Raw genomic sequence first — 57,671 nt, 5'->3', positions numbered from 1 at the left:
ATCCATCCGGTTCCAGGTGAAGCGGTCGTTGAGATTGGCCCCGGTTTAGGTGCATTAACTGAACCTGTAGCAGCTCGAATGGATCATATGACGGTCATTGAGCTAGACCGCGACTTAGCCGCTCGTCTGGCCAGCCACCCCCAACTGAAAGACAAGCTCACTATCCATCAAGAAGATGCGATGAAAATCAATTTTTCTGAATTGGCCGAGCTTGCCGGGCAGCCATTACGGGTATTTGGTAACCTGCCATACAACATCTCTACCCCGCTGATGTTCCATCTTTTCAGCTATACTTCTGCTATTCGCGACATGCATTTCATGTTGCAAAAAGAGGTGGTTAATCGCTTGGTTGCCGGGCCTAACAGTAAAGCTTATGGTCGTTTGACAGTCATGGCGCAATATTACTGCAACGTCATCCCTGTGTTGGAAGTGCCGCCAACTGCCTTTACTCCAGCCCCGAAAGTGGATTCAGCTGTAGTGCGTCTAATTCCTCATGTGAACACGCCGAATCCGGTCGGTGATGTGCGTATGCTTAGCCGCATTACGACACTCGCTTTCAACCAACGCCGAAAAACAGTGCGTAACAGCTTGGGTGATCTATTTACCCCAGAGCAGTTAATCGAATTAGGTATTGACCCGATACTACGGGCAGAGAATATTTCGGTAGCGCAATACTGTAAGCTGGCTAACTGGCTTTCAGCTCAATCGACACCGCAAGAATAAGCAGGAGCACATTATGATTGAACAGCCCCGCGTTTGTGTACAGGTGCAAAGTATCTATGTAGAAACTCAGTCGATACCAGACGAGGAACGTTTCGTCTTTGCCTATACCGTGACGATTCGTAATCTGGGCCGTTCAAATGTGCAACTTATGGGCCGCTATTGGTTAATCACTAATAGCAATGGTCGACAGACTGAAGTTCAGGGCGAAGGGGTTATCGGTGAACAGCCGCTGATCCTGCCAGGTAACGAGTTCCAATACACCAGCGGAGCCGTACTAGAAACACCGCTGGGTACTATGGAAGGACATTATGAGATGGTTGATCACCTTGGTCAGGCTTTCCGTACTGCGATTCCGGTGTTCCGCTTAGCGATCCCAACACTTATCCATTAAGCCTGACCTCAACTATGTCTACTTATCTTATTGGCGATGTTCACGGCTGCCTTGACGAGTTGCTTGCGCTATTAGCCCAAGTGGACTTTGATCCGCAACACGATACCTTGTGGTTGACCGGCGATTTAGTTGCTCGCGGCCCCGCTTCACTGGATGTATTACGTTATGTCCGTTCATTAGGGTCAGCCGTTCGTATGGTTCTGGGTAACCATGACCTACACTTATTGGCAGTTTACGCAGGCATTAGCCGTAATAAGCCCAAAGACCGTATCACACCGCTGCTTGAAGCCCCAGATGCTGACGAGCTGATTAATTGGTTACGCCGCCAACCGGTTTTGCAGGTTGATGACGAGCTAAAATTGATTATGGCTCACGCTGGTATCACCCCTCAATGGGATATCGAAACGGCTCAGATGTGCGCCCGTGAAGTCGAATCGGTCTTGAGCAGTGACAGCTATCCACTCTTTCTCGATGCAATGTACGGTGATATGCCCAATAACTGGTCATCCGAATTGACAGGGTTAGCACGCTTGCGTTTTAGCACTAATGCATTGACTCGCATGCGTTTTTGCTTCCCAAATGGGCAATTGGATATGATCTGTAAAGACACACCAGAAAATGCCCCTGCCCCGCTTAAACCTTGGTTTGAGCTACCACGACTGGTCAGCCCTGAGTATTCAATTATCTTTGGTCACTGGGCATCATTGGAAGGGAAAGGTGTACCAGAAGGAATTTATGGGCTGGATACTGGATGTTGCTGGGGAGGCAATTTAACCCTGCTTCGTTGGGAAGATAAACGTTATTTCACACAACCCGCTTTCAAAGTTGAAGCTGAAATAACCAATGCTGACGAAATAGCCGCAGCAGCAAAAGATCCCTCTAGTTACTTGTAAGATATAAATAATTAGATATTGAAAATTAAAAAAGCCTGCTAATAGACAGGCTTTTTCTCATTTCAGATTACAGCTGCAATTAGCGGCGTTCAAGGATCTCGAAACAATAGCTGTGTGAATTAGCCTCGTCTGCATCATGGAACTCACTAAAGGTGCTTTCCCACTCATCTGGCTCATAATCTGGGAAATGGGTATCGCCCCCAACTTCAGCATCAATGTGAGTAAGATACATGCGGTTAGCACGGTCTAAGAATTGCTTATAGACACGCCCGCCACCCATTACCATCACTTCTTCTGCATCACCCGCCAAAGCCAGTGCGTCATCAATAGAGGTTGCCCACGTTACCCGATCATCCGTTCCCGGTTGACTACTGATAACAATATTTAACCGCCCCGGCAGAGGGCGACCGATAGATTCGAATGTCTTGCGACCCATAATTACCGGTTTATTTAGCGTGTTACGTTTGAACCAGGCTAAATCAGCCGGTAAGTGCCATGGCATGGCATTTTCCATGCCAATAACGCGATCCGCTGCCAATGCAGCGATCAGGCTGATAATCATTGTTAAACCCTGTAGGCTGCGAGAGCCAGTACCGAAAAATTGCTCACACTATACGTAAAGCCTAATCCAGCGTCGATAGCGATAAGCAAGCTAATCACACATATAAGACTGCTCTTAGCCCGATACAAAAACCAGGAAAGAAAAAAACCTTATACACCAGGACGTTTGCGATATAGCCACAATCCAGGCAAAGATAAACCAATCGATAACGAACCAACAATAAATGATGCCTTTAAGAAATTGGTTACCATGGTGGACATCAAAACTTCGCTATAACCCAAGTGAGAAATCTCAACAACCGATATCATGGCGGTATAGGCGGAAATTCCAGGGAACATCGGGATTACGGCGGCAACAGTGAAGACTTTTGGATGAGCCAGTAACCAACGCGACCAATTGATGCCAATGATACCAATCATTATCGAAGCCAATAATGAAGCCAGCTCGATATTCATACCAAAGTGAACCATCAACATACGCGAGCCGTGGCCGATAGCTCCTAACAAAGCACAATAACGTAGCGCCCGCACTGGCACGTTGAATACCATCGCAAAACCCAATGCCGGAATAGCCGCCAACACCATGTCTTGCAATAACGCCCAGAGTAAACTCATGACCACCCCCGCAATCCCCACGTCGCCATTGCAAATATCACCCCGATACAGGTTGATAGCGTCAATAAACTTGCCATTGCCCAGCGAGCCAAACCGGTATTAACGTGCCCTTTAAACATATCCGCAACCGCGTTTATCAACGGGAATCCAGGAACTAACAACAGCACGCTAGCTGCCATTGCTACACTGGATGCCTCGTGGAAAAACGGTAAACGCATTAATAGCCCGGAGACGGATGTTGCGACAAAAGCCGTGATACAGAAGTTAATCAGCGGATTCATATGCCGGGCAGTTAAACTTTGGCGTACAAACATTGCCAGTCCACTGGCCAAAAAAGTGATGGAAAACGCATCCCAACCGCCACCATTTAGCTTGCTAAAACAGCCGCATGATAAAGCAACCATCACCACCACCAGCCAGCGCGGATAACGCAGCGGTTTAATATTCTCAAAACGTTTTTCTACATCTTTCGCATCCAACAGATGATGTTCCGCCATGATCACAATATGCTGCACCTCTGTCACAACATGCATATTGATACCGCGATCAGTATTCTTGCGAGTGGATGTCAGGCAATTCCCCTCGCTAATGGTAGTTAAAACGACGGCATTGGCTGAGATAGAACTTTCAACACTGTCCATCCCCAAGGCGATACCAAGGCGCGCGGATAGCTGCTCAACCAGCATACTTTCTGCGCCGTGTTGCAGCAGCAACAAAGCACACTTGATACATAACCGCGTAATTTCCCGCTGCTTCTGATTTGGTATCTCACCACTTATCACATTATCCAGGCTCATATTCGTGCATCACTATCCATCAAAAGAGTAAAAGATAAATGCTCAATTTCATCCGACTGACAACTCCCCCGCCCTGGGAATATACCCTAAATAATTCAAGTTGCAGGAAGGTAGCCAACGCACATGCAGTTTGAAGTATGACGGGTATAAATAAGAATATGCAGCAGGAACCCTGTGGCGCTATTATCGTCAAAACACCCCACACTCACTCGGTAATCCTTATGCTAGAAACCTCTTTATTCGTCGCGACTATTGCTACATTGGGGATGCTCTCCCCCGGCCCCGATTTCTTTTTGGTGATTAAAAATGCTGCCCGCTATCGCCGCCCCGCGGCAATGATGACAGCGCTCGGCGTAATTTTGGGTGTCGCTACACATATGTCTTATTGCGTGGCTGGCCTGGCAGTAGTTATCACTACCACACCATGGCTGTTCAATTTTCTGAAATATGCCGGAGCCTGCTATTTGATCTGGATTGGTATCCAGGCACTGCTATCGCGCGGAGAAAGTAAGCTCAGCATCGATAACGCAACACAATCCCCCATCACACTGAAAGCCGCATTTTTGCAGGGATACCTTTGTAATCTATTGAATCCCAAAGCGACTCTCTTCTTCCTCGCCGTTTTCACACAAATATTACAGATTAACTCCAGTGTGGGTGAAAAACTGTGGTACGCCTCAATCATCTGGGTGCTGGCCGTTATCTGGTGGCCTCTGCTGGTTATTCTGATTCAAAGTGCGCCAGTCCGCCGTGGCTTGGCAAAAGCACAAAAAGTTGTCGATAAATTGTTGGGCGGCCTGTTAATCGGCCTGGGTATCAAAGTGGCGCTAAGCTAGCAGCACCAGCATTGAACTGCCCCAGAACCTACTATCTACAATTCAGTGAGAGCTAACATTGGTAAAGATCAATGTTGTTTATGAACAATATTATTGTTTATGAATAATACATTTGTTTATAAAAAATACTGTCTTCACGGGTAAAAACTGCGACTTTATATCCAAAGTCATTGGAGTTGCAGGTAGGCAGCAAACGAATAAGTCCCGATGAGCTTACATCAGTAAGTGATTCGGGTGACAAATCGGTCAGGAACTGATTTGAACGCTGCTTGCAGCGGCCTCGCAGAGGCGAGGCCCATGGACGGGCCGAGTAACGAACGTAGCTAACACCCCTGCAGCTTCAAGTACGCAGGATATGCGAGCATAAAAAAGGGCGATGTCTCCATCGCCCTGCTATTTATACCGAAGATTAACCTTTCATCTTCTTAATCTTGGCATGCATTTCTTGTACTGAAATCACTTGCTCGGTTGGGTCAGCATTCAATGCCATCGCCGTAGCAAAACCGCCGTTCAAGGTGGTGTCGTAATGCACCTTATATTGCAAAGCACTACGGCGAATCAGTTTAGAGTCTTCAATCGCCTGACGCCCGGCAGTGGTATTCACGATATAAGTGTATTCACCATTCTTGATACGATCCTGAATATGCGGACGGCCTTCATGCACCTTGTTGACCAGGCGTGGGTTTATTCCAGCCTCGCCCAACACCACAGCAGTACCGTGAGTGGCATCCAGTTCAAAGCCCTGTTTTAGCAACTTAGCTGCTAAATCAACGACTCGGTGCTTATCACCCTCGCGCACGGATAACAGCGCACGGCCACTCTTTTTCATACCAGACTGGCTGCCCAACATGGCTTTAGAGAAGGCTTCGGCAAAAGTACGTCCAACCCCCATCACTTCACCAGTAGAGCGCATTTCTGGCCCTAAAATCGGGTCAACACCAGGGAATTTGTTGAACGGCAGTACCACTTCTTTTACCGAGTAGTAAGGCGGAATAATCTCTTCCAGAACACCTTGCTGTGCCAATGTCTGCCCTACCATCACGCGCGCGGCAATTTTTGCCAGCGGCATACCGGTCGCTTTAGAGACGAATGGCACGGTACGTGCGGCTCGTGGGTTGACTTCAATCAGATAAACTTCGTTATTTTTTACCGCAAACTGCACATTCATCAAGCCGCGGACACAAAGTTCAAAGGCCAATTTTTCCACTTGCTGGCGCATCACATCCTGAATTTCCTTGCTCAGGGTGTAAGCTGGCAATGAACATGCTGAGTCACCGGAGTGAACCCCTGCTTGCTCAATGTGTTCCATAATGCCGCCGATTAACACGCGTTCACCATCACAAATGGCATCCACATCCACTTCTACCGCGTCATCAAGGAAGCGGTCGAGCAATACTGGTGCATCATTTGACACACTTACAGCGTTTTGGAAGTAACGACGCAGGTCAACTTCGTCATAAACGATTTCCATTGCGCGGCCGCCCAACACATAAGATGGGCGAACCACCAGCGGATAACCTAAACCAGCTGCTTTTTCAACGGCTTGCTCGATAGTCGCTACCGTAGCGTTAGCCGGCTGTTTCAAGCCCAGACGGTTTACTGCCTGTTGGAAACGTTCACGGTCTTCGGCGCGATCAATGGCATCAGGACTAGTACCGATAATCGGCACACCAGCTGCTTCCAATTCACGCGCTAATTTCAATGGTGTTTGACCGCCGTATTGCACGATAACACCTTGCGGTTTCTCGATGCGGACGATTTCCAGCACGTCTTCCAGTGTCACCGATTCAAAATAGAGTCGGTCGGAAGTGTCGTAGTCTGTAGAAACCGTTTCAGGGTTACAGTTCACCATGATGGTTTCATAACCGTCTTCACGCAGTGCCAGTGATGCGTGCACGCAGCAATAGTCGAATTCAATCCCTTGACCGATACGGTTCGGGCCACCACCCAGCACCATAATTTTCGGGCGATCGCTGGTTGGATTGGATTCGCACTCTTCCTCGTAGGTCGAGTACATGTAGGCGGTGTCGGTTGAGAATTCGGCCGCACAGGTATCTACACGTTTATAAACTGGGTGCAAACCATACTTGTAACGCAACTTGCGCACTTCACTTTCAGCAGCACCGACCAACTTCGCCAGGCGGGCATCGGCAAAACCTTTACGTTTCAAGTGGCGCATGAACTCTGCGGTCAAACCATTGATACCGAGCTCTGCTACATTCTCTTCCAGACGCACCAGCTCTTCAATCTGAACCAGGAACCAGCGGTCGACGTTGGTCAGGTTAAAGACACCATCAACAGACATACCGGCGCGGAATGCATCGGCGATATACCAAATTCGGTCAGAACCTGCTTCTTTCAATTCACGGCGAATTTTAGTCAGGGCTTCTGGATCATCAAGGCTGACTTTTGGGTCAAAACCGGTCGCACCCACTTCCAAACCGCGCAGTGCTTTTTGCAATGATTCCTGCTGAGTGCGACCAATGGCCATCACTTCACCCACAGATTTCATCTGGGTTGTCAGGCGGTCATTGCTGCCAGCAAATTTTTCGAAGTTAAAGCGAGGGATTTTAGTGACGACATAGTCGATAGATGGCTCGAAGGAAGCCGGAGTGCGGCCACCAGTGATGTCATTCATCAATTCATCAAGCGTGTAACCCACTGCCAGCTTGGCAGCAATCTTGGCAATCGGGAAGCCAGTGGCTTTAGATGCCAAAGCGGAAGAGCGAGATACACGTGGGTTCATTTCAATGACAATCAAACGACCATTTTTCGGATTAACCGAGAACTGCACGTTGGAGCCGCCGGTCTCCACTCCGATTTCACGCAGCACTGCCATCGAGGCATTACGCATGATTTGATATTCTTTATCAGTCAGGGTCTGCGCCGGTGCCACAGTGATGGAGTCGCCGGTATGAATACCCATGGCATCGAAGTTCTCGATGGAGCAGACAATGATACAGTTGTCGTTTTTATCGCGAACAACTTCCATCTCATACTCTTTCCAACCAATCAGTGACTCGTCAATCAGCAACTCTTTGGTTGGCGATAAATCCAGACCGCGCTCGCAGATTTCTTCAAACTCTTCACGGTTATACGCGATACCGCCACCGGTGCCACCCATGGTAAAGGATGGGCGGATAATGCACGGGAAACCTACATCAGCCGCAACGGCGAGGGCTTCTTCCATATTGTGCGCGATACCTGAACGAGCGGTATCCAGACCAATTTTTTTCATCGCGATATCAAAGCGACGGCGGTCTTCAGCTTTATCGATAGCATCAGCGGTTGCACCAATCATGGTGACACCGAATTCAGCCAGCACTCCTTGACGCTCCAATTCTAGTGCGCAGTTCAGTGCGGTTTGACCGCCCATGGTTGGCAATACTGCGTCAGGGCGCTCTTTCTCAATGATTTTGCGCACCACTTCCCAGTGAATCGGCTCGATATAAGTTGCATCAGCCATCTCTGGGTCAGTCATGATTGTGGCGGGGTTAGAGTTTACCAAGATAACGCGGTAACCCTCTTCACGCAGCGCCTTACAAGCCTGGGCTCCGGAGTAGTCAAACTCACAAGCCTGGCCGATAACGATTGGGCCTGCGCCCAGAATCAGGATGCTTTTTATATCTGTACGTTTTGGCATGGTTTGACGCTCCTGATTATTTATTGGTATGGCTAGCGATTGTCGCGCGATAGGCTTCAATCAGCTCGATAAAGTGATCAAACAGCGGAGCGGCATCGTGCGGCCCTGGGCTGGCTTCAGGGTGTCCCTGGAAACTGAAAGCTGCTTTATCGGTACGATGAATCCCTTGCAGGGAACCATCGAATAAAGAAACGTGCGTAGTGCGCAGGTTGGATGGCAATGTGGTTTCATCAACGGCGAAACCGTGGTTCTGCGCAGTGATCATCACGCAATTGGCATCTAAGTCTTTTACTGGGTGGTTGCCACCGTGATGACCAAATTTCATTTTTACGGTTTTCGCACCGCTAGCCAGAGCCAGCAGTTGATGGCCTAAACAGATACCAAATACCGGAATATCAGTTTCCAGGAAGCGTTTAATCGCCGCGATAGCATAATCGCATGGCTCCGGGTCACCAGGGCCGTTGGATAAGAAAATGCCATCCGGGTTTAACTTCAGGACGTCTTCAGCCGGGGTCTGCGCCGGAACAATGGTCAGGCGGCAACCGCGGTCGACCAGCATGCGCAGAATATTGCGTTTTACACCGTAGTCATACGCCACAACATGGAATGGCAGATCTTCAGGTTGTTTCGCCGCCGGTAAGTCGCCTTCCAGAGTCCAGCTGCCTTGCAGCCAGTGATACACTTCTTTGGTGGTCACTTCTTTGGCCAGATCCATCCCTTTCAAGCCCGGGAATGCTTTTGCTTTTTCCAGCGCCAGCGCAGCATCTGATAAGTCACCCACAATAATACAGCCGTTTTGCGCGCCCTTCTCACGCAGCAACCGTGTCAGCTTACGTGTATCGATATCTGCAATCGCTACAATATTGTGGCGCTTGAGATACTCAGATAAGCCTTCTTCATTACGGTAATTGCTGGCAATCAATGGCAGGTCGCGAATAACAAGACCTTGGGCGTGTACTGCGGAGGATTCTTCATCGGAGGCATTGGTGCCGACATTGCCGATATGAGGATAAGTAAGAGTGACGATCTGGCGGGAGTAGGAAGGATCAGTAAGGATTTCTTGATAACCGGTCATCGACGTATTGAAGACCACTTCCCCCACTGCCGTACCTTCTGCCCCGATGGCCCGACCGTGAAATTGGGTTCCGTCTTCGAGAACCAATAGCGCTGACTTAATCAAAACATCCTCCAAGGAATAAACAGTCACATTATTTGCATATTAATTCATATCTAGCGACCTAAATCAATGCAAAAACCGCCCTCAAAGCTAATTTTTGGCAAATTGGGCGCATTTTAATGATGAGTGACGCTCTTGTCTAGCCAAAGTGCCATTTTTTCTCTGTTTTTTACCGTTCTCATTAAAATGAGACGATTATAGCGGCAAAAACACATGCTAACTTAGCATAGTAAACGGTTGCGAGAGTATGTGACTGAAAAAAATCGTTCTGAAGTGATGAAAACGAGTGCTAATAGATAATGAGGACACTAAAAGATAAAAAATCGAGATGAAACATAATAAAAACGACATTACACATAAAAAAACCAATAAAACATGTAATTATACAAACAAACAAAAAAGGACAATAAAATATTGCCCTGTTATCATATAATTATGATAAAAACAACCACATCACGGGTTGTGCTTTACACCTTTAAAGTTCATTTAAATTCAGTACATCTCGCATATCAAACAAGCCATTATCATGATCAGAGAGCCATATGGCAGATTTAACGGCACCATTGGCAAAAGTCATGCGGCTAGTGGCTTTATGGGTGATTTCAACCCGTTCGCCAATGTCGGCAAACATGGCAGTGTGTTCCCCGACGATATCGCCTGCACGCACAGTGGCAAAACCGATAGTGCCTGGCTTGCGTTCTCCGGTATGACCTTCACGGGTATAAACCGCGCAATCTTTCAGTGAGCGCCCTAAGGATTCAGCAATAGCCTCTCCCATTGCTAACGCGGTCCCTGACGGCGCATCGACTTTATAGCGGTGATGCGCTTCAATAATTTCGATATCAGTGTAATCGCCCATTACTTTGGCGGCTTTTTCAAGCAGCTTAAGTACCACATTGACCCCAACACTAAAGTTTGCGGCGAACACAATACCAATCTCAGCTGATGCGGCGCTGATAGCGGCTTTACCGGCATCATCAAAACCGGTGGTGCCAATCACCATTGCCTTATGGTGTGCGCGGCAAATAGCTAAATGTTCCAGGGTGCCCTCTGGTCGAGTAAAGTCGATCAACACATCAAAATGATCAGTTACTTTGGATAAATCATCACTTACGGCGATATTTAGCAAACCTGTTCCGGCCAGTTCACCCGCATCACTTCCCACCAGACTGGACCCCGCGCGCTCTACTGCGGCACCCAGCGCAACACCTTTAGTCTGCGTAATTGCCTGAATCAGCTGTCGCCCCATACGGCCGCCTGCACCGACAACGGCAATCCGAATTGTTGAATTAGTCATGAGTTCTCCCAATATTGTGTCATCTACCCTGACAAGGGTTCAGATTAGCCGCCCGTCATGGACTCTGCCAGCCTATTTAATCTGTATTAGAAAAAAATGATATACGCCTGCTTTTATCAGTGAAACCACTTAATTCCTTACATAACATTAATTAACCTGCGATCTCATCATTTTCATAGTTACCCCTGCGCGTAATTCAGATGGCCTTATCTCCATAGTACGCTATTTGATATTGTGCAGTTATTTCGCATATTCATGCAGTTATGCCGAAATACACCCATAAAAAAGCAGCCACCAGGGCTGCTTGATATGAGTTATGAATGCATATCTGAGATCAATCGATCTGCTTAACCTCAACGCGTAACTCTTTTGGGACTTCAAATACAATACTTTCTTCGCGGCCACGAAGCTCAACCGATCCACCCGCACCAAGCGCTTGTAAGCGGGCAATCACTTGCTGTACCAAAATATCGGGTGCAGAAGCCCCTGCGGTCACTCCAATGCATTTCGCATTCTGTAACCATGACTCTTGGATATCAGCTGCCGAATCAATCAGATAAGCGGGTTTACCCATGCGTTGCGCAAGTTCAGCTAACCGGTTTGAGTTAGATGAGTTTTTCGATCCCACCACCAAGACAACATCTGCATCATTCGCCAAGTTCCGCACCGCTTCCTGGCGGTTAGTCGTGGCGTAGCAAATATCATCTTTACGTGGGCCAATAATCTTCGGGAAACGCCGGTGTAAAGCATCAATAACAGCGGAAGTATCATCAACTGACAAAGTGGTCTGAGTCATAAAGCAGAGGTTATTCTCATCTTTAACATTCAGTTTCCAAACATCATCAGGCGACTCAACCAAATACATTCCCCCTTTCGGGTTGTTGTATTGTCCCATAGTGCCTTCAACTTCCGGATGACCAGCATGACCAATCAGAATAGCTTCTTTCCCTTTGCGACTGGCGCGCGCAACTTCCATATGGACTTTAGTGACCAAGGGACAAGTTGCGTCAAACAGCATCGTCAATTCACGGGCACGGGCTTCGGCTCGCACCGCTTGTGACACACCATGGGCCGAGAAAATCAAAATGGAGCCATCTGGCACCTCAGCGATATCTTCGATAAAAATAGCCCCGCGCTCACGCAGGCTATCAACCACATAGCGGTTATGTACCACTTCATGGCGTACATAAATTGGCGCGCCATACATCTCGATAGCGCGTTCAACAATACTGATAGCCCGATCAACTCCGGCACAAAAGCCGCGTGGATTAGCCAGCAATATCTGCATGCATTGCCTCCTGTTGGGGGTCTATCTCCAGCACTTCAATGTCAAAGCTGACGATATGCCCTGCCAACGGGTGATTAAAATCAACAGTAATTGACTCTTCAGCCACTTCCCGCACCACGCCCGGCATTTCACTGCCGTCACGAGTGGTAAACAGCATAATCGTCCCCGCATCCGGCACACCGGTTTGTGCAAAATCACGCGGTGTAAAATACTGAATCAAATCAGGGCTTTCTAAACCGAATGCATCTTCAGGTTGTAAGTTGAAAGTGTGTTTATCACCCACCTTCAAGCCGATCAACTGCTGCTCCAGCGCATCGGAAAGGCTGTTATCACCTAACCGAAATAACGCAGGTTTACCGTGAATATGAGTTGATTCTGCTGTCGAACCATCTTCCAGCTTCAGAGTGAAATGCACTAATACGGCGCTCTTGTCTTGGATAAAATGGCCTTGTACCCGCTCTGACATATCACTCACCTTTATTCATCGCCGTTTTTTCAGCCGGGCTTATGAAGCCTTCAAATATGACCAATGCAGCACCGATACAAATTGCTGTATCGGCGATGTTAAATGTCGGGAAATGCCAGTTGTTGACGTGGAAATCGATAAAATCGATCACCGCGCCATGCACCATACGATCAAATAAGTTACCTAATGCCCCACCGATAATCAGAGCATAAGCGCAATTAAGCAAACGCTGCCTGGCGGTTGACCGATACATCAGCACCATTAATAGAACTGAAATACCAATAGCTATCCCGGCAAAGAACCAGCGCTGCCAGCCACTTTTATCCGCGAGGAAGCTAAATGCCGCGCCAAAGTTCTGCGCATAGGTCAGATTGAAAAAAGGAATCAGTGGCACAGACTCATACAGTGCAAAGTGGGTCATAACCCACTGTTTGCTACTGAGATCGACAATCACCACCAGCACAGCCAGCCATAACCAGCGTAATCCGGTCGAACAAATAGGGTTACTCATCAGGCGTACTTACGCTCTTCACCGTCGCCGGCAACGTTAGTGACACAGCGGCCACACAGTTCAGCATGTTCCGCTACCAAACCGATGTCTTGAGTGTAATGCCAGCAACGCGGACATTTCTCACCATCAGCTTTATTAAAGGTAATCTTCAGCCCAGAAATCAGTTCGCTTTGCAGCGCATCATCACCGGCATCGGCATAATCTGCGACTTTGGCCGCTGATGTCAGCAACACAAAACGCAGCTCATCTTGCAAGCTATTCAGACGTGCAGCCAGCTCCGGTGTGGCAAACAGTGTCACTGCAGCCTCCAGCGATCCGCCGATACGTTTATCACTACGCGCTTGCTCCAGCACCTTGTTGACTTCGCCACGCACTTTTAACAGCTCAGCCCAGAAAGTATCGTTCATACTTTCATCACCCGCCAACCCGAACAGGCCGTCATACCACTCTTCAGTAAAGACATACTGTGGGCGCTCGCCCGGCATTTCGTTCCAGATTTCGTCTGCGGTGAAGGACATGATTGGAGCCATCCAGCGAACCAAGGCTTCAGCAATATGGAACAGTGCTGTCTGGCAGCTACGACGCGCAACACTATCGCCTTTCGCGGTGTACTGGCGGTCTTTAATGATATCGAGGTAGAACGATCCCATTTCAACCGAGCAGAACTGCATCAGGCGCTGTACTACCAAGTGGAAATCATAGTTTTCGTACGCTTCCATAATCTCGGCTTGCGCAGCCTGCGCTCGGCCTACAGCCCAGCGGTCTACTACGACCATCTCTTCCGGTTTCACCTGATGCAACGCCGGATCAAATCCATTTAGGTTAGCCAGCAAGAAGCGCGCAGTGTTACGAATACGGCGATAAGAGTCAGCAGAGCGTTTCAGAATTTCATCAGAAACAGCGATTTCACCGGTGTAATCGGTTGATGCTACCCACAGACGCAGGATGTCACCACCCAGTTTATTCATCACATCTTGCGGGCTGATAGTATTACCGATGGATTTGGACATTTTACGCCCCTGACCATCCACGGTGAAACCATGGGTCAGCACCTGGCGATAAGGCGCTTTACCCTTCATCGCTGTCGCAATCATCAGTGAAGACATAAACCAGCCGCGGTGTTGATCAGAACCTTCCAGATACATATCTGGGCTATGACCACCAAACTCTGGACGAGCATCGACTACAGAAGAGTGGGTTGAACCGGAGTCAAACCATACGTCCAGAGTGTCCGGAACTTTAACGTAATCAGCTGCATCAGCCCCCAGAATCTCAGCCGGATCCAGATCCCACCAGGCTTGAATGCCGTCTTGCTCTACACGCTTAGCAACTTCTTCCATCAGCTCAGTGCTACGTGGATGAAGCGCTTCAGTCTCTTTATGCACAAACAGAGACATTGGTACGCCCCAGGTACGCTGGCGCGAGATACACCAATCTGGGCGGTTTGCTACCATGGTTTCGATACGCGCCTGGCCCCAGTCAGGGATCCACTGCACACCTTTGATCTCTTCCAGCGACTGCTTACGCAGACCTTTTTGATCCATGCTGATGAACCATTGCGGGGTCGCACGGAAGATGATCGGCGTTTTATGACGCCAGCAGCATGGATAGCTATGAACCAGTTTCTCCACTTTCAGCAATGCGCCTTTTTCGCGCAGCAACTCAACAATCACATCATTGGCTTTAAAGACAAACAGGCCATCCAGTGTTGGATAAGTTCCTGTTAAATAGCAGCCGTTCGGCCCAACCGGGTTAGCCACTTCTAAACCGTATTTCTGACCGATAACAAAGTCGTCCGGGCCATGGCCTGGTGCGGTATGAACTGCGCCAGTACCAGCATCCAGTGTCACATGGTCGCCCAAGATTGCTGGGACATCAAAGCCCATAAACGGATGATTGAAACGCAGTAGTTCCAGATCAGAACCTTTGCAGCTACCCAATACCGTCCACTCAGCAATGCCAGCGCGCTTCATGACGCTCTCAACCAGATCTTCAGCCAGAATCAGGCATTCGCCTTCAACCTGCACCAATTGATAGCTGTATTCAGCATTCAATGAAATTGCACGGTTCGCAGGTAAAGTCCACGGGGTGGTAGTCCAAATAACCAGTGAAATCGGGCCATTAACAGTTTCGGCACCGAATTTAGCGCTCACTGCAGCCACATCGACCGCGTTAAAACGCACATCAATGGAAGGCGAGGTTTTGTCGTAATATTCAACTTCAGCTTCAGCCAGTGACGAACCGCAATCAGTACACCAGTGCACTGGTTTCGCGCCTTTATGCAGGTGGCCGTTATCAATGATTTTGCTTAACGCACGAATGATATTGGCTTCGGTTTTGAAATCCATCGTTAGGTAAGGATGGTCCCAATCGCCCAACACACCCAAGCGAATGAAATCTTTCTTCTGGCCTTCAACTTGCTCCGCTGCGTATTTACGACAGGCAGCACGGAACTCCGCGGCACTGACTTTCTCGCCCGGCTTCCCAATTAATTGTTCAACTTTTAACTCGATCGGCAAACCGTGGCAGTCCCAACCTGGAATATAAGGTGAGTCGTAGCCAGCCATTCCTTTTGATTTAACAATAATATCTTTGAGAATTTTGTTAACAGAGTGACCAATGTGAATGTTGCCGTTCGCATAAGGAGGGCCGTCGTGCAAAATAAAGGTCTTTTTACCCTTCTTGGCCGTACGAATAATCCCGTACAGATCCTGCTCATACCAACGTTTCAGCATGTCAGGTTCACGCTTAGCCAGATCGCCGCGCATCGGGAACCCTGTTTCAGGCAAATTCAGGGTATTCTTGTAGTCACTCATTAGATTCTCGGTTCCGTTTCGGCTAGAAATATTAAACCGGTGTCTTTAGCCCGAAAAATGTTCGGGCCGTCACCACATCATTGGCGATTTGCTGCTTCAACGCATCGAGCGAAGCAAAACGCTGTTCGTTGCGCAGTTTTGCGCAGAGCACCACATCAATATGACGCCCATAAAGATCCATAGTTACATCAAGCAGATGAACCTCAAGCTGCTGGCGAACACCAGCAACGGTAGGCCGAGTGCCAATATTGGCAACTCCGGGCAATGGCTTTGGACCCAAGCCATAAACATCAACCGCATATACTCCTTTTACTGGAGCAACTAAACGTTTTAACGGCAAATTTGCCGTGGGGAAACCTATCGTCCGCCCCAGTTCGTCACCGTGAACCACTCGGCCGGAAATACTGTATGGATGACCAAGTAGTGTCTCAGCCAATACCAAATCGTCATCAGAAAGTGCCTGACGAATTGCAGTGCTGCTAATGCGCAGACCACCATCACAAAAGCTATCTGTGCTGATAACATCAAAACCAAATTCAGCACCGGCTTGTTGTAACAGCTGAAAATCCCCCTGACGCCCTGCGCCAAAACGGAAATCATCACCCACAGTTAAAAACTTAACACCCAACTTATCTACCAGCAACTGGGCAACAAAATCTTGCGCAGTAATAGCTGCAAAACGCGGATCAAATTTAACGCACAATAGGTAGTCAACACCGGCTTCGGCCAGATATCTGGCTTTGTCGCGCAAACGCGTCAATCGAGCTGGTGCTTTATCCGCTGCAAACAATTCCAGTGGTTGCGGTTCAAATATCATGACCATAACGGGCAACCCCAAACGCTGACCTTCGCGCTTTAGCTGCTCCAATAAGGCTTGATGTCCACGATGGACACCATCAAAGTTACCGATAGTTAGCACGCAACCATGGTGGCGTGCCCGGATATTATGTATACCGCGAATTAGCTCCATAGCTGGCTCAAAACAGTGGAAATCGCCGGATTATACCTTGTACAGCGGTTAAGGTTAACCCGCGATTAGTACCTTTAACCGAAAGTCATACCATTTTGCTAAAAATACGCAGGTAAAATCCCTTTTACTGACTTTATCCTGTAGAATACGCACGCCGTTGAATACAGAAGCAGGCTGAGATTTTTACAAGAACCACCGTCGAATCCCTTCGAGGCAGTGAACTGTGGAATTTTCTTTCGAAAGACTGTATTCCACAGCGCGAAGCTGGTAAAATCCCGCTCCATCACAACGTAGCAAGTGCCGCCCGTACAAACGGCGCTTATTTGCACAAATCCATTGACAAACGAAGGCTAAAAGGGCATATTCCTCGGCCTTTGAATTGTCCTCAATAGAATATATTTGGGAGTTGGACCTTGGCTAATATCAAATCAGCTAAGAAACGCGCCGTACAGTCTGAGAAACGCCGCAAGCATAACGCTAGCCGTCGCTCAATGGTGCGTACCTTCATTAAGAAGGTGTATGCGGCAATCGCAGCTGGCGATAAAGACGCAGCGCAAAAAGCATTTAATGAGATGCAACCAATCGTGGATCGTCAGTCCTGTAAAGGTCTGATCCACAAAAACAAAGCAGCGCGCCATAAGTCAAACTTAGTAGCGCAAATCAACGCAATGCAGTAATGCATCACGTTGGCTGCTTCGTAAAAAGACCGGCCTAGGCCGGTTTTTTTATATCTAAAATTTGGCTAAGTCATCAAATAGCAAAACCTTTCGTGCTCACGGGTAGCTGATAACTATGCCACTTACGACCTGAGCCAATCGGTTTAACCGCTAAAAAGCGCAGAAAAATCCTTGTTACATACCCGCTGTACTGCTGGATGTTGAATCATTCGCTCGGCGAAAATAACGTAATACTCTTCCTGTACATTGTCTAAACGACCAATTTCAACAATTCCATCATCTTTACCATAGGTATCTGCTGCGTACAGTGTCGGAGCAACAAAAATAGCGTTGTTATAGATAGCAAACGCTTTCATTAACGCCGCATCATCAAATTCCCCCAAGATTTCCACTTGTAGCCCTTTGCTGTTAATCCAATTTAATAATTTACGCCCCAACATTGAGCGACGACCAGGGACCAACAAACGTTTTTGTTGCAAACAAGCGGGGAAAGGCAAATCAGGAATTGGCTGGCGACAGTAAAAACTGACACTGCACTCGCCAAGTTTTACTGAAAACAACCCTTCTTGCTGGCTGGAATCAACTGGGCAGTCAGACAGAATCATATCCAGCTTATGCTGACTCAACTGCTCCAGTAGCATTTCATGAGTAGATTCAAAACAGCGTAAATGAATCTTTTCATGATCCACTACAGCAGTTTCCAATACCTGGCTCACCAAGCGCTTGGATAATGCATCAGCTACGCCGACATCAAATAACAAGTTGGATTCTTTACGATAGTTAACGATATCCAGCATTTCATGGCTGAGCATGAACATCTTATCGGCATAGCGAAAGACCAATTGCCCCAATTCTGATGGCACCAGCCCACGCCCTTGGCGTTTAAATAATTTCCCACCGAGACGCTCTTCTAATGCTTTAATTTGCCCGGTGATAGTTTGTGGCGTTAAAAATAAAGCCTCAGCTGCCCCAACGACAGAGCCTTCCTTACAAACTTGCCAAAAATAATAAAGATGATTGAAATTGATGTGCGACATTCGCATGTTGTTATCCCCTTAACATATCGCTGAGCCAGCCAGCAGCCCCATGCACGATTAAACGTTCCCTGTTCTGAGACTTCAGCCTGGAAATCCATCAGGTTGAATGGCCAGTGCTTTTACGAGCAGCACTGTCCATTCAAATATTGAGTCAGTGCGTTATTTTTCTCTTTGCTGGCAAGGCCAGGCGCAGCAAGCTATAACCTACAATTGCTGCGGTCGTCGAGCCCAACAATATGCCTAGTTTGGAATAGGTTGTCAGAGCCATATCTGCTCCTTCAAATGCCAGTGAAGCGATAAATATCGACATTGTAAAACCGATACCGCATAACACGGATACAGCAAAAATCTGCTTAAAGTTGATTGCGTCGGGTAGCTTAGCAACTCCTAACTTAACCGCGAGCCAACTAAAGGTGAAAATCCCCAGTGGTTTACCAATAAACAGCCCACTCGCAATCCCCAGAGGCAGTAACGATGTCAATCCGGAAAGTGAAACGCCTTGCAACGAAACACCTGCATTGGCGAATGCAAATAGCGGCAGAATCAAATAGGCCACCCACGGATGCAAACCATGCTCCAGTGACTCCGAAGGCGAACGCTTATCTTTAGTGTGCAGCGGTATCATAAAACCGACAATCACACCGGCTAAAGTCGCGTGCACTCCTGATTTAAGAATGCAGACCCATAGCACCAACCCGACCAGCAGATAGGCAGATGTCTTCCCCACTCCGCGCCAGTTCATATAACCCAATAGTGCGATAGCCGCCGCCGCAATCCCCAAGGCTTGCAGTGAAACCTCATGGGTATAGAACAACGCAATAATAATGATGACACCCAAGTCATCAATGATAGCCAGTGCCAGTAAAAAGACTTTCAGGCTGGTTGGAACCCGGTTCCCCAGTAATGCCATCACACCCAATGCAAAGGCAATATCAGTTGCTGCCGGGATTGCCCACCCTTGGCGGGTAACTTCATCAGCCCCATTAAACAGTAAATAAATCAGGGCCGGAGCCAACATACCGCCTAAGGCAGCAATGGCTGGGAAAACAGCTTTATCACGCCCAGCCAGTGAGCCCTCCATCAATTCGCGCTTAACTTCCAGGCCGACAACCAGAAAGAAAATCGCCATTAGACCATCATTGATCCATAGTAATAGCGGCTTACTGATATCCAGTGACGCTATTTTTACTGATACCGGTACATCAAGAAATGATTGATAAAACCCTTGCAGTGGGCTGTTAGCCATAAATAAGGCTACAGCGGCGGCAAAAATCAAAATCAGGCCACCGGCAGCCTCTTGGCGTAAAAATTGACGAATCATGTTTGTCACAATGAATGACTCCCTTACATCGGACAGTGAGCTTGTGCTCGACAAATTAATTCACAGATTTTAGGATAATCATTAACTCGAAAATAGTCGTTTTTATAGTATTAAAAGATCGGAAAAACCGATCAATTGACAATCTGCATCACATTTTAATGGCTCTGATGATGAAAAAAATCCCCGATACTTATCGAGGATTTTAATTTTCATCTTTTTTATTAGCGTGTTAACAACTAAAGCGCCAACTAGCGAGTCAAGTCATCAAAGAATTTCTTTACGCCGTCTAAGAAACTTTTAGAGCGAGGACTGTTTTTCTCGCCCGCGGCGCCAACAAAACTTTCTTCCAGTTCACGCAGCAATTGCTTCTGTTTTTCACTCAGATGCACTGGAGTTTCAACCACAACGCGGCAGAGCAAGTCACCTTGACTACCACCACGAACAGATTTGACCCCTTTACCGCGCATCCGGAACAGTTTGCCGGTTTGTGTTTCCGCAGGCACTTTCAGCTTAACGCGACCATCCAACGTCGGGACTTCAATCTCGCCGCCCAAGGCTGCCATAGCGAAGTTAATCGGCACTTCACAATACAGGTTATTGCCTTCACGTTCGAAGATTGGGTGTGCTTTGACTTGCACCTGAACGTACAGATCACCTGCTGGTGCGCCATGCTCGCCAGCTTCACCTTCACCGCTTAAACGAATACGGTCACCGGTATCAACGCCTGCTGGAATTTTAACCGACAGCGTTTTTGACTTCTCAACCCGGCCATGTCCATGACATTTGTTGCATGGATCTTTAATGATTTGACCGCTGCCATGACAAGTAGGACACGCCTGCTGCACAGTGAAGAACCCCTGGCGCATATGTACCTGACCTGCACCACGGCAAGTCGAACACGTCACCGGAGAACTGCCCGGTTTAGCACCGCTACCATGGCAAACATCACATTCATTTAGCGTTGGGATGCGGATTTCTTTGGTCACACCACGTACCGCTTCTTCCAGTGTCAGATCCATGTTGTAGCGCAGATCTGAACCACGGGAAGCTCGCTGACGACGGCCACCACCAAAGATATCACCGAAAACATCACCAAAAATGTCAGTAAAATCAGCACCGCCACCGCCAAAACCGCCACCGCCCATACCACCTTGTTCAAAGGCGGCATGACCATACTGATCGTAGGCTGCACGCTTTTGTGGGTCGGTCAGAATTTCGTAGGCTTCCTTAACTTCTTTGAAATTTTCGCCGGTGTCGTTCTCGTCCTGATTACGATCCGGATGATACTTTACCGCCAGGCGTTTATAGGCCTTTTTGATCTCACGTTCATCGGCGTCCTTTTTAACGCCTAAAACCTCGTAATAATCTCTCTTCGCCATTCTCTTTTTTCCTACCCTTAACATGCGTGCACGGGCGTAGAGTTTCCTCGACGCCCGTGCTGGTTTCCAGCAACAGTAAGGCCTACCACTGCTGTGCCCGCTTAAGGGCTATTATTTTTTGTCTTTTACTTCTTCGAATTCGGCGTCTACGACGTCGTCTTCTTTCTTGGCACTGGTATCACCAGCATCACCGCCTGCGGCTGCTTGCTGCTGAGCCATTTCCAGCAATTTGCCAGAAACTTGTACCAGAGCCTGAGTTTTGGCTTCGATTTCAGCTTTATCTTCGCTTTTCAGCGCTGCTTCAAGTGCTTTCACAGCATCTTCGATAGCAGTTTTGTCTTCTGCTGGCAGTTTGTCACCGGCTTCTTCCAACTGTTTACGAGTACCGTGGATCAGGTGGTCAGCTTGGTTACGAGTCTGAACCAGTTCTTCAAACTTACGGTCTGCTTCAGCGTTAGCTTCAGCATCGCGAACCATTTTCTGGATCTCTTCCTCATTCAAACCAGAAGATGCCTTGATGGTAATCTTCTGCTCACGACCGGTATTTTTGTCTTTAGCAGACACATGCAAAATACCGTCGGCATCAATATCGAAGGTCACTTCGATTTGCGCCATGCCGCGAGGTGCCGGCTGGATACCGTCCAGATTGAACTGACCCAGAGACTTGTTATCCTGAGCACGTTTACGCTCACCCTGAAGCACATGGATGGTTACCGCAGACTGATTATCTTCCGCAGTAGAGAACACCTGGCTGTGCTTAGTTGGGATAGTGGTGTTTTTAGTGATAAGCGGAGTCATCACACCACCCATGGTTTCAATACCCAGTGACAGTGGGGTAACGTCCAACAGCAGAACGTCTTTCACTTCACCAGACAGAACACCACCCTGTACTGCCGCACCAATCGCTACAGCTTCATCTGGGTTAACGTCTTTACGTGGTTCTTTACCGAAGAAATCAGCAACTTTCTTCTGAACCATTGGCATACGAGTCTGACCACCGACCAGGATAACGTCCTGGATATCGGAAACAGACAAGCCAGCATCCTGCAGAGCCACTTTCAGTGGTTCAATAGAACGGTTGACCAAATCTTCTACCAGTGACTCCAACTTAGCGCGGGTCACTTTGATGTTCATGTGTTTTGGACCGCTGCCATCCGCCGTGATGTACGGCAGGTTAACGTCGGTCTGCTGAGCAGAAGACAGCTCGATCTTCGCTTTTTCAGCCGCTTCTTTCAGGCGCTGCATTGCCAGTGGATCGGTACGCAGATCCATACCCTGGTCTTTCTTGAATTCTTCAACCAGATAGTTGATCAGGCGGCTATCGAAGTCTTCACCACCCAGGTGGGTATCACCGTTGGTTGCCAGAACTTCAAAGGTTTTTTCGCCATCAACTTCGTCAATTTCGATAATTGAGATATCGAAAGTACCACCACCGAGGTCGTAAACCGCGATAGTACGGTTACCAACTTCTTTATCCAGACCGTAAGCCAATGCAGCAGCAGTTGGTTCGTTGATGATACGTTTTACTTCCAGACCTGCGATACGGCCAGCATCTTTTGTTGCCTGACGCTGAGCATCGTTAAAGTATGCAGGTACAGTGATAACCGCTTCAGTTACTGGTTCGCCCAGATAATCTTCAGCCGTTTTCTTCATTTTCTTCAGCACTTCAGCAGAGATCTGCGGTGGTGCAATTTTCTGGCCTTTAACTTCTAACCAAGCGTCACCATTATCTGCTGCAATGATTTTGTACGGCATGATGTCTTTATCACGCTGCGCTTCTTCGTCCTGGAAACGACGACCAATCAAACGCTTGATGGCAAACAGTGTATTTTGTGGGTTAGTGACAGCCTGACGTTTAGCCGGTTGACCAACCAGAGTTTCACCATCTTGGGTATAAGCGATGATAGAAGGCGTTGTGCGATCGCCTTCGCTGTTTTCCAGCACGCGTGCTTTAGTACCATCCATAATTGCTACACAAGAGTTGGTAGTACCCAAGTCGATACCAATAATTTTACCCATCTAAAACGCCTCCACTAAAAAGTCATATTCGGTCAAGTTACTAATCTATATGTGGGCGAATTGTTTCTTTTCAACTGCCCGTATTTTCATAATCAATGTTTTCATACCCAGCATTCCACTGATGTATGCCTCCGCTGATTCGTGATTAGTCCCTGCGGTTGGGAATAAGATGGGGCCATGAAACGCAGCATCAAGGGGGGAGATGAAAAAAAATTACTTTTTATCACCCTCAAGATCATTGTTTCCAATCGCGCGGATCATTATGATGCCGCGCGCACTGAGGGAATAGACGACTTTTTAGTCATTCAGGCGCTTTATACTTATTCGGATATTTATCCATTCTTTTTAGCAATCTGTTATTGCAGAGGACTTATGAACACCACCAAGTTGGCGAATCCTGGCCCATTAGGCCTGATGGGTTTTGGGATGACCACCGTCTTGCTTAACCTGCACAACGCAGGCTTCTTCCCCCTAACCTCTGTTATTTTGAGTATGGGGATTTTTTATGGCGGTTTGGCACAAATTCTGGCAGGTATGCTGGAATATAAGAAGGGTAATACCTTTGCTGCCACTGCATTTACCTCTTATGGCGCATTTTGGCTGAGTTTGGTTGGTTTGTTGATGCTGCCTAAAATGGGTATGGCAGAAGCAACTGATGCACAATTCCTCGGCGTTTATTTAGGTTTGTGGGGCATCTTCACGCTATTTATGTTCTTCGGTACTTTGCCAGCTAACCGTGCTTTGCAGTTTGTTTTCGGTAGCCTGACGCTACTGTTTGCACTGCTGGCTATCGGTAACTTCACTGGCAACCATTCGCTACTGGTTTTCGCCGGCTTTGAAGGTATCATCTGTGGTGCGAGCGCAATTTATCTGGCCATGGCGGAAGTATTGAACGAACAATACGGCCGCACAGTATTACCTATTGGTGAACCAAGCCCAACGTTGCAAGCACAACCTGTAGTTTAATTACAGCTCACTGCGAAAACTTACATTTAACAGCCCTCTAAACATTCATGTTCAGAGGGCTTTTTTATATTTATTTTCCACCTCTAAAATAAAATTAATTATGTGTTTAAAATTAATATTATAAAATAATTAAATAGAATTATGAAAATAGATAAAGTAAATAAAAAACACATCATATAACATCAAGGCTCCGCAGGTAATATGAATTATTGAAATCAAATACACTGAAGGGCCAGCCAATGAAAATAGCCAAAGAACTATTGATAAGTGCTATATTAATAATATCTCCACCTATCTATTCGGAACAGGGGAAAGTCTGTTTTTATGAGTTAATGGATTTTAGTGGTGAGTCATTTTGCTCGGTGGAAGGTGAATCAAGGTCGGCTTATCATGACGGGTTTGATAATAAAATAGAATCAATTTCTGTCCCTCCAGGTATGATGGTTACTCTTTATGATGATATTGATTTTTCTGGTGAAAGAATAATATTAAAAAATGATGCCAATTTACAAAAAATAAAATCATTAGGGTTTTATAAAAAAATAAACTCATATCAAATAGCACCTGCGGTTTGTTTTTATACCGAAGATGAATTTCAGGGAGACAGTACTTGTTTAGCATCAAATCAGCAAATTGATTTGTATCAAGACGCTGAATCCATCATTGAGTCTAACAGAAAATCACTACCTATTTATAATGATAGTATTCAATCTATCACCATCCCCGAAGGAATGATTGCAACAATTTATGAGAATGACAATTTCAATTCTCCTTTTTTTAAACTAACAGAGAATATTACTGATAATAGTTTAAAATCACTGAACATGAGTAACGCCATCACAAGTATTAAAGCATCAGTAAATAAAGGGCTTAGTTGTGATCAACAATGTGCCATCATAAGCGAGTATAAAATAAAACTAGCTGATGTATTTGGCAAGTACTGGGATGACGCCCGTTTAAAAAACAAACAAGTCTTACTGGTATTCGATAGTAAAGATATTGGTAAAAATGATAGTTATGACATCAAACTCTTTAGTAGTCAGGCTATTAATATGAATAAAAGAGTCATAACATTCTCCGATCAACGCATGGCTGATAAATTCCACTTTGAACGCTACAAGCATAGCGACAAGATATCATTTATTATTCAAATACAGCAAGACGCCGTGGAAGTTCAATTTATCCAGACCATAGAAAATAAACTGGTAGACATATCCCCCATTATCTTTTTTGACAGAGATACTGAGATTGACACCCTCCAGGAAATAACAATAATCAACCATAACAAAGATATTCCTTTAATTCTTTCAAAATCTATACTCACTGCTGACACAGGAGATAAGGATTGGGAAAAAAGAGATCTAACACAAACAAGTAAAATAATATGTGCTTTTACTCCTTTTTTAAATATTTATAATTACATTGTACAAGGCAAGTGCCAGCAATTAGATGGGATAGTATTCAGTGCAAATACTTTTTTCAACAGTAATACCAAAGGAAAAACATTACACATTGCAGGAAACAGTAGTCCGTTTAAACCACCCCCTCCTCATAAAGAAGAGTTACAAATATCTGAAAGTGTTGATAACCATATGACACTCACTTATATCGATAATAAAAATAGTCGTTCTCTAAGCCTTCCCGCTGCCACCAAAGCCTGTATGGCTTCGCTCCATTCTTTACTTAATTCTCGTCCAACACGTCAGATAAGACCTAACTGTATTGATTGGACACTGGAAATCATGACTGATTTCACTCTGTTATTTGGACATAACTTAGAAACCTGGAACCCAGCATTTTTTGGCAGAATAATAGACTCTATCATTCGTACCGGCAGCACAGGCACTGTAGTTGATAATCAGGAAGTGGAAAATAGACTAATTAAATCGGTAAAAGAAAAAATAACGGATAAAACTACGAATAACTCCTTCGCCGATATTAAAACCGCTTTTGATTATGCTCAACTTAGTTATATAAACTATAGCCTTTATTCATTATCTAATGAGTCACCATCCCAAGTTGAACTCTTGCCTCTAGGTATTTATGAGTTGTTATTAGAGACTTTCGTATACACACCGACCACCCCAATAATCACTTCACAGGGGGAACCTATCGAGCGAACTGAATTAGAATTCGAAATAGAAATACTGCCAACACCAAGATCAGAGGAAGAAAAGAAACTGTCAGATGACGAAGTTAAGAATGCCCAAGCTATGCGGAAAAAACTAAGTGAAACCATTGCTCAATGGGAACAGCAATATGAAGAAGGCTACCCCGATCATCCACCTGAGCAAGGGGCCAGTGCCGATGCTGAGGAAAAAAATGATACCCATATTAAACTGCTGCATGCTGGAAATATAGTAACGGGTATTATCCACCGAAGACTTACTCTTCACCGCCCCGGTGAGACCTATGTGGTGGTCAAACTGCAAGGGAGGATTATTGCAATTATTCTTGCTGACCAATTTAACAGTAGAGAGGAAGTCGAGCTGGTAGCATCAGCCACACTACCAGACTTTGTCTTATATCCTGATCGTGAAGGTACGGTAAGAGGCGCTGGCACCGCCGCAGTGCGGGAGCTGGGGCGGTATCTACAACAACAAGGTGCCAGAACATTATATTCTATCGTTATTTCTCAGCCCTCAGCTCGTGTCAAACAGAAGGTCGGCTTTAATTATAAAGGTGAGTATTAAACATTATTAGATAAAGAATAGCCCATACATTATGGGCTATTTTGCGATGATATTTATTTGATAGTTTTCTTATTCAGCCAAGGCTTTTTTTGGCAAATGTACTTTCACATCACTATTAATATCATTGCGCAGATAAATCCCTAACAGGAACCCTACCAGCGATAACAGCAGCATGTAATACGCTGGAGCCATAGGCGTTACTTTCATCAATAACGTCACCAGAATAGGTGTCAACCCACCAAAAATCGCATACGCCACATTGTAGGAGAAGGAGATGCCGGTAAAACGAACCTCTGCAGGGAACGCACGCACCATGACATAAGGTACTGCGCCGACAATCCCGACACAGAATCCAGCTAACATATAGTGGGTAAATAACTGACTCGGATCAGTCAGGTTGGTGTGGTAAAACGACCATGTCGATGCCGCCAACATTAAGCTGCCTGTAATAAAGGTTTTGCTGGCACCAAAACGGTCGATCGCAAGTCCTGCTATGACACAACCACATACCAACGCCACAATTGCCAGGCTATTGGCCTGCAATGCCAGTGCTGGCAAGACACCAAATTGTTTCTGTAAATAAGTCGGGGTCATCAGGATAACCACCACGATCCCGGCAGACAGCAGCCAGGTTAGCAGCATCGACACCAACACTTCTTTTTTAAAATTAACCACAACAGATTTCAGTGGTAATTCATCGGCCAAAGTTTTGCGTGCTTGCATCTCTTTAAAGATAGGCGTTTCCTGCAACCAACGGCGTAAATACATAGCGAACAAACCGAAAATCCCGCCGAGGAAGAATGGTACACGCCAACCGCCATCTAAGATGGCCTGAGGACTTAAGGTGGTGTTCATCGCGGTGGCCACCAGTGACCCCAGTAAGATCCCCGCAGTCAAACCAGCAGTGAGTGTTCCACAAGCAATACCAATGCGCCGACGGGGTACATGTTCTGCTACAAAGACCCATGCACCGGGTACTTCACCACCAATCGCCGCACCTTGTAATACGCGCATTAACAGCAATAGTAATGGCGCTGCGATGCCGATAGAGGCATACGTCGGTAACATACCAATCGCCAATGTTGGCAATGCCATTAACAAAATACTTAGAGTAAACATCTTTTTACGGCCAACCAAGTCGCCAAAATGCGCCATGATAATGCCACCAAGCGGACGTGCCAGATAACCCGCAGCAAAAATACCAAATGTCTGCACCTGACGCAGCCACTCAGGCATATCAACTGGGAAGAAAAGATCACCAATCACCGCAGCAAAGAAAACGAAAATAATGAAGTCATAAAACTCAAGCGCCCCGCCTAAAGCAGCCAGAGTGAGCGTTTTATAATCTTGCTTATTCAACCGACGATTATGATTATGTTGTTGGGCAACATGAGGTTGCGATAAGTCGACTTGAGATGAATTGTGTTCTTGAGACATATGACACCGTAATAAACCAGAGTTGGGGAAGAAAAATATTTTCAGCTTTTTGTAAAGTAAACATGACTATACCGTACAAAATTCCCCACACTGTCAGAATGGTGTCTTATGTTGCAAAAAGTTTTAATTTAGTTTTTTATATCGATAACTGCATTCTTCGGACGAAAAGCCGCTACCACTTCAGCATTGGTCTCTATATAAGGCCCATCCAGTAGTTGAATGCAATAAGGCACACTGGCAAAAATCCCCGCGACCACCACTTTCGACTCAGCATCTTTTACCCCTTCCAGGGTTTCTTTGATGGATTTAGGTTGTCCCGGTAAGTTGATGATCAATGCTTGCTTACGGATAACACCGACTTGACGGGATAATATCGCGGTAGGAACAAAATGGAGGCTGATTTGACGCATTTGCTCACCAAAACCGGGCATTTGTCGATCTGCGATTGCCAACGTGGCGTCAGGGGTGACATCGCGTCTTGCCGGGCCGGTTCCACCGGTGGTCAGCACTAAATGGCAACCCATCTCGTCGACTAACTCACACAGGGTTTGTTCAATCAGAGTTTGTTCATCGGGGATAAGGCGAGTTTCTATTGCAAAAGGTGTCGTTAGTGCACTTGCCAACCACTCTTCCAGGGCTGGGATGCCTTTATCCTGATATACCCCACTTGATGCGCGATCAGAAACGGAAACTAAACCTATACGTAATGTATTCATGTAACTACCTCGACGAAAAATCCTTTATCTGTGGCGAATAATAGCATATCCCATATTATTGGAACTGCCCCCAGCCCCAGGTCACAGGCAATAAAAAAGGCAGCTTACGCCACCTTTTCGTCAAATCACTGCTGAGAATCAAGTACCGCGAGCGAAATTACAGCAGGTCTGAGATCATTTTCTCAAGTTTGCCCTGGTCGATAGCAAACTTGCGAATACCATCAGCCAGTTTATCAATCGCCATTGGATCCTGATTGTGCTGCCAGTAGAACTCAGCTTCAGTCAGTGGCGCAGGTTTAGCCTGAACTTCACCGGTATAAACCAGTTTACGCTCGACCGGGCCTTCGCTTTCTGCCAACTCTTTCAGCAGAGATGGAGCGATAGTCAGGCGGTCACAGCCAGCCAGTTCGATTATCTCACCCAGATTACGGAAACTTGCACCCATAACCACAGTTTCATAGCCGTGTTTTTTGTAGTACTGGTAAATCTCAGTTACGGAAACCACACCTGGATCTTCGTGTGGTGCGAACTCTTTCTTATCACCATTGGCTTTGTACCAGTCAAGAATACGGCCAACAAACGGTGAAATCAGGAACACACCCGCTTCAGCACAAGCACGCGCCTGAGCGAAGGAGAACAGCAGAGTCAGGTTACAGTTGATGCCTTCTTTTTCCAGCTGTTCCGCAGCACGGATACCCTGCCAGGTAGAAGCCAATTTGATCAGAATACGGTCATTGCTGATGCCGGCTTCGTTGTACAGTTTGATCAAACGTTTCGCTTTTGCCACGCTGGCAACGGTGTCATAAGACAGGCGAGCATCAACTTCAGTAGAAATACGACCAGGGATCAGTTTCAGAATTTCCAAACCGATATTGACGGCCAGTTTGTCAGTTGCATCAACGATTTGCTGAGCATGATCACTGCTTTGTTCGCGAGCCCAGGCAATGGCTTCATCGATCAGTTTGCGGTATTCAGGAATTTGGGCAGCATTCAGAATCAGTGATGGGTTCGTGGTTGCATCTTGCGGCTGATACAGCTTCATTGCCGCGATATCCCCAGTATCTGCTACTACAGTGGTGATTTGACGTAGGGAAGTAAGTTTATCGGTCATGTTGTCGTTTCTCATCGTTTGTGCATGAACTTTTGGCATGTCGCAACTTTTATCTCGGTCGAAATGGCGCTTCATCTCATTCGGAATGTTAGCGGTTTCGCAATATTAGCTATTTCGACGTCTGCCTTGTCTTGATAATAACATGCGTAAGCCTTGGTGCAAGGCAGTTAAACTGATTAAAAAAAGCGCAAACAGGCAGTATTCGGTTCGCAACCGTTTTCGCCTTTTAAAACAGCCAGAAACCGGCAGGTTAATAGCAATTTCATCCATTCTTATCGTGCTGAGACGATTTAGCTAAACTATATCATCTCTGACAACTCAATCTATCTATCCTAGCAATCGTCCAATCTTCTTTTTGCTACACTACGCTTTTTGCTACAGTGTCTTATTTAAATATACCCTAAATAATTCGAGTGACAGGAAGGCGACAAGTGAGTGAATCCTCAGGAGCTTACATAAGTAAGTGACTGAGGTGAACGAAAGAAGCCAACGCACATGCTGCTTGAAGTATTCCGGGTATTAATAGGATGTCATCATGCTTATTGTTATCTCCCCGGCTAAAACCCTTGATTATCAAAGTCCGCTCGCGACCAAAAAGTTTACTCAGCCAGAGATGTTGGATAAATCACAACAGCTTATCGAGATCTGCCGTGAGCTGACACCAGCCCAAATCAGTAGCCTGATGGGAATCAGCGACAAACTGGCCGGTTTAAATGCCGCCCGTTTCAGCGAATGGCAACCTGATTTCACCCCAGACAATGCACGTCAGGCGATTCTGGCTTTTAAAGGCGATGTTTATACCGGCATGCAGGCGCAGGATTTCAGCGCTGCTGACTTTGACTTTGCCCAACAGCATTTACGCATGCTTTCCGGACTCTACGGCGTATTGCGCCCGCTAGATTTGATGCAACCGTATCGTCTGGAGATGGGGATCAAACTGGCTAACCCACGCGGCAAAGATCTCTATTCGTTCTGGGATGACCAGATAACAGAGAAACTGAATCAGGCGCTGGAGCAGCAAGGTGATAACGTGCTGATAAATCTCGCCTCAGATGAATACTTTAAGGCCGTGAAACCCGCCAAATTAGCCGGTTCACTGATTAAGCCGGTCTTTTTGGATGAAAAGAACGGCAAATATAAAATTATCAGCTTCTATGCCAAAAAGGCCCGCGGCCTGATGAGCCGATTTATTATTCAGAATAAACTCACCAAACCAGAGCAACTGGTTGATTTTAATCTGGAAGGTTATGAATTTGATGCCGGGCTGTCGGCGAAAAATGAATTAGTCTTTAAGCGGGCTGAACAACACTAGAAATGACCGCGCAACGATTAAACTAGTTGATAAGCGGGGAAATGTACCGAATGGGTCGTAGCGGCATGCGCCGCCGGAGCGCCCATCGGTGCAGTCGCCCCGCCAAACTTCGGAGCCAATCAAATTGGCCCCTTATGCGTTTAATTACTTAGGCAAAGCCATCAGGAAAGTGCGCAGTTGCGCAAAATCTGCTGGCAAATCATGTGACAACAACGGTAATTGTGCCCGCACTGCCAGTGGTTTTGGCAGCGGCAATTCTTGCCCCAGAATCTCTTCCACACTTTCTTTGAATTTCGCCGGATGAGCGGTGCCGATAAACAACCCAAACTCACCGTCTTGCAACTGATCACGTAGCACGCGGTAGGCAATGGCGGCATGAGGTTCTGAGATATAACCCAAATCCGCTAGCTCGCGCATCGTCTCTTTGGTGACATCATCACTAACTGCGCCGTGGCCCAATTCTTTCAACTGCCAGATTTTACGACGATAAAGCTCCTCAACACGCGGCCAGTTATTCGGCTGGCTGACATCCATAGCATTCGATAACGTCGCCACCGTCGGCTTCGGCTGCCATTGGCCATTAACCAGGAAGCGCGGCACGGTGTCGTTGGCATTGGTGGCAGCGATAAAGCGTTTTACCGGCAAACCTAACGATTTTGCCAGCAAGCCGGCGGTCAAATCACCGAAGTTGCCACTTGGCACGGAGATAACCAATTGGTTACGCGCTTCTTGCGGTAACTGGGCTACAGCTTCAAAGTAATAGCAAATCTGAGCCAGCAAACGGCTGATATTAATAGAGTTAGCAGAGTTAAGGCTCAACTCCTGCTTCAACTCTTCATCATCAAAGGCTTGTTTGACCAGCGCCTGACAAGCATCAAAATCGCCCTCAATGGCCACCGTGTGGATATTGCCACCTAACGTACAGAACAGCTTCTCTTGCAGCGGGCTGATTTTGCCACGTGGATAGAGGATAACCACGCGCACATTTTTCAAGCCATAGAAAGCATGAGCGACCGCCGCCCCAGTATCACCAGAGGTTGCGGTTAAGATAGTCACTGGCTGGTCGCCAGCCACTTCGGCCAGCATTTGTGCCATAAAACGTGCGCCGAAATCCTTAAAGGCCAATGTCGGGCCGTGGAACAACTCCAATGCGGCGATATCATTCTCAACCTGAGCGACTGGAGCCGGAAACTCAAACGCAGCCTGAACACGCTTGGTTAATACTTCTGGTGCAATTTCATTACCAATAAAAGCAGACAAAATACGGCTGCTGCGAGTGACAAAATCCAGATCCAGCAGTTTATCAATTTCTGTCAGTTCAAACTCTGGCAACTCCAGCGGGAAGAACAACCCTTGCTGCTTGCCCAGGCCCTGTTTGATCGCTTGCGCGAAGCTGACCTGCTCGTTGTGATCTTTAAGGTTATACAGTTTCATGCGTTATCCCAGTAGTCGTGCGCCTGCGGTATCCAGACGGCAAATATGAACAAAACCTTCGTCGTTTTGCAGGTAATGATTTTGTAACCAGCTCGCCATACGCTGTGCGGTCTCGCTATCATTGCAGACGGCAAATAACGTGGGGCCAGAACCGGAAATACCACAGGCCAGCGCGCCAATATCCTGCGCGGCTTGCCTGGCCGCAGCAAAGCCCGGCAATAATTGAGTGCGGTAAGGCTCGGCAATGACATCTTTCATCATTTTAGCGGCCAGACTTGGCTGTTGAGTGTGGCAGGCGTGAATAAATCCAGCCAAATTACGCCCGTGAGCGATGCAATCCTGACGGCGATACTGTGCGGGTAAAATAGCCCGTGCCTCAGCGGTAGAGACTTTAATCCCCGGATAAGCCATCACCCACAGCCAGTCGTCAAAACCGGGTACATCTTGACTGATATAGCCTGGTTGCTCGAGGATCAATTGCATCCCACCTAAATAGCAAGGGGCGACATTATCAAAATGTACACTGCCGGAAACACGCCCTTCCAGCTCGCCCATCATGCCCAGCAGCGTAACTTTATCCAGCGGTTTGCCACAGAATTCGTTCATTGCCATCAAGCCGGCAACAACAGAACAGGCACTCGAACCCAGCCCTGAGCCGATCGGCATGTTCTTTTCCAGCACCATGGCTACCGGGATCTCTTTGCCCATTTCCTGACAAAAACGCTCCCAGCATTGATAAACGATATTTTCTTTTGGATCATCAGGTAATTTGCTGACAAAGCGGCCTTCGTTACGCAGACTAAAACTGTCCGCTGCAGTCACGCTGACACAATCGCCCAGCAAAGTGCCGTCTACTGGTGAAACCGCCGCACCCAGCACATCGAAGCCAACGCTGACATTGCCAATCGATGCCGGAGCATAGATCTTAACCATATTTAAACTCCCAACTTCCATGATAATGTGCGTAAAAGATCAGCGAATACCCCAGCAGCAGTCACGTCATTACCCGCACCATACCCGCGCAGCACCAACGGGATCGGCTGATAATAGTGGGTATAGAAAGCCAACGCATTCTCACCATTTTTCACTTTATACAGCGGATCGTTACCATCGACCGCATCCATCCGAACGATACAACGCCCCTCTTCAATCACCCCGACATAACGCAGCACTTTGCCCTGCTCTGCGGCATTTGCCACCAAACGGGTAAACTCACCGTCCAGTGACGGCAGGCGAGCGAGGAAACTATCGACATCACCGCTGGCATCAAAACTTGCTGGTAGAACGGACTCAACTTCGATATCAGCCAATTCAAGTTTGTACCCTGCTTCACGGGCCAGGATCAACAATTTCCGGGCGACATCCATCCCGGAGAGATCATCGCGTGGGTCTGGTTCGGTATAACCCAGCGCCTTGGCCTGTAATGTCGCCTCTGACAAGGTCATCCCTTCGTCCAGTTTACCGAAGATGAAAGAGAGTGATCCTGAAAGAATGCCAGAAAAACGCATCAGTTCATCACCTGCATTGAGCAAATTCTGTAAGTTTTCGATAACCGGCAGACCCGCACCAACGTTAGTGTCATACAAGAATTTACGGCATGACTTCGCTGCCGCTGCGCGCATCTGACGGTAGTAATTCATCGATGAGGTGTTAGCTTTCTTGTTTGGTGTCACAACATGGAAACCATCGGCCAGGAAATCAGCATATTGATCCGCAACAGCCTGGCTGGATGTACAGTCGACAATCACCGGATTGAGCAAGTGATACTCTTTCACCAGGCGAATTAAGCGACTTAAGTTAAACGGCTCTTGCACTTCGGCCAGTTCATGACGCCAGTTATCCAGCGAAATACCGTGCACATTAGTTAACATGGCTTTGGAATTGGCGATGCCGCAAACGCGCAAATCGATATGGCGCTGCTTCAACCAAGGTTGTTGACGATAGATTTGCTCAATTAATGCCCCACCCACACCACCGACGCCAATGACAAACACTTCAATAACCTGATCAGTATTGAACAACATCTGGTGACAAACCCGCACACCGGTAGTAACGGCATCATTGCTGACCACCACAGAGATAGAGCGCTCAGACGAGCCTTGCGCAATCGCGATAATATTAATATTGGCGCGGGCCAGTGCTGAGAAGAAGCGCGCTGAGATGCCACGTAAAGTGCGCATGCCATCGCCAACTACTGAAATAATCGCCAGATGTTCCATCACATCCAATGGCTCTAACAGACCATCTTTCAATTCCAGATAAAACTCTTCGTCTAATGCTTTGCGGGCACGGGCTAACTCACTTTGCGGAACACAGAAACTGATGCTGTATTCAGAAGAAGACTGGGTGATTAGCACCACTGAAATACCGCTGCGTGACATCACCGCGAATACGCGAGCTGCCATACCGACCATGCCTTTCATGCCTGGGCCAGACACGTTAATCATCGCCATATTATTCAGGTTGGTGATGCCTTTCACTGGGAAGCCATCATCACTGCCTTCCCTACCAATCAAGGTGCCGGGGGCTTGCGGGTTAGAAGTATTTTTAATCAGGCAAGGAATTTGGAACTGGGCGATAGGAGCGATAGTGCGGGGGTGGAGAACCGAAGCGCCAAAATAGGACAGCTCCATCGCTTCCTGATATGACATCGATTTCAATAATCGAGCATCAGGTACAACACGAGGATCACAAGTATAAACCCCATCCACGTCAGTCCAGATTTCACAACAATCAGCGCGTAAACACGCAGCCAACACTGCAGCAGAATAATCTGATCCATTGCGCCCCAGTACCACCAACTCCCCTTTGTCATTACCGGCAGTGAAACCGGCCATCAGGATGATATGGTCAGCAGGAATACTACTGGAACCGATGCGGCGGGTAGATTCAGTGATATCAACGGTGGATTCGAGATAATGGCCTTGCGCCAACAATTTCTCGACCGGATTAATCACGCTGACTTGATAACCTTTCGCTTGAAATAATGCTTCCATAATGGCAATGGACAATTTTTCGCCGCGGCAGATAATGGCAGCATTGATACTATCCGGGCATTGGCCCAGCAACGAGATACCGTGCAGGACGTGTTTGAGTTGCGCAAACTCATGAGCTACCAGCGCTTTTAAACGCTCATATTCAAAACCCGGTTGCGCATCAGCCAATCCACGCAATAGCTCGGAAAAAATTCGTTCAGCATCACTGATGTTCGGCGAGATATCTTGCCCAGCCACCATTTTATCGATCATCGCCACCAGATGGTTGGTAATTTTAGCGGGAGCGGATAATACCGTCGCCACTTGTCCCTGACGCGCATTACTTTCTATGATATCGGCAACACGCATAAAGCGTTCTGCATTTGCTACTGATGTCCCGCCAAATTTCAGCACTCGCATTTCTGATTCTCTCCCGCTTTCGCGCTTTTTTATCGCAAACTTTTTTGCAAATATTTGATTGAAAAAAAAAGCCCGCACTGTTTAGGTGCGGGCTTTTTTCTGTTGTTTCCTGTACGCGTCAGCCCGCCCCGTAACCTGTGGTTTCGGTGGTGGTAATAATTGTTGTGTTCAGGCTGATGTATCGCATGTCGTCTGTCTGTCTCATAAATAATATGGCTCTACCTCTATTGGTTAAAGCAATCGTCCCCTCAAGTCAAATTTTTTCATTCTTCACCCTGGTAAAATTAACCACTCACTGCTGAGCTATTGTCTTATCTGATGAACTTTTTTAGGCGAAATAAATAAAATAATTGGCTTAAAGCCAGATAATAAAACTAAAAAACAAGCCATCACCACTACGATATGCCTTTGCTATTTTTTTACTTAATAAGCAGAAATAGGGTAATAAGCAATAGATTTGATCTTTAAGCGATAAGAGAACGCCAGACGGCAGAAACATACGTGATTAAAAAATAAAGCGGGCTTTTAAGGCTGGTTTTTTCGCTCAAATGATTTAAAAGACAACAAAAATGAAAACTTCGTCACTTCACTTTACATTTGACTAACATTAATGATAATTCTTCTTATGTTTTTAGGCGAAACAGAGCACTAATAAGAAAAGTTATCCAATTGCCAAAACGATGAAACAATATTGATTTTAAACAATAAAAATCAATAGATTAGATAAATTATTTTTGAGTTACCTCGAACATTCAATTTTTCATATTAATAACACTGAATCGGTAACATAATTTAACCAACTATCGCTTAAGCTGGTATTCTTGTAAGTCTTTTTCACAAAAGTGTTAACGTGCTACAATTGAATTTGATATATGTCAACAAAGCGTAGTTTTGTTGGGTGGTAAATTCGGCTCACACTGTTATATTGCTGTTAATAGGGTTAGGATATGCGCCGCTTTTGTCACCTTTGGGGCTGTAGGGAGTAACACCCCGACCAAGCTAGTGATGTTGTTGACGTTGATGGAAAGTGCATCAAGAACGCGTTTACGTACTTTAGTCATGTGATGAACGGGATGACGAGTAACTAGTCAATAAAAATCCTAATATAACAAAGACTTCTGTACTTCCTATTTCTATTTTGTTGGCAATTTTAGGTAGCAAACATGCAGACCCCGCACATTCTGATCGTAGAAGACGAGATAGTTACTCGTAACACCCTGAAGAGCATTTTCGAGGCGGAAGGCTATGTTGTTCATGAGGCTAATGATGGCGCAGAAATGCACCACATTTTGTCTGAGAATGATATCAACTTAGTTATCATGGACATCAATCTGCCGGGCAAAAATGGCCTGTTGCTGGCACGGGAACTTCGTGAACAAGCAAGTGTTGCCCTAATGTTCCTGACCGGCCGCGATAACGAAGTCGATAAAATCCTCGGCCTGGAAATTGGTGCTGATGATTACATCACCAAACCTTTCAATCCGCGCGAATTGACCATTCGGGCACGCAACTTACTGTCACGCACCATGAATCTGGGTAGCGTAGGCGAAGAGCGCCGTTTGGTAGAAAGCTATAAATTTAATGGCTGGGAGCTGGATATCAATAGCCGTTCATTGATAAGCCCTGCTGGAGAGCATTATAAGCTGCCACGTAGTGAGTTCCGTGCCATGCTGCACTTCTGTGAAAACCCGGGCAAGATCCAATCCCGTGGCGAATTACTGAAGAAAATGACCGGTCGTGAGCTGAAGCCACATGACCGTACTGTTGACGTGACCATCCGTCGTATTCGTAAGCATTTCGAATCAACGCCGGACACTCCAGAAATCATCGCCACTATCCACGGTGAAGGTTATCGTTTCTGTGGTGACCTGGAAGAGTAACTATCTAATTCATCTACGAAAAAGCCAGCACTCAAATGCTGGCTTTTTTATTACCCGTGGTTATCAAAATAACTTTATTGCCACGGCATAATTGGCACTGCGCTTATCGCGTTTTTCGGCGAGCCGTCGACAATTCTGTCTGAGTAAGTCAGGTAGATTAAGGCATTACGTTTCGGATCGTAGAAACGCACAACCTGTAGTTTTTTAAACACCAATGAAGTCCGTTTCTGGAAAACTACCGTACCGTCAGATTTCTTGTTTTTAATTTTGTCACTTAACTCAATCGGCCCCACTTGCTGACAGGAAATGGCCGCATCGGAAGTATCTTCCGCTAACCCTAGCCCCCCTTTGATACCACCGGTTTTTGCCCGGCTGATATAACAAGTTACATTTTTAACATCAGGATCATCGAAGGCTTCAACCACGATTTTATGGTCAGGCCCCAGGAGTTTAAATACCGTGTCAACGGAGCCAATCTCTTCCGCATGAGCCGTTATTGCCCCGAAAGAAAGTATACAACCAAGGAATATCCAACTTTTTTTCATACACTTACTCCATACCGTTGAATAACGTTATCCAACGTTAAATATTTTCATCAATAATAAAATATTGGTGAAAAAGTTATTTTATCAATCTTAGATACATTTTTAGCACACAATGTCAGTAAATTCTTAAGCAGTCGGGAGCATAAAAAGTTGCTACTATGCGCCAGAGCTATTCTTTCACATCACTAATACCCTAAATTTAGGCCGCTTTACGAGGAAGATCTATGGATCAAGCCAGTATCATTCGTGATTTGCTTAGCTGGCTAGAAAGTCATTTAGACCAGCCTTTAGCATTGGACAATGTCGCTGCCAAAGCAGGCTATTCAAAATGGCATTTGCAGCGAATGTTCAAGGATGTCACCGGGAATGCCATCGGTGCGTATATCCGCGCCAGAAGGTTATCAAAAGCCGCTGTCGCATTACGATTAACCAGCCGCCCGATTCTGGATATTGCCCTGCAATATCGCTTTGATTCGCAGCAAACTTTCACTCGCGCGTTTAAGAAACAGTTTGCGCAAACACCTGCATTGTACCGTCGATCAGAAGATTGGCACTCAGCAGGGATATGTCCACCGATTCGGTTGGGGACATATACGCTACCTCAGCCTGAATTCATCACCTTACCTGAGCAGCATTTGGTAGGACTGACCCAAAGCTACTCTTGTACACTTGAGCAAATAATGACTCATCGTTCTGAGTTGCGAGTGCACTTCTGGCAGCAGTATCTGGGGGATGCAGACCATTTGCCACCGGTGCTTTATGGCTTACATCACTCCCGACCTAATCAGGAGAAAGATGATGAGCAAGAGATTTTCTACACGACGGCCATCGAGCCACAACATGTGCCAGGTAATGTGCAGGAAGGGCAACCGGTTATCCTGGAAGGTGGTGAATATGTACAGTTTAGCTATGACGGGCCACCAGATGGGTTGCAGGACTTCATTCTGACACTGTATGGCACTTGTTTGCCACAGTTAGAGCTAACCCGTCGATGTGGATACGACATCGAACGATTCTTCCCTCAGGGAAGGCCGAAAGATGGGCCTCCGGCCTCGCTGAAATGCGAATATCTCATTCCTATTCGGCGTTAACGCTGTAGTTCATCCAGTGCTGGCATATCCAGATGAGCGGTATCGCCAGCACTTTCAATCACCCAACCAGAAGCCAGCCATGGGCTTTCCTGATAATCAACCCGTGATAGTGAACAATTACGCAACCGCAGACGTCGTTCCGCGTGGGCGGGCAAACCTAGCAGCGTACTCAACAAACACCCCAGCGCCATACCATGGCTCACTAATAACGGCTTGCTGCCAGCAGGCAGTTCCAAACAGCTATCCAGTGCCGCTCGCATTCTCCGCCCTAGCTCTGCCATCGACTCCCCTTCAGGAATTCGACCACCTTCTGTGCCATTAACCATCTGTTTGCGCCACAGCTCTTCTTCTGGCGTCAAGCTCTCAATCGGGCGAGTTTCCAGTACGCCCATATTCAGTTCACGCAAACGCGGGTCTGTCACCATTTTTAGTCCACAAGCATCGGCGATAATCTTTGCTGTTTGCTGTGTACGCCCAAGGTCACTGGTAATAATATGCGTGATCCCCTGGCTACTGACTCGTTGCGCAACCAAGTGTGCCTGACGTTCACCGATAGCGGTCAGCGGACTGTCCGATTGGCCCTGAATCTGACGTGATGCGTTCCAGACGGTTTCGCCATGGCGCACGAGATATACCTGTAACATGTCATTTTTCCGTTATACTGCGTGAAATAAACACAAAACCTATTTCAATAGATTATTAAGGGTATGAGACTCATTATGTACCATGTTGTTGCTGCAACTACCAACCCTGCAAAGATTAAGGCTATCAGCCTCGCGTTCGATGATGTTTATGGCCCTGGTCAGTATCGCATTGAAGGTGTCAATGTCGACAGTGGCGTTCCCTTGCAACCGATAGGTAGCGCAGAGACACGTACAGGTGCCAGACAACGAGTGAGCAATGCACGTCAGATACGTCCTGAAGCAGATTTTTGGGTCGGGGTTGAAGCGGGTATTGAAGATAATATGACCTTTGCATGGATGGTAATTGAACACTTGCAGCTGCGAGGAGAATCTCGCTCTGCCAGTTTGATGCTACCCGATATTATATTGCAAGGGATTCGCCAAGGCCGTGAGCTGGGCGACGAAATGGCAGATTTAACCGGTATATCGAATGTGAAACACAAGGGGGGAGCCATCGGGATTTTCACCGACGGCAAATTGACCCGAACCAGCGTCTACCATCAGGCACTGCTGCTGGCACTGGTTCCCTTTCATAATGAAATTTACCAACACCCGGCACGGTAGAAGTAAATTCAGGACGGTTTATTTTCTGCCAGTAACTGAGCTTCTAGCCAGCTTTTCAATTCTGGAGGGGCGGCTTTCAGGCTATTAGAACCTCGGGTGATCGTCGCAATACCGGCACCCAATTGATTTTTGAGTTCACGCTGGCTTAAATCTCCCCGCATTAATTCCTCAATGATACGTACCCTTGTCCCCAGAGCCGTACGTTCATCCGGTGTCAGCATCAATTGCAATAGCGGTAAATGAAGGTCTTGCGCAATGGCATCTTGTAATAGCGCAACAAAAGTCAGCCAGTGCTGATTATCGTCATTCGACAGATTCGGATCGGTCAATCGTAGTTTTGTCATGATAGGAAAGCTGCCATACTATTTAACTAGTACAACAGCTTACCATAACCTCAGGTATAGCCAAAGAGCTTGGACGCGAAGATGAACCCCAAAGTCATTGGAGTCGCAGGTAGGCAGCAAGCAAACGCATCCCAATGAGCTTACTCTGGTAAGTGATTCGGGTAAGTGCGCGTAGCTAACACCCCTGCGGCTTCAAGGACGAAGATGAACCCCAAAGTCATTGGAGTCGCAGGTAGGCAGCAAGCAAACGCATCCCGATGAGCTTACTCTGGTAAGTGATTCGGGTAAGTGCGCGTAGCTAACACCCCTGCGGCTTCAAGGACGAAGGGGATCAGTAGCGTCTTTGCCACTCGGCATCACTCAGCACCTTAGCTGGGCGATTCATAAAGTGACGATAAAACGCATCATAAGCCAATACGTTTTTCACATAACCACGCGTTTCAGAGAACGGAATACTTTCGATAAATGCTACTGCATCCACCTGCCCACCGCTATTTCCCAGCCAGGTATTGACCCGCGATGGGCCTGCATTATAGGCAGCGCTGGAAAGGATCCGATTGCGACCAAATTGCTGATAGACCTCTTCCAGATAGCTGGTGCCAATCTCAATGTTGGTGACAGGATCAAGCAACTGGCTGCTATTCACATAACCGGGAATGTTATTCAGTTTAACGGTGTGCTCCGCAGTCCGTGGCATCACCTGCATCAGGCCTGTGGCTCCCACCGGAGATTGCGCTTTCGGGTTCCAGGCACTTTCCTGACGAGCTATCGCCATGGCATAACTTGGCGTTATCCCCTTGCCTTCGGTCGCCTGACGGAACTCTTTTGGCCAGGCCAGTGGGAAGCGCTCTTCCAGATGGTCCCATAGCTTGGCAACGATAGTTGCCTGAACACTCAAATCGGCCCACTTCTGATTAAATGCATAGCGCGCCAATGCTTCCTGCTCAGGTTTGCTGCGGCTGGCAACCAAATAGCTCCACTCGTTGCGTGCCAGATTATCCATATTCCAATACATCAATTCGCGCACCCGGGCAATTTCGGGCCGTTGTGCTAGTGAGGCATCAGGTTTGGTCGCAACCTCAACATTAATCGGGTAAGGCACACCCAGTTTTTGGGCGGCGACCATCGGATAGAAGCCTCGTTCCTGCATCAGACTGCGCAGAATGGCTTCGCCCTCGGCCTTCTTACCTTGCTCTAACAATAATGAAGCACGCCAGTAGCGCCACTCATCTTTACTTTGTGCATCGGCCGGCAAACGAGCCATCCATGCAGCTAACCCTTGGCGATCGCCCGTACCCAACGACATGCGGATACGACGCTCCAGCAACGGGGTGGAATGGCTGCGCAAAGTGACCTGATCGCGCCATTTAGCTTGGTCATAAGTCGCATCATTGCCCATCAAACGCCAGGCAACCGCTTCTTCCAGCTCCAACTTCTCGCTGTCACTCATTTTTTGCAGCCGCGCCAATGTTGGGATCATCGCACGCGCATTTTCCACGTCCTGACGCGCCAGTCGAGTAAACGCAATGAGGGTGGCTGAACGGGTAAAATCAGTCGGCCCGACGGTACGAGCAAAACTTTCAACACTGGCAGGATCACTTTGCAGTTTCGCCAGTGCCGTCCCCATAGTCTGGTAATCCGCTGGCAATTGTTTGAGTAAATAGCTTACCAAACTGGCATTACCCTCTTTAAGGGCTAGTTTCATACGAGCCAGTGTTGCCAGTGGTGTTTGGTGCCCGGCTTGTTGCCAGACACTGAATAATTTATCGCAACTACCCGGAAGCGCCTGGCCGTTAAGCCAAATTTCGCTGGCACCATCCCAGGCAACTTGCTGCTCACCGGTTGCCCATTTGGCATAGTAATAATTACAGCGCGCCGCCACCGGTTTAGGGGCTTGTGGGCTGAATGCCAATAATCCGCGCCAATCTTCACGACGCGCCAGTTCGTTAACAAAACGGGATGACAGCGAACGTGCCGGCGGCAGCGTGGGGTTACGGCTCAAGAAATCGCTCACTTGCGCCGCACTCACTTGGCTTAAATCTTGAGTTAACTGGCGGTACTCCAGATACGGATACAGAGGATAATCACGTAATGTCGGCATCAGTTGTGCCACGGTATCCATCTGATTACTGTCCCAGGCCAGCTTAACTTGCTGATAGCGTTGCCGTTGGGCATCAATGGAGTCGGCGAATGCCACTCCTGAAGTCGTCACCAGACACACGCCAATCGCCAGATATTGCCACTTGTACATACTTACTGTTTCCTCACTGGTTGTTGGCTACTGCATTTCACTTACCGCAACTTCTGATTAGCATAGTCATAATTAGTTCCGGCAGCAGGACATACTAACCAAGAGTTTCACCTGATAGCCAGAGATTACACATACAAACAGACATGGATAATTAATCTTTTCGGATGATAGTTCAAATGGCTGATGATATTCAGAGCATTGGTATAGATAGCTAACAGGATAATTCACTACCTAATGACTTATTATTCACTAGGTTAGCTAATAATTACGACCAAATATTTCGACTTTATTATCTCAGATCAAAGCACTATTTTGATAAAAATCTACTATCCTTGCTTAATATAACTATGTTGTTGTAAACATATCATTCAGAATCATTTTTTTGTCTTTTAATAAAAATCAAATAATAAAGGAGCAGGATCTTTTCATGGAAGAGTATTCACTGCCCTGTGCCGTTAACCTCGACGGTAATGAGATGAAAAACGGATAGATTTCAGATTTTTACATTTTAATTTTTAAGAAGGTTCTTTCAATGCAAAACTCATCAAATCCCAAACCCGCCTCGCCGCCAGAAGGCCAGGCCTGGTATCAACTTACCGTGGAAGAATCTTTGCAGCAGCTCAATAGCCGCGAAGAAGGGTTAAGCCAACAAGAAGCTGAAGAACGCCTTAAACAATACGGCCCTAACGCGCTACCTGCCAAAAAAAGTAAGCACCCCCTACTGCAATTTCTCGCTCATTTTAATGACGTCCTGATTTACATTTTATTAGCTGCTGCGTTAGTCAAAGGCCTGATGGGCCACTCTGTCGATACCATTATTATTCTTTGTGTCGCCGTCATTAACGCATTAATTGGTTATGTTCAGGAAAATAAAGCCGAGAAGTCACTGAAAAGCATACAAAACATGCTATCCAGTAAGGCTGTAGTCATTCGTGATGGCAATGCAAAAACCATTGATGCGCAAGATTTGGTGCCGGGTGATATCGTCACATTGAAACCGGGGGATAAGATCCCGGCTGACTTGCGCTTACTCGAAGCCCACAACCTCCAAATTGAAGAAGCTATCCTGACGGGCGAATCAACCGTCGTGGAAAAACAAATTGAAGTCATTGAAAACGAATCAGTGATTGGTGATCGTAAAAACCTGCTGTTCTCGGGCACCACTATCAGTGCCGGTACGGCAAAAGGGGTGGTGATTGCCAGTGGCGGTGATACTGAGTTGGGCCATATCAACCAGATGATGTCAGCGGTTGAAGCCACTCGTACCCCCCTATTGCAACAGATGGACCGACTGGGCAAAGCGATTTTCATCCTGATTCTGGTGATGATGGCATTCTTGTTCGTCTTCGCCTTTATTCTGCGCGACCTGCCGGTCAATGAGCTGTTGTTAGCTCTGATAAGCCTGGCGGTAGCCTCGGTGCCTGAAGGCTTGCCAGCAATCATTTCGATTATTCTGTCCTTGGGTGTGCAAGCTATGGCGCGCAACCGCGCGATTATTCGCAAGCTGCCAACGGTAGAAACCCTGGGTGCCATGACTGTCGTCTGTTCTGATAAAACCGGCACCTTGACGATGAACGAAATGACCGTCAAAGCGGTGATTCTGGCCGACAATTGCTACCGGGTTACCGGTGAAAGCTATGAACCGGTGGGTAACATTTATCCCGAAGGTAGTGAGCAGCAAGCTGTGCTGGAAGGGCCGTTAAAAACATTTATCACTGCGGTGAATTTATGTAATGACAGCCAGATTCAAAAGAATGACCAAGGCCATTGGACCATCGTCGGCGGCCCAACCGAAGGCGCATTGAAAGTCTTAGCAGCCAAATCTGGTATTGAGTTGGGTCAGGTGAGTCAACACGGAAAAATTCCGTTCGATTCTGCCTATAAATATATGGCCACCAGCCATCAGGTTGAGTCCGAAAGCTGTATCTTCCTGACCGGCGCGCCAGATGTGCTGTTTACCTTCTGCCAGCAAGAACTGACGGATAAGGGCGTCATTCCCTTCCGCCGTGATTACTGGGATGCCGAGATGACGCGCTACACCAAGCAGGGCCTGCGCATGTTAGCGGCGGCCTATCGTCCAACGGAACAGACGGTCAGCGAGTTAGGGCACAGCGATATCCAGCAAGGTATGATCTTCGTCGGCATCGCTGGCATGATGGACCCACCACGCCCTGAAGCGATTGACGCCATTGCGACCTGCCAACAGGCTGGCATTCGCGTGAAGATGATAACCGGCGACCATCAGGAAACCGCGATGGCGATTGGTGCCATGCTGGGTATAGGTAATGGTAAAGACTCCATTACCGGCGGCCAGTTAGAGCATATGGATGATAAAGAACTGGCTGAAGCCGCTGTTCGTTATGATATTTTTGCCCGTACCAGCCCTGAGCACAAACTGCGTCTGGTAAAAGCGCTGCAAGAGAAAGGCGAAATCGTGGGAATGACCGGCGATGGGGTCAACGATGCACCGGCACTGAAACAGGCCGATGTGGGGATCGCCATGGGCATCAAAGGCACCGAAGTGACAAAAGAAGCCGCCGATATGGTGCTGTCAGATGACAACTTCGCCACTATTGCTCACGCGGTTGAAGAAGGCCGCCGTGTCTACGATAACCTGAAGAAAACCATTCTGTTTGTCTTGCCGACCAACCTGGCACAAGGATTATTAATCATCTTTGCTATCCTGGTGGGCGCAGTTATTCCACTCACACCGCTGCAAATCCTGTGGATAAACATGGCCACCTCCACCACGCTTTCATTCGGTTTAGCATTTGAGCCGGCAGAAAGAGGCATTATGCGCCGCAACCCACGCGATCCATCAAAACATGTGTTAGATGGTCATGCCATTTGGCGTATCGCGTTTGTCGGTACATTGATAGCGTGCAGCGCCTTTGCCCTGGAAGCCTACATGGAACCGCGCGGCTACAGCACTGAATTCATCCGCACCGTGTTGATGCAAACCCTGGTGACCGCACAATGGATTTATATGTTTAACTGCCGTGTGATGGACAGATTCCCACTGAACAAAGAAGTCTTTGTTAACAAGGGGCTGTGGCTGGTTTCTGGTGTGCTGATTCTGTTGCAGCTAGCCATTATCTATCTGCCATTTATGAATACCGCTTTCGGTACTGAGCCATTACCGGCTTATTACTGGGGCATCACACTGCTGGTTTCTATCGCCATTTTCTTGATTGTCGAAGTCGAAAAATGGGTCATCGGGCGCTTCAAACGCGCATCGAATTGAGTCTGATATCAATCAGCCCCCCTTCAAGCCCGGCGACTTTGCCGGGCTTTTTTTTATCTATCGCAAAGAGTATTTAAGATAAATCTCATATTGCCGATACCATGACTATTAATGAGGCAATTAATTCTTATAATAGATTAGCGGCGTTTCTTTTCTGGTGCTGCCATTAACATGTGAGTCACGTCGTCCTACAGGAAGCGCAAATATGAATATTGCACCTTGCGCAATCAACGGCGTCAATGATGTGAAATATCATTATCTACCTAAGCTATTTACGCCTCTGCGTATCTGCCGGCAGGCCTGCGCCCTCACATTATTACTTCTCTTCACTTTATTCGCTTCATTGCCCTCAATGGCTGCAAATAGCTTAAGTGAAGAACTTATTCATGAACGTAGCGATGCTGCGACAAAAATGGTGCTGGGTATTATCAGTTATTCGCGCTGGCCAACCCCACCACCAGTTATTCGTTTGTGTGTCATTGCCCCGACAAACTATGCGGAAGAGCTATTTAATCCAGCATTAATGCAAACCTCACATCCCATCAAAACCCAGCGTTATTCCCTACCCGACGCTTCGCTGGCAAGCAACTGTGATGTGGCCTATTTGGGCCATCTGGAGGAGCAACAACGTCAGGAACTGGCCACTCAACTCACAGGACAACCGGTTCTGACCATCAGCGAAGATTATAACGAATGCACTGTGGGCAGTGCGTTCTGTCTGTTACTGGAAGATAAGCAAGCCTCATTCAAAGTCAACATGGATGCATTAGCACGCGCCGGGATACGAGTTCATCCCAATGTGTTGCAACTTGCCCGTAAAAAGGCTGACGCATTATGAGTTCTATAAAAAATGAATCTGCTGAGCAGATAAAGAATCAAACTCACGCTACAAGGCTCCCGACGCTTGGCCGAGTTCTGGGCAGAATACACTTAATTGTGGCCCTGGTATCAGTGGCGACAGCCGGTATTTTCCTGACCTTAGTCGCCCTGTTTGCCTTGCGGGTTTACGCTGACCACAACCTGCATTTGATCGCCCGTTCGATCAGTTATACCACTGAAGCCGCTGTTGTTTTCGGCGATACAGTGGTGGCGAATGAAGCGCTGTCGATGATTGCCGCCAATGAAGAAGTCGCCGAAGCGAAGATTATGGATGTGAATGGCCGGGTTGTTGCCCAATGGACATTGCCTGACGACGGCCCCATGCATCAAATGGAGCAAAGTGTCGCCCGCTGGGCGTTGCCTGAACCGGTGGTGCTCCCCATTGTTCACTCTGGTAATGAGATCGGCAGAATAGTGATTGTTGGTCATGGTGGCAGCTTGCTGCGTTTTCTGCTGCAAGGGTTAGCGGGGCTTTTTGTCTGCCTTATCCTCAGTACCGCAGTGGCGATATTTTTGTCACGCCGCATGCTATTTGGCATCATCGGCTCGCTGAATCGCATTACCGAAGTTGCGCATAATGTCAGCCGCAACCGCAGCTTTGGTCAACGTGTCCCATCAGCGCAAATTGCAGAGCTGAATGAGTTAAGTCATGACTTCAATGGCTTGCTGGAAGAACTTGAAGTGTGGCAAAAACACCTCACGCAGGAAAATGATTCTCTGGCACACCGTGCTGCCCACGACAGCCTGACGGGTTTGGCAAACCGCGCTTATTTTGAAGGCCGCTTAAGCCGAACACTCAGTGATTGCAAAACCAACGAACACGTAGCGGTATTATTCCTCGATGGCGATCGCTTTAAAGAAATTAATGATAACTATGGCCATGCTGCGGGCGACACGGTGCTGACCACCATCGCTGACCGCCTGCGCGCATTATTACGTGAAAGTGATTTAGTCGCTCGTCTGGGCGGTGATGAGTTCGCCATCTTACTGGCACCTATTCATAACGCAGGTGATGTGCTGATTATTGCCGACAATATTATAAGAAGTATGACGCAACCCATAACGCTGCCTGATGGGAGTCAAATTATCACCTCACTCAGCATTGGGATTGCTATTTATCCTGACCATGCCCAAACGCCGGATGAGTTATTACAGCGGGCTGATGAGGCGATGTATCAGGCAAAGAAAGGTTTCCGGCCATGTGAACAAGGCACTGTTTATCAGTCGGACTATATTCATGCTGAAAGTACGTACACAAATTTAGGGTAGGTGACATGCTGGGTTTAAACAATAATCATCACAAAAATCCTCTGTGGATCAGTTTCTTGGCTCTTTGCTTGTTGGTATTAGTCGGGTGTCAGGCCAAGCCACACCAAGGACTGACCCCTGAACAAATTGCAGCGCTACAAGAGCAAGGGTTTAAATTAACCGATAATGGCTGGGAGTTTGGGTTAGCGAATAAAGTATTATTCGACAGTGAAGTGAGAAAGTTAAATGCATCGGGCGTGCAGACCGTCCAAAACATTGGTCGTGCTTTACACAATGTCGGAATTAATCATATGCGAGTTGATGGGCATACCGATGCTATGGGTGAGGATGGTTACAATCAGCAATTATCTTTCCAACGCGCTTCCGCTGTTGCAGACACGCTGGCCGCAATCGGTATTCCACGTGCCAATATTGAGGTTCGTGGCCGCGGTAAACTAGAGCCGGTGGCGGATAACCGCACAGCCAAAGGTCGGGCAGAAAACCGCCGCGTAGCAATAATCGTCACCGCGCCGTAGCCTTAAAAGAGCTCATCCCGATGAACTTACATCAGTAAGTGATTCGGGTGATTGAGTGCAGCCAACACACCTGTGACTTGAAAGATGTCATCAGCCATACCCTATAGATTTCAAGCCACAGGAAGGCGGCAAAGGAGGTCATCCCGATGAACTTACATCAGTCAGTGATTCGGGTGATTGAGTGTAGCCAACACACCTGTGACTTGAAAGATGACGGGTATAGTAAAACGGGCTACACTCCGCACCAGATATCCTAATAAAAACTGATCTAGAGAGGCTGAGGCAACGTGGCTCAATACGTCTATTCTATGCATCGTGTCGGTAAAGTAGTTCCGCCGAAACGACATATTCTGAAAAACATCTCCCTGAGTTTCTTCCCTGGGGCAAAAATTGGTGTGCTGGGTCTTAACGGCTCCGGTAAATCCACCCTGCTGCGCATTATGGCGGGCATTGATACTGACATTGAAGGCGAAGCTCGCCCACAACCTGGCATCAAAATCGGTTACCTGCCACAGGAACCCAAACTGAATCTTGAACAAACAGTGCGTGAGTCGGTTGAAGAAGCCGTTGGCGAAGTTAAACGCGCCCTGACCCGTTTGGATGAAGTTTATGCACTCTATGCCGATCCCGATGCTGATTTCGACAAATTGGCGAAAGAGCAAGGTGAGCTGGAAGCCATTATCCAATCCCATGATGGACATAATCTGGATAACCAGTTAGAGCGTGCTGCTGATGCTCTGCGTCTGCCACCTTGGGATGCCAAAATTGCCAACCTGTCCGGTGGTGAACGCCGCCGTGTTGCTATCTGCCGCCTACTGTTGGAAAAACCAGACATGCTGCTGCTGGATGAACCGACCAACCACCTGGATGCCGAATCCGTGGCTTGGCTGGAGCGCTTCCTGCATGATTACGAAGGCACAGTAGTCGCCATCACCCATGACCGTTACTTCCTTGATAACGTTGCGGGTTGGATTCTGGAACTCGACCGCGGTGAGGGTATTCCATGGGAAGGTAACTACTCCTCATGGCTGGAGCAAAAAGATGCCCGTCTGGCGCTGGAAGCCTCTTCTGAAGCCGCACGTCGTAAATCTATTGAGAAAGAGCTGGAGTGGGTTCGTCAGAATCCGAAAGGCCGTCAGGCGAAAGGTAAAGCACGTCTGGCTCGCTTTGAAGAGCTTAACAGCGTTGAATATCAAAAACGTAATGAAACCAGTGAGTTGTTCATCCCACCTGGCCCACGCTTAGGTGACAAAGTGCTGGAAGTTGAGCATCTGAGCAAATCTTACGGCGATCGTGTGCTGATTGACGACTTGACCTTTGCGCTGCCAAAAGGCGCAATAGTCGGGATTATCGGGCCGAACGGTGCGGGTAAATCGACTCTGTTCCGCATGTTATCAGGCCAGGAACAACCCGATTCCGGCACCATTTCACTCGGTGATACTGTACTGTTGGCCTCGGTTGATCAGTTCCGTGACAACATGGATGACAGTAAAACCGTGTGGGAAGAAGTCTCCGGCGGCCAGGACATCATGAAGATCGGTAACTTTGAAATTCCAAGCCGTGCCTATGTTGGCCGTTTTAACTTTAAAGGAATTGATCAGGGCAAACGAGTGGGCGAATTGTCCGGTGGTGAGCGCGGCCGTATCCATCTGGCCAAATTGCTACAGGTTGGCGGCAACATGTTGCTGCTCGATGAACCGACCAACGATCTGGACATCGAAACCCTGCGCGCACTGGAAAACGCCTTACTGGAATTCCCAGGTTGTGCCATGGTTATTTCCCATGACCGCTGGTTCCTTGACCGAATTGCTACCCACATCATCGATTATCAAGATGAAGGTAAAGTAGAATTCTTCGAAGGTAACTTTACTGAATACGAAGAGTGGAAAAAACGCACTCTGGGTGCCGAAGCACTGGAACCACACCGTATCAAGTATAAGAAAATGACCAAGTAGTTAATAAAAAGTCGTTTTTAAACTTTATCTCGACTAAAGGCCTGCGATTGCAGGCCTTTTAATGCCTATTCGGCTCACCTTGGCATTTCCAGCCCCTGCATATAATCCTCAAATACCGGATGCCCCATCACCACATCAATAAAGCAACTGAGTGCCGGAGAGTTCAGCTTGCGGCTCGGATAGACCAAATAGAGTTCATTGCCCTCGGCCTGCCACTGCGGCAAAACTTCAATCAACTGCCGGTTTGCAACCACTTCGCGACTTAAAAACGCAGGCAATAACGTAATCCCCCCATCATTGAGCGCACATTCACGGGCATACAACAGATTATCGGTAACATGCAGCGCGGGAACCTGCCAGCGAAAAAACTCGTCTTCATGACGTAAAATCAGAGCTTGCCAGGCACGATGGGCAATACAGCGATGGGTATCGAGCTGACGTGGGTGCAGCAATGGCGGATGCTGTGCCAAATACGCAGGCGATGCCAGCAGATAGCGCGGCGCATATCCTAATCGTCGGCCAATCAGCGAGGAATCCTGCGGCTTGCCAGTGCGCAGCGCTACATCAAAGCCATCCTCGACCAAATCCACCATGCTATCCGACACCAAAACCTCCAGCAGAACATCGGGATATTGCCGCTGAAAATCTGTCGCCAGCCGCGCCAACAAAGTGGCCCCCAGACCTGCGGGTGTCGAAATGCGCAGACGACCGCTGGGGTTATCCTTTAGGCGTTGCAGTGCCAGGTCAGCGCGCTCGGCAGCTTGCAGCATCTCCTGGCAATGCACCAAATAGCGCTCGCCAGCGAAAGTCAGGTTCAGTTGCCGAGTGGTTCTGGTGAGTAAGCGGATCCCCAAACTTTGCTCTAACTGACTGATCCGCTGGCTGACGCTCGATTTAGGCAAACCTACCATTGCAGCTGCGCGGGTGAAGCTGCCGCATTCTGCCACGCGGGCGAACAGCGCCATGTCCTGTAGTTGTTTAAACATAATTGAGAGGCTTAAACATGATTGTTTATCTCAGGCGAACACTGCGTTAGTGATTGTCCATCTTATCACTCTCATCAGATAGGTCTAGACTCAGTGAATAGGCTAAACAGGAGTAGGAACATCATCATGTCAATTAAAGCTATAGCTGTAAATCCGCAACAACCCGCTGATTTTATTGAAATCGCCCTGGATGCTCTCGCACCCGGCCCATTTGATTTGCTGGTCGAGGTCAAAGCTGTATCTATCAATCCGGTGGATACCAAGGTACATGGCGGTCTGAAAAAGAATGGCTTGCAACAACCGCGCATTCTGGGTTGGGATGCCGCCGGTGTGGTTGTCAGTATTGGTGAGAAAGTGACTGGTTTCCGTGCCGGTGATGAAGTGTGGTATGCCGGCGATATCACTCGTCCTGGCAGCAACGCTACTCAGCAATTGGTCGATGCCCGTATTGCCGCCCATAAGCCGTGCTCATTTAACTGGGCGCAAGCCGCAGCGCTACCATTAACCGCCATCACTGCGTGGGAAGCGCTATTCGAACACCTGAAAATTCAGCAGGCTAGCGCGGATCAAACTCTACTCATTATTGGCGGTGCCGGTGGAGTGGGTTCTTTGGCCATCCCGCTAGCCGCCTTGCGCAGCCCAGTTAAAGTGATTGCGACAGCATCACGCCCGGAATCAGCCGCCTGGTGTATTGAACGCGGTGCCGACCTGACTGTGGATTACCGTGACCTGAAAGCGCAGTTAGCAAAAGAAGGTATCGATAAAGTTGATTATATTCTTTGCTTGAATGACACCGATGGTCACTGGCCTGCGATTAGCGAGCTGATCGCCCCGCTGGGGCAAATCTGCACCATTGTGGAGAACGAAAAACCACTGGATCAGAATCAGTTAAAACTGAAAAGTGCCGCCCTGCATTGGGAGTTTATGTTCACCCGTAGCATGTTCTCTACACCGGATATCGCCCAGCAAGGAGAGATTTTAAAACAGGTGAGCCAGTTAGTTGATGAGGGCAAACTGCAAGGTACACTGAGCGAAACACTGCATGGCCTGACAGTAGAAAACCTGAAAGCTGCCCACGCGCAAGTCGCAGGCGGGCATATGCAGGGCAAGATAGTGATTGCTTACTAAGATTATCCTTCCCGCGCTTCAGCCAGCAATGAAGGGCGGGCCAATCTTTGCAGATCGGCGGCTAATAACTGTTGTACCAGTTCGACACAGCGCAAGAAGCGCTCGTCGTAGTCTGCCGACTCAACGTGGACGTATTCAATATTGTTGCTGCGCAACATCTGTTCCAGTAAATTCTGGAATGATTTGCGGTCACGATCACTGCCCAGACTGCGCAAACCATCAGCCACCCACGGCGTATTATTTTCCAGCAAAATAACCAGATCAAAGCGATATTCATCAATCAGCGCCTGGACAAATGGATGCTCGCGCCCTTCATATTTTTTACAAAATGCCTGCGTGGTAACAAAGTCGGTATCAATAAAGGCAACTTTATTGGCATATTTCACCGCAAAATCAACGTATTGCGCTTGCCCCAATGCAATCTTGTCATAATCGGAATATTGCAGCGCCATCTCATCGCCCCCCAAGTGGGAGAAAACATAGTCGCGGCCATATTCCCACGCACTGGTGGTGTTGAAAATATTGGCTAACTTATTGACCAACGTGGATTTACCGCTGGATTCGCCCCCCAGTATCGCCACGGTGCGAACAAAAAACGGTTTCACTTCGGTGGGAATATAATCCCAGTAGCGGAAAGGATCGCGGCGGATCTGGCGGCCACTGATATTCATAAAAGAGCGTTCAGGGTCGATCAAGATGGTTTCGATACCAAATTGTTCGCGATAATGTGGCGCATCCTGGCTTTCACTGGAGTAGATGAAATTCGGCACTATTCCCTTCTCATTCATGAACTTTTTGACCCCACGGCTCCAGACATCCCAGCCATGTGGATAGGGTTCAATGCCATGTTCATCAAATGAATGAATATGAATGTTTTTCTGATACTTAAAGGTTTGTAGTAACCAACGCAAGCGGTCACTGACAGTCGGCTGCTGTGACATTGAACTGTTCTCAAACAGCTCCAAATCGCGTGGCTCATCGTAACAAAGGATAATGTGCAGTTCATCGACCTGACTACAAGCACGCTGAATGAGATAGATATGGCCGGTATGCAGTGGGTAAAATTTACCAAACACCACGCCGACTTTTTTCTCACGGCGCGGAAACTCCAGCTCGAGGTAGCGGTGCAAGGCTTCTAGCTTTTGTGCACTCGGACTTTTGATTTTATCATTGAGTAACTGGCTTAAATAACCTTTGGTCATGCCGCTGGCATCTGCCACTTGCTGTAAGGTACAGCCTTTTTGCTTAATCGCTGTTTTGAGATAGTCGAACTGCAGCATACCGCCTCCTTGTTTAGCGCACTAAACAAAAATAACACAGTATGCTGCGCGATGAACACGACTAAATGAGGTGCTACAAATCTTCCAACACCGCCAGTGCATCGGCCAGTTTTTTGACCCCGAAAACCTGCATATTAGGCAATGGTTTCTTCGGCATATTGGCATAAGGCACGATAGCGCGTTTAAACCCGTGCTTAGCCGCCTCGGAGATACGTTCCTGACCACTTGGCACCGGGCGAATTTCACCCGCTAGCCCGACCTCACCAAACACCACTAAATCCTGTGGCAGTGGGCGGTCACGCAAACTGGAAACCAGCGACATCAGCAAGGCCAGATCAGCACTGGTTTCCGTCACTTTCACCCCACCGACCACATTGACGAACACGTCCTGATCTGACATCTGCAAACCACCGTGACGGTGCAACACGGCCAGCAAAATGGCCAACCGATTCTGCTCCAGCCCGACAGCCACCCGACGCGGATTCGACATCATCGAGTGATCCACCAGCGCCTGAATCTCAACCAGTAATGGACGCGTCCCTTCCCATACCACCATCACTGAACTGCCGGCGGTCACTTCATCACCGCGGCTCAGGAAAATCGCCGACGGATTACTGACCTCGCGCAGACCCTGTTCGGTCATGGCAAATACGCCCAACTCATTGACGGCCCCAAAGCGGTTTTTGTGGCTACGCAAAGTACGAAAACGTGAGTCGCCGTCGCCATCGAGCATCACCGAGCAGTCGATGCAATGTTCCAATACTTTCGGCCCCGCCAGCGAACCATCTTTGGTCACATGCCCCACCATCACGATGGCAACGCCACGGGTTTTGGCAAAACGGGTGAGATAAGCCGCAGTTTCACGCACTTGCGCCACACTGCCCGGCGACGATTGGATATCCGCCATGTGCATCACCTGAATTGAGTCAATCACCATCAACCGAGGCTGTTCTTGTTCGGCAATCAGGCAAATCTGCTCAATACTGGTTTCCGACAGCATGTTCAGGCCCGCAGTGGGTAATCCCAAACGATGCGCGCGCATCGCGACCTGTTGCAGTGACTCTTCGCCAGTGACATACAGGGTTTTCATGTTTTCGGACAATTTACAAAGCGTTTGCAACAGCAGGGTACTTTTCCCCGCACCGGGGTTGCCGCCGATAAGAATGGCACTGCCCGGCACCACACCGCCGCCCAGCACCCGATCAAATTCAAGGAAGCCGGTTGAAAAGCGCGGTAACTCTTCCAAACTGATGTCGGATAATTTCTGAACCCGGCTGACACCAGCATCACCGGCATAGCCGCCAAAACGCTCATTACGGGTCGATGATGTCGCGGCAGCTAGCCGAATCTCGGTGATAGTATTCCAGGCATTACAGGCGCTGCATTGCCCCTGCCAGCGCGGGTAATCAGCCCCACATTCATTACAGACAAAAGCTCGTTTTGGTGCTTTAGCCACATTTCACCTCAATCAAATAACCAACAGCTACTGCGCACTTTCATGTTTTAAACTACCGGTGAGGATACACAGCACACTCAGCAAATCGCCGTGGCGGATAGCCACTTTTGCTTTGGCATAAACTTTAGGTTTGGCGTGGAAAGCCAGCCCCAGGCCGGCAACCTGCATCATTTTCAGATCATTGGCACCATCGCCAATTGCCACGGTTTGCGCTACCGGGATATTCAGTTTTTCAGCCAGTTTGAGCAGCGTATCAGCCTTGTATTGTGCATCGACAATCGGCCCCAGCACTTTACCGGTCAGTTTGCCGTCTTTGATTTCCAACTCATTGGCAGCCACTTCAACCAGCCGCAATTTGTCACGTAGATATTCGGCATAATAGGTAAAGCCACCGGAAGCAATCGCCACATGCCAGTCCAACGCTTGAAGTTTGCGCACTAAACTGGTCAGCCCTGGCATCAATGGCAATTCATCACGCACTTGTTTGAGGATATTGGCATCGGCCCCTTTTAGGGTTGCCACGCGCTGGCGCAAACTGGCGGAGAAATCCAACTCACCTTGCATGGCGCGCTCAGTGACTGCCGCCACCTCTTCACCGACACCCGCCAACTTGGCAATCTCATCAATACATTCAATTTGGATAGCCGTGGAATCCATGTCCATCACTAACAAGCCCGGCGTACGCAGATGTGGGATCGCACCCAATGGGGCCACATCCAGCCCGCTTTCATCGGCCAGCGTTTTAATTCGCGGAGTCAAGCTGCCCGCCAGACGGATAACTTGATAATCTTCCACACACCAGGCGGAGACAATGACCATTGCCGCGCCCAGCTGGCGTTGAAAATCAGTAATACGCTTTTTATCCAGTTTTCTGCCGTACAACAGCCAACCTGTATGACCAGCCCGATAATCCAGCGGCATAACTTCATCGCCACTGAGTGAAAGTGGTAGACCCGGCCATTGGTAGATCTCCGCGGGAAGATCGCAATAGGTCAGACTATTAGACATGAATGACTCCTGTAGAAAACGGGGTAAAGGCAGACAAAAGGACGCATCAAGCTATCCTATCGCCCTGGCTTCTGGCAACATATACCCTAAATAATTCGAGTTGCGGGAAGGC

General features: G+C 47.8%; 48 protein-coding genes and 1 other annotated feature (1 of these 49 running past the window's edge). Of the genes, 17 read left to right on the top strand and 31 right to left on the bottom strand.

What is annotated here, in order from left to right; translation table 11 throughout:
- The 3 genes in view from rsmA to apaH are tightly spaced (at most 14 nt apart) and all read left to right on the top strand, a layout consistent with a single transcriptional unit that may run on beyond the window.
- A protein-coding gene (rsmA, locus tag FTB31_RS19250; RefSeq protein ID WP_050075858.1) for a 16S rRNA (adenine(1518)-N(6)/adenine(1519)-N(6))-dimethyltransferase RsmA crosses the window boundary here: on the top strand, positions 1 to 723 show its 3' portion. Its footprint begins 96 nt before the window's first position; the window shows 723 of its 819 coding nt (coding positions 97–819); the start codon falls outside the window, past its left edge; its stop codon occupies positions 721 to 723.
- 13 nt (positions 724 to 736) lie between these two features.
- Entirely contained in the window at positions 737 to 1,114 is a 378-nt protein-coding gene (gene apaG, locus FTB31_RS19245) for a Co2+/Mg2+ efflux protein ApaG (protein ID WP_005270600.1), read from the top strand.
- Between the two features lie 14 nt (positions 1,115 to 1,128).
- Positions 1,129 to 2,007 (top strand): bis(5'-nucleosyl)-tetraphosphatase (symmetrical) ApaH, encoded by an 879-nt coding sequence (gene apaH / locus FTB31_RS19240; protein ID WP_050075857.1) that lies wholly within the window; start codon positions 1,129 to 1,131, stop codon positions 2,005 to 2,007.
- 79 nt (positions 2,008 to 2,086) lie between these two features.
- On the opposite strand, the gene folA is transcribed toward apaH, so the two are convergent.
- The 3 genes from folA to FTB31_RS19225 form a co-directional block, all read right to left on the bottom strand.
- Complete coding sequence (gene folA / locus FTB31_RS19235) at positions 2,087 to 2,569, bottom strand: type 3 dihydrofolate reductase (RefSeq protein WP_019080544.1); 483 nt, start codon at positions 2,567 to 2,569, stop codon at positions 2,087 to 2,089.
- A gap of 149 nt (positions 2,570 to 2,718) precedes the next feature.
- Positions 2,719 to 3,183 (bottom strand): threonine/serine exporter, encoded by a 465-nt coding sequence (locus FTB31_RS19230; RefSeq protein ID WP_019080545.1) that lies wholly within the window; start codon positions 3,181 to 3,183, stop codon positions 2,719 to 2,721.
- Entirely contained in the window at positions 3,180 to 3,980 is an 801-nt protein-coding gene (locus FTB31_RS19225) for a threonine/serine exporter family protein (RefSeq protein WP_077174256.1), read from the bottom strand. The genes FTB31_RS19230 and FTB31_RS19225 overlap by 4 nt, the downstream gene beginning before the upstream one ends.
- Before the next feature lie 221 nt (positions 3,981 to 4,201).
- Between FTB31_RS19225 and FTB31_RS19220 the strand changes: the two genes are divergently transcribed.
- The gene (locus FTB31_RS19220) at positions 4,202 to 4,816 is read left to right on the top strand and encodes a LysE family transporter (RefSeq protein WP_227731715.1); all 615 of its coding nucleotides are present in this window, start codon (positions 4,202 to 4,204) and stop codon (positions 4,814 to 4,816) included.
- 409 nt (positions 4,817 to 5,225) lie between these two features.
- On the opposite strand, the gene carB is transcribed toward FTB31_RS19220, so the two are convergent.
- The 8 genes from carB to ribF form a co-directional block, all read right to left on the bottom strand.
- A complete protein-coding gene (carB, locus tag FTB31_RS19215; RefSeq protein WP_019083996.1) occupies positions 5,226 to 8,459 on the bottom strand; it encodes a carbamoyl-phosphate synthase large subunit in 3,234 nt (1,077 codons plus the stop codon).
- A gap of 16 nt (positions 8,460 to 8,475) precedes the next feature.
- Positions 8,476 to 9,639, bottom strand: coding sequence for a glutamine-hydrolyzing carbamoyl-phosphate synthase small subunit (gene carA / locus FTB31_RS19210; protein ID WP_077293348.1), 1,164 nt, complete (start codon positions 9,637 to 9,639; stop codon positions 8,476 to 8,478).
- Positions 9,640 to 10,111: 472 nt separating this feature from the next.
- The gene (gene dapB, locus FTB31_RS19205; RefSeq protein ID WP_050075851.1) at positions 10,112 to 10,933 is read right to left on the bottom strand and encodes a 4-hydroxy-tetrahydrodipicolinate reductase; all 822 of its coding nucleotides are present in this window, start codon (positions 10,931 to 10,933) and stop codon (positions 10,112 to 10,114) included.
- Between the two features lie 334 nt (positions 10,934 to 11,267).
- A complete protein-coding gene (gene ispH, locus FTB31_RS19200) occupies positions 11,268 to 12,221 on the bottom strand; it encodes a 4-hydroxy-3-methylbut-2-enyl diphosphate reductase (RefSeq protein WP_050075850.1) in 954 nt (317 codons plus the stop codon).
- Entirely contained in the window at positions 12,202 to 12,687 is a 486-nt protein-coding gene (gene fkpB, locus FTB31_RS19195; protein WP_050075848.1) for an FKBP-type peptidyl-prolyl cis-trans isomerase, read from the bottom strand. The genes ispH and fkpB overlap by 20 nt, the downstream gene beginning before the upstream one ends.
- A gap of 1 nt (position 12,688) precedes the next feature.
- Positions 12,689 to 13,198 (bottom strand): signal peptidase II, encoded by a 510-nt coding sequence (gene lspA, locus FTB31_RS19190; RefSeq protein ID WP_050075847.1) that lies wholly within the window; start codon positions 13,196 to 13,198, stop codon positions 12,689 to 12,691.
- The gene (gene ileS / locus FTB31_RS19185; RefSeq protein ID WP_077293350.1) at positions 13,198 to 16,014 is read right to left on the bottom strand and encodes an isoleucine--tRNA ligase; all 2,817 of its coding nucleotides are present in this window, start codon (positions 16,012 to 16,014) and stop codon (positions 13,198 to 13,200) included. Before ileS ends, lspA begins: the two co-directional genes overlap by 1 nt.
- Before the next feature lie 31 nt (positions 16,015 to 16,045).
- Positions 16,046 to 16,984, bottom strand: coding sequence for a bifunctional riboflavin kinase/FAD synthetase (gene ribF, locus FTB31_RS19180; RefSeq protein WP_227719959.1), 939 nt, complete (start codon positions 16,982 to 16,984; stop codon positions 16,046 to 16,048).
- Positions 16,985 to 17,397: 413 nt separating this feature from the next.
- Here ribF and rpsT point away from each other — a divergent pair, with 413 nt between their 5' ends.
- Positions 17,398 to 17,661 (top strand): 30S ribosomal protein S20, encoded by a 264-nt coding sequence (gene rpsT, locus FTB31_RS19175; protein WP_002220715.1) that lies wholly within the window; start codon positions 17,398 to 17,400, stop codon positions 17,659 to 17,661.
- A 143-nt stretch (positions 17,662 to 17,804) separates the two neighbouring features.
- On the opposite strand, the gene nhaR is transcribed toward rpsT, so the two are convergent.
- From nhaR to dnaK, 4 genes are all read right to left on the bottom strand, one after another.
- On the bottom strand, positions 17,805 to 18,704 hold the full coding sequence (nhaR, locus tag FTB31_RS19170; RefSeq protein ID WP_050075842.1) for a transcriptional activator NhaR: 900 nt from the start codon (positions 18,702 to 18,704) through the stop codon (positions 17,805 to 17,807).
- 145 nt (positions 18,705 to 18,849) lie between these two features.
- Positions 18,850 to 20,028 carry a Na+/H+ antiporter NhaA gene (nhaA, locus tag FTB31_RS19165; RefSeq protein ID WP_050075840.1) on the bottom strand — a complete coding sequence of 393 codons (1,179 nt, stop codon included), beginning with the start codon at positions 20,026 to 20,028 and terminating at the stop codon, positions 18,850 to 18,852.
- A gap of 239 nt (positions 20,029 to 20,267) precedes the next feature.
- Positions 20,268 to 21,398 (bottom strand): molecular chaperone DnaJ, encoded by a 1,131-nt coding sequence (dnaJ, locus tag FTB31_RS19160; protein WP_005157034.1) that lies wholly within the window; start codon positions 21,396 to 21,398, stop codon positions 20,268 to 20,270.
- 111 nt (positions 21,399 to 21,509) lie between these two features.
- On the bottom strand, positions 21,510 to 23,417 hold the full coding sequence (dnaK, locus tag FTB31_RS19155; protein ID WP_011815538.1) for a molecular chaperone DnaK: 1,908 nt from the start codon (positions 23,415 to 23,417) through the stop codon (positions 21,510 to 21,512).
- 372 nt (positions 23,418 to 23,789) lie between these two features.
- On the opposite strand from dnaK, the gene satP reads away from it, so the two are divergent.
- Both satP and FTB31_RS19145 read left to right on the top strand, forming a co-directional pair.
- Positions 23,790 to 24,383, top strand: a complete 594-nt coding sequence (satP, locus tag FTB31_RS19150) for an acetate uptake transporter (RefSeq protein WP_050076134.1) — start codon at positions 23,790 to 23,792, stop codon at positions 24,381 to 24,383.
- 239 nt (positions 24,384 to 24,622) lie between these two features.
- The gene (locus FTB31_RS19145) at positions 24,623 to 27,076 is read left to right on the top strand and encodes a peptidase inhibitor family I36 protein (protein WP_227731702.1); all 2,454 of its coding nucleotides are present in this window, start codon (positions 24,623 to 24,625) and stop codon (positions 27,074 to 27,076) included.
- 69 nt (positions 27,077 to 27,145) lie between these two features.
- Here the strand turns inward: FTB31_RS19145 and FTB31_RS19140 are convergent, their stop codons facing one another.
- The 3 genes from FTB31_RS19140 to tal form a co-directional block, all read right to left on the bottom strand.
- Complete coding sequence (locus FTB31_RS19140) at positions 27,146 to 28,513, bottom strand: MFS transporter (RefSeq protein WP_050075837.1); 1,368 nt, start codon at positions 28,511 to 28,513, stop codon at positions 27,146 to 27,148.
- A 128-nt stretch (positions 28,514 to 28,641) separates the two neighbouring features.
- Positions 28,642 to 29,229 carry a molybdopterin adenylyltransferase gene (gene mog, locus FTB31_RS19135; protein WP_077174259.1) on the bottom strand — a complete coding sequence of 196 codons (588 nt, stop codon included), beginning with the start codon at positions 29,227 to 29,229 and terminating at the stop codon, positions 28,642 to 28,644.
- A 157-nt stretch (positions 29,230 to 29,386) separates the two neighbouring features.
- Complete coding sequence (tal, locus tag FTB31_RS19130; protein WP_050075835.1) at positions 29,387 to 30,340, bottom strand: transaldolase; 954 nt, start codon at positions 30,338 to 30,340, stop codon at positions 29,387 to 29,389.
- A gap of 535 nt (positions 30,341 to 30,875) precedes the next feature.
- On the opposite strand from tal, the gene yaaA reads away from it, so the two are divergent.
- Positions 30,876 to 31,652, top strand: a complete 777-nt coding sequence (gene yaaA / locus FTB31_RS19125) for a peroxide stress protein YaaA (RefSeq protein ID WP_227731701.1) — start codon at positions 30,876 to 30,878, stop codon at positions 31,650 to 31,652.
- Positions 31,653 to 31,796: 144 nt separating this feature from the next.
- Here the strand turns inward: yaaA and thrC are convergent, their stop codons facing one another.
- From thrC to yjjY, 5 genes are all read right to left on the bottom strand, one after another.
- On the bottom strand, positions 31,797 to 33,086 hold the full coding sequence (gene thrC, locus FTB31_RS19120) for a threonine synthase (protein WP_050075833.1): 1,290 nt from the start codon (positions 33,084 to 33,086) through the stop codon (positions 31,797 to 31,799).
- Positions 33,087 to 33,089: 3 nt separating this feature from the next.
- Positions 33,090 to 34,019, bottom strand: a complete 930-nt coding sequence (gene thrB, locus FTB31_RS19115; RefSeq protein WP_050076123.1) for a homoserine kinase — start codon at positions 34,017 to 34,019, stop codon at positions 33,090 to 33,092.
- Positions 34,020 to 34,021: 2 nt separating this feature from the next.
- Positions 34,022 to 36,481 carry a bifunctional aspartate kinase/homoserine dehydrogenase I gene (thrA, locus tag FTB31_RS19110; protein WP_050076121.1) on the bottom strand — a complete coding sequence of 820 codons (2,460 nt, stop codon included), beginning with the start codon at positions 36,479 to 36,481 and terminating at the stop codon, positions 34,022 to 34,024.
- Positions 36,482 to 36,542: 61 nt separating this feature from the next.
- Positions 36,543 to 36,661, bottom strand: a sequence feature (Thr leader region).
- Entirely contained in the window at positions 36,600 to 36,668 is a 69-nt protein-coding gene (thrL, locus tag FTB31_RS19105) for a thr operon leader peptide (protein WP_002231504.1), read from the bottom strand. (Overlaps the previous feature by 62 nt.)
- Positions 36,669 to 37,401: 733 nt before the next feature.
- A complete protein-coding gene (yjjY, locus tag FTB31_RS19100; protein WP_004706054.1) occupies positions 37,402 to 37,542 on the bottom strand; it encodes a YjjY family protein in 141 nt (46 codons plus the stop codon).
- 102 nt (positions 37,543 to 37,644) lie between these two features.
- On the opposite strand from yjjY, the gene arcA reads away from it, so the two are divergent.
- Positions 37,645 to 38,361 (top strand): two-component system response regulator ArcA, encoded by a 717-nt coding sequence (gene arcA / locus FTB31_RS19095; protein WP_004706052.1) that lies wholly within the window; start codon positions 37,645 to 37,647, stop codon positions 38,359 to 38,361.
- Between the two features lie 74 nt (positions 38,362 to 38,435).
- Here arcA and creA read toward each other — a convergent pair whose 3' ends face one another.
- On the bottom strand, positions 38,436 to 38,906 hold the full coding sequence (creA, locus tag FTB31_RS19090; protein ID WP_050075832.1) for a protein CreA: 471 nt from the start codon (positions 38,904 to 38,906) through the stop codon (positions 38,436 to 38,438).
- 224 nt (positions 38,907 to 39,130) lie between these two features.
- Here creA and robA point away from each other — a divergent pair, with 224 nt between their 5' ends.
- Positions 39,131 to 39,997 carry an MDR efflux pump AcrAB transcriptional activator RobA gene (gene robA / locus FTB31_RS19085; protein WP_050075831.1) on the top strand — a complete coding sequence of 289 codons (867 nt, stop codon included), beginning with the start codon at positions 39,131 to 39,133 and terminating at the stop codon, positions 39,995 to 39,997.
- Here robA and gpmB read toward each other — a convergent pair.
- Entirely contained in the window at positions 39,994 to 40,641 is a 648-nt protein-coding gene (gene gpmB / locus FTB31_RS19080; protein WP_050075829.1) for a 2,3-diphosphoglycerate-dependent phosphoglycerate mutase GpmB, read from the bottom strand. The genes robA and gpmB overlap by 4 nt on opposite strands.
- Before the next feature lie 75 nt (positions 40,642 to 40,716).
- On the opposite strand from gpmB, the gene yjjX reads away from it, so the two are divergent.
- A complete protein-coding gene (gene yjjX / locus FTB31_RS19075; RefSeq protein WP_050075827.1) occupies positions 40,717 to 41,244 on the top strand; it encodes an inosine/xanthosine triphosphatase in 528 nt (175 codons plus the stop codon).
- An 8-nt stretch (positions 41,245 to 41,252) separates the two neighbouring features.
- Here yjjX and trpR read toward each other — a convergent pair whose 3' ends face one another.
- Entirely contained in the window at positions 41,253 to 41,588 is a 336-nt protein-coding gene (gene trpR, locus FTB31_RS19070; RefSeq protein ID WP_050075826.1) for a trp operon repressor, read from the bottom strand.
- Between the two features lie 331 nt (positions 41,589 to 41,919).
- Complete coding sequence (gene sltY / locus FTB31_RS19065) at positions 41,920 to 43,839, bottom strand: murein transglycosylase (RefSeq protein ID WP_050075824.1); 1,920 nt, start codon at positions 43,837 to 43,839, stop codon at positions 41,920 to 41,922.
- Positions 43,840 to 44,371: 532 nt separating this feature from the next.
- Between sltY and FTB31_RS19060 the strand changes: the two genes are divergently transcribed.
- The 5 genes from FTB31_RS19060 to ettA all read left to right on the top strand — a co-directional run bounded on the left by FTB31_RS19060 (position 44,372) and on the right by ettA (position 51,701).
- Positions 44,372 to 47,083 carry a cation-transporting P-type ATPase gene (locus FTB31_RS19060; protein ID WP_019080571.1) on the top strand — a complete coding sequence of 904 codons (2,712 nt, stop codon included), beginning with the start codon at positions 44,372 to 44,374 and terminating at the stop codon, positions 47,081 to 47,083.
- Positions 47,084 to 47,288: 205 nt separating this feature from the next.
- On the top strand, positions 47,289 to 47,921 hold the full coding sequence (locus tag FTB31_RS19055) for a YfiR family protein (RefSeq protein ID WP_050075822.1): 633 nt from the start codon (positions 47,289 to 47,291) through the stop codon (positions 47,919 to 47,921).
- The gene (locus FTB31_RS19050; RefSeq protein ID WP_175628020.1) at positions 47,918 to 49,231 is read left to right on the top strand and encodes a diguanylate cyclase domain-containing protein; all 1,314 of its coding nucleotides are present in this window, start codon (positions 47,918 to 47,920) and stop codon (positions 49,229 to 49,231) included. Before FTB31_RS19055 ends, FTB31_RS19050 begins: the two co-directional genes overlap by 4 nt.
- 5 nt (positions 49,232 to 49,236) lie before the next feature.
- Positions 49,237 to 49,746 (top strand): OmpA family protein, encoded by a 510-nt coding sequence (locus FTB31_RS19045; protein ID WP_050075820.1) that lies wholly within the window; start codon positions 49,237 to 49,239, stop codon positions 49,744 to 49,746.
- A 287-nt stretch (positions 49,747 to 50,033) separates the two neighbouring features.
- Positions 50,034 to 51,701: an energy-dependent translational throttle protein EttA gene (ettA, locus tag FTB31_RS19040; RefSeq protein WP_077174264.1), complete on the top strand. Its 1,668-nt coding sequence runs from the start codon at positions 50,034 to 50,036 to the stop codon at positions 51,699 to 51,701.
- Between the two features lie 74 nt (positions 51,702 to 51,775).
- Here ettA and FTB31_RS19035 read toward each other — a convergent pair whose 3' ends face one another.
- A complete protein-coding gene (locus FTB31_RS19035) occupies positions 51,776 to 52,687 on the bottom strand; it encodes a LysR family transcriptional regulator (RefSeq protein WP_227731700.1) in 912 nt (303 codons plus the stop codon).
- 126 nt (positions 52,688 to 52,813) lie between these two features.
- Here FTB31_RS19035 and FTB31_RS19030 point away from each other — a divergent pair, with 126 nt between their 5' ends.
- Positions 52,814 to 53,815 (top strand): zinc-binding alcohol dehydrogenase family protein, encoded by a 1,002-nt coding sequence (locus FTB31_RS19030; protein WP_227731699.1) that lies wholly within the window; start codon positions 52,814 to 52,816, stop codon positions 53,813 to 53,815.
- A gap of 2 nt (positions 53,816 to 53,817) precedes the next feature.
- Here the strand turns inward: FTB31_RS19030 and nadR are convergent, their stop codons facing one another.
- From nadR to serB, 3 genes are all read right to left on the bottom strand, one after another.
- The gene (gene nadR, locus FTB31_RS19025) at positions 53,818 to 55,095 is read right to left on the bottom strand and encodes a multifunctional transcriptional regulator/nicotinamide-nucleotide adenylyltransferase/ribosylnicotinamide kinase NadR (protein ID WP_050075815.1); all 1,278 of its coding nucleotides are present in this window, start codon (positions 55,093 to 55,095) and stop codon (positions 53,818 to 53,820) included.
- A 73-nt stretch (positions 55,096 to 55,168) separates the two neighbouring features.
- The gene (radA, locus tag FTB31_RS19020; protein WP_019080578.1) at positions 55,169 to 56,551 is read right to left on the bottom strand and encodes a DNA repair protein RadA; all 1,383 of its coding nucleotides are present in this window, start codon (positions 56,549 to 56,551) and stop codon (positions 55,169 to 55,171) included.
- Positions 56,552 to 56,578: 27 nt separating this feature from the next.
- Positions 56,579 to 57,559 (bottom strand): phosphoserine phosphatase, encoded by a 981-nt coding sequence (serB, locus tag FTB31_RS19015; RefSeq protein WP_050075814.1) that lies wholly within the window; start codon positions 57,557 to 57,559, stop codon positions 56,579 to 56,581.
- Positions 57,560 to 57,671: the final 112 nt, after the last annotated feature.

Origin of the sequence: Yersinia proxima (assembly GCF_902170785.1) — a bacterium.
GTDB lineage: Bacteria > Pseudomonadota > Gammaproteobacteria > Enterobacterales > Enterobacteriaceae > Yersinia > Yersinia proxima.
This window is presented reverse-complemented; position numbering and strand designations above follow the sequence as displayed.

Excerpts from the sequence above, each read along its gene's own strand:
- fkpB (WP_050075848.1), bottom strand. The coding sequence starts at position 12,687 with ATGTCAGAGCGGGTACAAGGCCATTTTATCCAAGACAAGAGCGCCGTA.
- creA (WP_050075832.1), bottom strand. The coding sequence starts at position 38,906 with ATGAAAAAAAGTTGGATATTCCTTGGTTGTATACTTTCTTTCGGGGCA.
- dnaK (WP_011815538.1), bottom strand. The coding sequence starts at position 23,417 with ATGGGTAAAATTATTGGTATCGACTTGGGTACTACCAACTCTTGTGTA.
- apaH (WP_050075857.1), top strand. The coding sequence starts at position 1,129 with ATGTCTACTTATCTTATTGGCGATGTTCACGGCTGCCTTGACGAGTTG.
- robA (WP_050075831.1), top strand. The coding sequence starts at position 39,131 with ATGGATCAAGCCAGTATCATTCGTGATTTGCTTAGCTGGCTAGAAAGT.
- FTB31_RS19055 (WP_050075822.1), top strand. The coding sequence starts at position 47,289 with ATGAATATTGCACCTTGCGCAATCAACGGCGTCAATGATGTGAAATAT.
- thrC (WP_050075833.1), bottom strand. The coding sequence starts at position 33,086 with ATGAAACTGTATAACCTTAAAGATCACAACGAGCAGGTCAGCTTCGCG.
- FTB31_RS19230 (WP_019080545.1), bottom strand. The coding sequence starts at position 3,183 with ATGAGTTTACTCTGGGCGTTATTGCAAGACATGGTGTTGGCGGCTATT.
- apaG (WP_005270600.1), top strand. The coding sequence starts at position 737 with ATGATTGAACAGCCCCGCGTTTGTGTACAGGTGCAAAGTATCTATGTA.
- thrB (WP_050076123.1), bottom strand. The coding sequence starts at position 34,019 with ATGGTTAAGATCTATGCTCCGGCATCGATTGGCAATGTCAGCGTTGGC.
- FTB31_RS19220 (WP_227731715.1), top strand. The coding sequence starts at position 4,202 with ATGCTAGAAACCTCTTTATTCGTCGCGACTATTGCTACATTGGGGATG.
- satP (WP_050076134.1), top strand. The coding sequence starts at position 23,790 with ATGAACACCACCAAGTTGGCGAATCCTGGCCCATTAGGCCTGATGGGT.
- yjjY (WP_004706054.1), bottom strand. The coding sequence starts at position 37,542 with ATGACTAAAGTACGTAAACGCGTTCTTGATGCACTTTCCATCAACGTC.
- FTB31_RS19050 (WP_175628020.1), top strand. The coding sequence starts at position 47,918 with ATGAGTTCTATAAAAAATGAATCTGCTGAGCAGATAAAGAATCAAACT.
- serB (WP_050075814.1), bottom strand. The coding sequence starts at position 57,559 with ATGTCTAATAGTCTGACCTATTGCGATCTTCCCGCGGAGATCTACCAA.
- tal (WP_050075835.1), bottom strand. The coding sequence starts at position 30,340 with ATGACCGATAAACTTACTTCCCTACGTCAAATCACCACTGTAGTAGCA.
- trpR (WP_050075826.1), bottom strand. The coding sequence starts at position 41,588 with ATGACAAAACTACGATTGACCGATCCGAATCTGTCGAATGACGATAAT.
- carB (WP_019083996.1), bottom strand. The coding sequence starts at position 8,459 with ATGCCAAAACGTACAGATATAAAAAGCATCCTGATTCTGGGCGCAGGC.
- ileS (WP_077293350.1), bottom strand. The coding sequence starts at position 16,014 with ATGAGTGACTACAAGAATACCCTGAATTTGCCTGAAACAGGGTTCCCG.
- ispH (WP_050075850.1), bottom strand. The coding sequence starts at position 12,221 with ATGCAGATATTGCTGGCTAATCCACGCGGCTTTTGTGCCGGAGTTGAT.
- thrA (WP_050076121.1), bottom strand. The coding sequence starts at position 36,481 with ATGCGAGTGCTGAAATTTGGCGGGACATCAGTAGCAAATGCAGAACGC.
- dapB (WP_050075851.1), bottom strand. The coding sequence starts at position 10,933 with ATGACTAATTCAACAATTCGGATTGCCGTTGTCGGTGCAGGCGGCCGT.
- sltY (WP_050075824.1), bottom strand. The coding sequence starts at position 43,839 with ATGTACAAGTGGCAATATCTGGCGATTGGCGTGTGTCTGGTGACGACT.
- folA (WP_019080544.1), bottom strand. The coding sequence starts at position 2,569 with ATGATTATCAGCCTGATCGCTGCATTGGCAGCGGATCGCGTTATTGGC.
- FTB31_RS19140 (WP_050075837.1), bottom strand. The coding sequence starts at position 28,513 with ATGTCTCAAGAACACAATTCATCTCAAGTCGACTTATCGCAACCTCAT.
- FTB31_RS19225 (WP_077174256.1), bottom strand. The coding sequence starts at position 3,980 with ATGAGCCTGGATAATGTGATAAGTGGTGAGATACCAAATCAGAAGCAG.
- yjjX (WP_050075827.1), top strand. The coding sequence starts at position 40,717 with ATGTACCATGTTGTTGCTGCAACTACCAACCCTGCAAAGATTAAGGCT.
- arcA (WP_004706052.1), top strand. The coding sequence starts at position 37,645 with ATGCAGACCCCGCACATTCTGATCGTAGAAGACGAGATAGTTACTCGT.
- FTB31_RS19035 (WP_227731700.1), bottom strand. The coding sequence starts at position 52,687 with ATGTTTAAACAACTACAGGACATGGCGCTGTTCGCCCGCGTGGCAGAA.
- nadR (WP_050075815.1), bottom strand. The coding sequence starts at position 55,095 with ATGCTGCAGTTCGACTATCTCAAAACAGCGATTAAGCAAAAAGGCTGT.
- gpmB (WP_050075829.1), bottom strand. The coding sequence starts at position 40,641 with ATGTTACAGGTATATCTCGTGCGCCATGGCGAAACCGTCTGGAACGCA.
- FTB31_RS19060 (WP_019080571.1), top strand. The coding sequence starts at position 44,372 with ATGCAAAACTCATCAAATCCCAAACCCGCCTCGCCGCCAGAAGGCCAG.
- ribF (WP_227719959.1), bottom strand. The coding sequence starts at position 16,984 with ATGGAGCTAATTCGCGGTATACATAATATCCGGGCACGCCACCATGGT.
- yaaA (WP_227731701.1), top strand. The coding sequence starts at position 30,876 with ATGCTTATTGTTATCTCCCCGGCTAAAACCCTTGATTATCAAAGTCCG.
- FTB31_RS19045 (WP_050075820.1), top strand. The coding sequence starts at position 49,237 with ATGCTGGGTTTAAACAATAATCATCACAAAAATCCTCTGTGGATCAGT.
- dnaJ (WP_005157034.1), bottom strand. The coding sequence starts at position 21,398 with ATGGCGAAGAGAGATTATTACGAGGTTTTAGGCGTTAAAAAGGACGCC.
- FTB31_RS19030 (WP_227731699.1), top strand. The coding sequence starts at position 52,814 with ATGTCAATTAAAGCTATAGCTGTAAATCCGCAACAACCCGCTGATTTT.
- mog (WP_077174259.1), bottom strand. The coding sequence starts at position 29,229 with ATGAATACATTACGTATAGGTTTAGTTTCCGTTTCTGATCGCGCATCA.
- FTB31_RS19145 (WP_227731702.1), top strand. The coding sequence starts at position 24,623 with ATGAAAATAGCCAAAGAACTATTGATAAGTGCTATATTAATAATATCT.
- nhaR (WP_050075842.1), bottom strand. The coding sequence starts at position 18,704 with ATGCGAATGTCGCACATCAATTTCAATCATCTTTATTATTTTTGGCAA.
- lspA (WP_050075847.1), bottom strand. The coding sequence starts at position 13,198 with ATGAGTAACCCTATTTGTTCGACCGGATTACGCTGGTTATGGCTGGCT.